Source organism: Micromonospora sp. WMMA1363 (assembly GCF_030345795.1).
Lineage (GTDB): Bacteria > Actinomycetota > Actinomycetes > Mycobacteriales > Micromonosporaceae > Micromonospora.
Map to the genome: position 1 here is coordinate 3,688,929 of NZ_JAUALB010000001.1, position 57,671 is coordinate 3,746,599.

General features: G+C 72.4%; 51 protein-coding genes (2 of these 51 cut by a window edge). 17 read left to right on the plus strand and 34 right to left on the minus strand.

The annotated features are described in order from the left end of the window. The 3 genes from QTQ03_RS17135 to QTQ03_RS17145 all read right to left on the minus strand — a co-directional run. A protein-coding gene (locus QTQ03_RS17135) for a hypothetical protein (RefSeq protein ID WP_289278932.1) crosses the window boundary here: on the minus strand, positions 1–244 show its 5' end (the start). The gene continues 470 nt to the left of window position 1, outside the view; only the first 244 of its 714 coding nucleotides appear in the window; the start codon lies at positions 242–244; the stop codon falls past the left edge of the window. 205 nt (positions 245–449) lie between these two features. Continuing rightward, on the minus strand, positions 450–1,013 hold the full coding sequence (locus tag QTQ03_RS17140) for a peptide deformylase (RefSeq protein ID WP_289278933.1): 564 nt from the start codon (positions 1,011–1,013) through the stop codon (positions 450–452). Continuing rightward, a complete protein-coding gene (locus QTQ03_RS17145; protein WP_289278934.1) occupies positions 1,010–1,522 on the minus strand; it encodes a glycine cleavage system transcriptional repressor in 513 nt (170 codons plus the stop codon). The genes QTQ03_RS17140 and QTQ03_RS17145 overlap by 4 nt, the downstream gene beginning before the upstream one ends. Positions 1,523–1,619: 97 nt before the next feature. Here QTQ03_RS17145 and QTQ03_RS17150 point away from each other — a divergent pair, with 97 nt between their 5' ends. Next, complete coding sequence (locus QTQ03_RS17150) at positions 1,620–2,519, plus strand: iron-sulfur binding domain-containing protein (RefSeq protein WP_289278935.1); 900 nt, start codon at positions 1,620–1,622, stop codon at positions 2,517–2,519. 80 nt (positions 2,520–2,599) lie between these two features. On the opposite strand, the gene QTQ03_RS17155 is transcribed toward QTQ03_RS17150, so the two are convergent. The 11 genes from QTQ03_RS17155 to QTQ03_RS17205 all read right to left on the minus strand — a co-directional run bounded on the left by QTQ03_RS17155 (position 2,600) and on the right by QTQ03_RS17205 (position 16,095). Then, entirely contained in the window at positions 2,600–3,253 is a 654-nt protein-coding gene (locus tag QTQ03_RS17155; RefSeq protein ID WP_289278936.1) for a C39 family peptidase, read from the minus strand. Positions 3,254–3,683: 430 nt separating this feature from the next. Beyond that, complete coding sequence (locus tag QTQ03_RS17160) at positions 3,684–6,221, minus strand: ATP-dependent Clp protease ATP-binding subunit (RefSeq protein ID WP_289278937.1); 2,538 nt, start codon at positions 6,219–6,221, stop codon at positions 3,684–3,686. A 435-nt stretch (positions 6,222–6,656) separates the two neighbouring features. Continuing rightward, positions 6,657–7,007, minus strand: a complete 351-nt coding sequence (locus tag QTQ03_RS17165) for a histone-like nucleoid-structuring protein Lsr2 (protein ID WP_353890596.1) — start codon at positions 7,005–7,007, stop codon at positions 6,657–6,659. A gap of 110 nt (positions 7,008–7,117) precedes the next feature. Beyond that, a complete protein-coding gene (gene lysS, locus QTQ03_RS17170) occupies positions 7,118–8,626 on the minus strand; it encodes a lysine--tRNA ligase (RefSeq protein WP_289278939.1) in 1,509 nt (502 codons plus the stop codon). A gap of 308 nt (positions 8,627–8,934) precedes the next feature. Further along, positions 8,935–9,693 (minus strand): type III pantothenate kinase, encoded by a 759-nt coding sequence (locus QTQ03_RS17175; protein ID WP_289278940.1) that lies wholly within the window; start codon positions 9,691–9,693, stop codon positions 8,935–8,937. Between the two features lie 259 nt (positions 9,694–9,952). Continuing rightward, positions 9,953–10,846: a carboxylating nicotinate-nucleotide diphosphorylase gene (nadC, locus tag QTQ03_RS17180; protein WP_289278941.1), complete on the minus strand. Its 894-nt coding sequence runs from the start codon at positions 10,844–10,846 to the stop codon at positions 9,953–9,955. A 55-nt stretch (positions 10,847–10,901) separates the two neighbouring features. After that, complete coding sequence (locus QTQ03_RS17185; protein WP_289278942.1) at positions 10,902–12,596, minus strand: L-aspartate oxidase; 1,695 nt, start codon at positions 12,594–12,596, stop codon at positions 10,902–10,904. A 181-nt stretch (positions 12,597–12,777) separates the two neighbouring features. Beyond that, positions 12,778–13,671, minus strand: coding sequence for a septum formation family protein (locus QTQ03_RS17190; protein ID WP_289278943.1), 894 nt, complete (start codon positions 13,669–13,671; stop codon positions 12,778–12,780). A gap of 176 nt (positions 13,672–13,847) precedes the next feature. Beyond that, complete coding sequence (panD, locus tag QTQ03_RS17195; RefSeq protein ID WP_289278944.1) at positions 13,848–14,276, minus strand: aspartate 1-decarboxylase; 429 nt, start codon at positions 14,274–14,276, stop codon at positions 13,848–13,850. Between the two features lie 26 nt (positions 14,277–14,302). Beyond that, a complete protein-coding gene (panC, locus tag QTQ03_RS17200; protein WP_289278945.1) occupies positions 14,303–15,151 on the minus strand; it encodes a pantoate--beta-alanine ligase in 849 nt (282 codons plus the stop codon). Then, the gene (locus QTQ03_RS17205) at positions 15,148–16,095 is read right to left on the minus strand and encodes a Rossmann-like and DUF2520 domain-containing protein (RefSeq protein WP_289278946.1); all 948 of its coding nucleotides are present in this window, start codon (positions 16,093–16,095) and stop codon (positions 15,148–15,150) included. The genes panC and QTQ03_RS17205 overlap by 4 nt, the downstream gene beginning before the upstream one ends. Before the next feature lie 225 nt (positions 16,096–16,320). Between QTQ03_RS17205 and QTQ03_RS17210 the strand changes: the two genes are divergently transcribed. Then, on the plus strand, positions 16,321–17,445 hold the full coding sequence (locus tag QTQ03_RS17210; RefSeq protein ID WP_289278947.1) for an SAM-dependent methyltransferase: 1,125 nt from the start codon (positions 16,321–16,323) through the stop codon (positions 17,443–17,445). Next, on the plus strand, positions 17,442–18,608 hold the full coding sequence (locus tag QTQ03_RS17215) for an NADH-quinone oxidoreductase subunit D (RefSeq protein ID WP_289278948.1): 1,167 nt from the start codon (positions 17,442–17,444) through the stop codon (positions 18,606–18,608). The genes QTQ03_RS17210 and QTQ03_RS17215 overlap by 4 nt, the downstream gene beginning before the upstream one ends. A 36-nt stretch (positions 18,609–18,644) precedes the next feature. Here QTQ03_RS17215 and QTQ03_RS17220 read toward each other — a convergent pair whose 3' ends face one another. From QTQ03_RS17220 to QTQ03_RS17235, 4 genes are all read right to left on the minus strand, one after another. Continuing rightward, complete coding sequence (locus tag QTQ03_RS17220) at positions 18,645–20,153, minus strand: hypothetical protein (protein ID WP_289278949.1); 1,509 nt, start codon at positions 20,151–20,153, stop codon at positions 18,645–18,647. A 156-nt stretch (positions 20,154–20,309) separates the two neighbouring features. After that, positions 20,310–21,314 (minus strand): glycine betaine ABC transporter substrate-binding protein, encoded by a 1,005-nt coding sequence (locus tag QTQ03_RS17225; protein ID WP_289278950.1) that lies wholly within the window; start codon positions 21,312–21,314, stop codon positions 20,310–20,312. A 179-nt stretch (positions 21,315–21,493) separates the two neighbouring features. Then, positions 21,494–22,216 carry an ABC transporter permease gene (locus QTQ03_RS17230; protein WP_289278951.1) on the minus strand — a complete coding sequence of 241 codons (723 nt, stop codon included), beginning with the start codon at positions 22,214–22,216 and terminating at the stop codon, positions 21,494–21,496. A gap of 59 nt (positions 22,217–22,275) precedes the next feature. After that, the gene (locus QTQ03_RS17235) at positions 22,276–22,965 is read right to left on the minus strand and encodes an ABC transporter permease (RefSeq protein ID WP_289278952.1); all 690 of its coding nucleotides are present in this window, start codon (positions 22,963–22,965) and stop codon (positions 22,276–22,278) included. Between the two features lie 2 nt (positions 22,966–22,967). Between QTQ03_RS17235 and QTQ03_RS17240 the strand changes: the two genes are divergently transcribed. Then, positions 22,968–23,969, plus strand: a complete 1,002-nt coding sequence (locus QTQ03_RS17240) for an ABC transporter ATP-binding protein (RefSeq protein ID WP_289278953.1) — start codon at positions 22,968–22,970, stop codon at positions 23,967–23,969. A gap of 108 nt (positions 23,970–24,077) precedes the next feature. On the opposite strand, the gene QTQ03_RS17245 is transcribed toward QTQ03_RS17240, so the two are convergent. From QTQ03_RS17245 to folP, 7 genes are all read right to left on the minus strand, one after another. Further along, positions 24,078–24,575 (minus strand): hypothetical protein, encoded by a 498-nt coding sequence (locus QTQ03_RS17245; protein ID WP_289278954.1) that lies wholly within the window; start codon positions 24,573–24,575, stop codon positions 24,078–24,080. Positions 24,576–24,626: 51 nt separating this feature from the next. Beyond that, positions 24,627–24,941, minus strand: coding sequence for a hypothetical protein (locus QTQ03_RS17250; RefSeq protein ID WP_289278955.1), 315 nt, complete (start codon positions 24,939–24,941; stop codon positions 24,627–24,629). Between the two features lie 48 nt (positions 24,942–24,989). Then, positions 24,990–26,216 carry an ABC transporter permease gene (locus tag QTQ03_RS17255; RefSeq protein WP_289280871.1) on the minus strand — a complete coding sequence of 409 codons (1,227 nt, stop codon included), beginning with the start codon at positions 26,214–26,216 and terminating at the stop codon, positions 24,990–24,992. A 105-nt stretch (positions 26,217–26,321) separates the two neighbouring features. Beyond that, on the minus strand, positions 26,322–26,852 hold the full coding sequence (locus QTQ03_RS17260) for a DUF3180 domain-containing protein (protein WP_289278956.1): 531 nt from the start codon (positions 26,850–26,852) through the stop codon (positions 26,322–26,324). Positions 26,853–26,871: 19 nt separating this feature from the next. Next, positions 26,872–27,399 carry a 2-amino-4-hydroxy-6-hydroxymethyldihydropteridine diphosphokinase gene (gene folK / locus QTQ03_RS17265; protein ID WP_289278957.1) on the minus strand — a complete coding sequence of 176 codons (528 nt, stop codon included), beginning with the start codon at positions 27,397–27,399 and terminating at the stop codon, positions 26,872–26,874. Beyond that, a complete protein-coding gene (gene folB, locus QTQ03_RS17270) occupies positions 27,396–27,761 on the minus strand; it encodes a dihydroneopterin aldolase (protein WP_289278958.1) in 366 nt (121 codons plus the stop codon). Before folB ends, folK begins: the two co-directional genes overlap by 4 nt. Next, positions 27,758–28,726 carry a dihydropteroate synthase gene (gene folP / locus QTQ03_RS17275; RefSeq protein ID WP_289278959.1) on the minus strand — a complete coding sequence of 323 codons (969 nt, stop codon included), beginning with the start codon at positions 28,724–28,726 and terminating at the stop codon, positions 27,758–27,760. The genes folB and folP overlap by 4 nt, the downstream gene beginning before the upstream one ends. A gap of 340 nt (positions 28,727–29,066) precedes the next feature. On the opposite strand from folP, the gene QTQ03_RS17280 reads away from it, so the two are divergent. The 7 genes from QTQ03_RS17280 to QTQ03_RS17310 are packed head-to-tail and all read left to right on the plus strand — an operon-like array spanning position 29,067 to position 37,379. Next, positions 29,067–29,378, plus strand: coding sequence for a hypothetical protein (locus tag QTQ03_RS17280; protein ID WP_289278960.1), 312 nt, complete (start codon positions 29,067–29,069; stop codon positions 29,376–29,378). Positions 29,379–29,391: 13 nt separating this feature from the next. Beyond that, on the plus strand, positions 29,392–29,793 hold the full coding sequence (locus QTQ03_RS17285) for a hypothetical protein (protein WP_289278961.1): 402 nt from the start codon (positions 29,392–29,394) through the stop codon (positions 29,791–29,793). After that, positions 29,790–33,122 carry an ATP-binding protein gene (locus tag QTQ03_RS17290; protein ID WP_289278962.1) on the plus strand — a complete coding sequence of 1,111 codons (3,333 nt, stop codon included), beginning with the start codon at positions 29,790–29,792 and terminating at the stop codon, positions 33,120–33,122. Before QTQ03_RS17285 ends, QTQ03_RS17290 begins: the two co-directional genes overlap by 4 nt. Before the next feature lies 1 nt (position 33,123). Further along, a complete protein-coding gene (locus QTQ03_RS17295) occupies positions 33,124–35,055 on the plus strand; it encodes an MFS transporter (RefSeq protein ID WP_289278963.1) in 1,932 nt (643 codons plus the stop codon). After that, positions 35,052–35,603 (plus strand): hypothetical protein, encoded by a 552-nt coding sequence (locus QTQ03_RS17300; protein WP_289278964.1) that lies wholly within the window; start codon positions 35,052–35,054, stop codon positions 35,601–35,603. Before QTQ03_RS17295 ends, QTQ03_RS17300 begins: the two co-directional genes overlap by 4 nt. After that, positions 35,600–36,772 carry a M23 family metallopeptidase gene (locus QTQ03_RS17305; protein WP_289278965.1) on the plus strand — a complete coding sequence of 391 codons (1,173 nt, stop codon included), beginning with the start codon at positions 35,600–35,602 and terminating at the stop codon, positions 36,770–36,772. The genes QTQ03_RS17300 and QTQ03_RS17305 overlap by 4 nt, the downstream gene beginning before the upstream one ends. A gap of 13 nt (positions 36,773–36,785) precedes the next feature. Next, on the plus strand, positions 36,786–37,379 hold the full coding sequence (locus QTQ03_RS17310) for a hypothetical protein (RefSeq protein ID WP_289278966.1): 594 nt from the start codon (positions 36,786–36,788) through the stop codon (positions 37,377–37,379). Between the two features lie 4 nt (positions 37,380–37,383). Here QTQ03_RS17310 and QTQ03_RS17315 read toward each other — a convergent pair whose 3' ends face one another. Then, complete coding sequence (locus tag QTQ03_RS17315) at positions 37,384–37,950, minus strand: hypothetical protein (RefSeq protein ID WP_289280872.1); 567 nt, start codon at positions 37,948–37,950, stop codon at positions 37,384–37,386. A gap of 195 nt (positions 37,951–38,145) precedes the next feature. On the opposite strand from QTQ03_RS17315, the gene QTQ03_RS17320 reads away from it, so the two are divergent. Both QTQ03_RS17320 and QTQ03_RS17325 read left to right on the plus strand, forming a co-directional pair. Further along, positions 38,146–40,764, plus strand: a complete 2,619-nt coding sequence (locus tag QTQ03_RS17320; protein WP_289278967.1) for an FtsK/SpoIIIE domain-containing protein — start codon at positions 38,146–38,148, stop codon at positions 40,762–40,764. Continuing rightward, positions 40,761–41,483, plus strand: a complete 723-nt coding sequence (locus QTQ03_RS17325) for a hypothetical protein (RefSeq protein WP_289278968.1) — start codon at positions 40,761–40,763, stop codon at positions 41,481–41,483. Before QTQ03_RS17320 ends, QTQ03_RS17325 begins: the two co-directional genes overlap by 4 nt. A gap of 95 nt (positions 41,484–41,578) precedes the next feature. Here the strand turns inward: QTQ03_RS17325 and folE are convergent, their stop codons facing one another. From folE to QTQ03_RS17345, 4 genes are all read right to left on the minus strand, one after another. Next, positions 41,579–42,241 carry a GTP cyclohydrolase I FolE gene (gene folE / locus QTQ03_RS17330; RefSeq protein ID WP_289280873.1) on the minus strand — a complete coding sequence of 221 codons (663 nt, stop codon included), beginning with the start codon at positions 42,239–42,241 and terminating at the stop codon, positions 41,579–41,581. 35 nt (positions 42,242–42,276) lie between these two features. After that, positions 42,277–44,289: an ATP-dependent zinc metalloprotease FtsH gene (gene ftsH, locus QTQ03_RS17335; protein ID WP_289278969.1), complete on the minus strand. Its 2,013-nt coding sequence runs from the start codon at positions 44,287–44,289 to the stop codon at positions 42,277–42,279. 356 nt (positions 44,290–44,645) lie between these two features. After that, complete coding sequence (gene hpt / locus QTQ03_RS17340; RefSeq protein WP_289278970.1) at positions 44,646–45,221, minus strand: hypoxanthine phosphoribosyltransferase; 576 nt, start codon at positions 45,219–45,221, stop codon at positions 44,646–44,648. A gap of 119 nt (positions 45,222–45,340) precedes the next feature. Beyond that, positions 45,341–45,511 carry a hypothetical protein gene (locus QTQ03_RS17345; RefSeq protein WP_289281035.1) on the minus strand — a complete coding sequence of 57 codons (171 nt, stop codon included), beginning with the start codon at positions 45,509–45,511 and terminating at the stop codon, positions 45,341–45,343. 100 nt (positions 45,512–45,611) lie between these two features. On the opposite strand from QTQ03_RS17345, the gene QTQ03_RS17350 reads away from it, so the two are divergent. Beyond that, positions 45,612–46,574 (plus strand): GlxA family transcriptional regulator, encoded by a 963-nt coding sequence (locus QTQ03_RS17350; RefSeq protein ID WP_289278971.1) that lies wholly within the window; start codon positions 45,612–45,614, stop codon positions 46,572–46,574. Positions 46,575–46,700: 126 nt separating this feature from the next. On the opposite strand, the gene tilS is transcribed toward QTQ03_RS17350, so the two are convergent. The 3 genes from tilS to dacB are packed head-to-tail and all read right to left on the minus strand — an operon-like array spanning position 46,701 to position 50,245. Further along, positions 46,701–47,711 carry a tRNA lysidine(34) synthetase TilS gene (gene tilS / locus QTQ03_RS17355; RefSeq protein ID WP_289278972.1) on the minus strand — a complete coding sequence of 337 codons (1,011 nt, stop codon included), beginning with the start codon at positions 47,709–47,711 and terminating at the stop codon, positions 46,701–46,703. A gap of 10 nt (positions 47,712–47,721) precedes the next feature. Next, the gene (locus tag QTQ03_RS17360; RefSeq protein ID WP_289278973.1) at positions 47,722–48,792 is read right to left on the minus strand and encodes an Rv3626c family coenzyme F420 biosynthesis-associated protein; all 1,071 of its coding nucleotides are present in this window, start codon (positions 48,790–48,792) and stop codon (positions 47,722–47,724) included. Positions 48,793–48,847: 55 nt separating this feature from the next. After that, positions 48,848–50,245, minus strand: a complete 1,398-nt coding sequence (dacB, locus tag QTQ03_RS17365; RefSeq protein ID WP_289280874.1) for a D-alanyl-D-alanine carboxypeptidase/D-alanyl-D-alanine endopeptidase — start codon at positions 50,243–50,245, stop codon at positions 48,848–48,850. Positions 50,246–50,920: 675 nt separating this feature from the next. Here dacB and QTQ03_RS17370 point away from each other — a divergent pair. Further along, on the plus strand, positions 50,921–51,427 hold the full coding sequence (locus QTQ03_RS17370) for an inorganic diphosphatase (protein ID WP_289278974.1): 507 nt from the start codon (positions 50,921–50,923) through the stop codon (positions 51,425–51,427). Between the two features lie 24 nt (positions 51,428–51,451). Here QTQ03_RS17370 and eccD read toward each other — a convergent pair whose 3' ends face one another. Next, the gene (gene eccD / locus QTQ03_RS17375; RefSeq protein ID WP_289278975.1) at positions 51,452–52,855 is read right to left on the minus strand and encodes a type VII secretion integral membrane protein EccD; all 1,404 of its coding nucleotides are present in this window, start codon (positions 52,853–52,855) and stop codon (positions 51,452–51,454) included. Between the two features lie 101 nt (positions 52,856–52,956). Here eccD and eccCa point away from each other — a divergent pair, with 101 nt between their 5' ends. Together eccCa and mycP are read left to right on the plus strand one after the other, a co-directional pair. Then, the gene (gene eccCa / locus QTQ03_RS17380) at positions 52,957–56,913 is read left to right on the plus strand and encodes a type VII secretion protein EccCa (protein ID WP_289278976.1); all 3,957 of its coding nucleotides are present in this window, start codon (positions 52,957–52,959) and stop codon (positions 56,911–56,913) included. Positions 56,914–57,009: 96 nt separating this feature from the next. Beyond that, positions 57,010–57,671, plus strand: partial view of a type VII secretion-associated serine protease mycosin gene (mycP, locus tag QTQ03_RS17385; protein WP_289278977.1) — the start only. 703 nt of this gene lie beyond the right edge of the window; 662 of the gene's 1,365 nt are visible here — the first part of the coding sequence; the start codon lies at positions 57,010–57,012; its stop codon lies beyond the right edge, outside the window.

The following is a 57,671-nucleotide window of genomic DNA, read 5'->3' on the forward strand; positions in this document are numbered from 1 at the left end:
CGTCGCCCGAGCCCTCCGGCGGCGTGCCGGTCTGCGGGGTGAGCACCGAGCCGGTGGCCTCGGGTGTCGCACCGGGCGAGGCCGCCCCCGACGTGGGCCGCGCGTCGCCGGCCGCGCCGGGCTGTTGCTCCGACCGGCTGCACGAATACAGCACGACAATCAGGAGAAGCAGCACCGCACCGAGTACAACGGCGCGACGCCGCCAGTAAACGGCGGGGGGCAGGGGGCCGACCGTCAGACGCATGATGCTCCCACCGTAACGGCGCTCCGCACCGGGCACGGACGCGACGCGCCGAGCCGCTGGCAGCTCATGCGGCGATCCTCCACTCGGGACGGTCAGCGCCGCCGACCGTACTCCAACCACGACGCACGGTGTCGATTCCGGCCACGGCGCGGAGAGCCGGGCCTGGCCTTCCCCGACGGAGCGGCCCGGGGGAGGCCGTGAAATCTCAGAGGTAGACCTTGCGTTGGTAGATCGCGTGCGCGCCGGCGACCCGGTCAAGGAACAACAGGCCGGCGCAGTGGTCGATCTCGTGCTGGAGCGCCCGCGCCTCGAACGCGTCGGTGACCAGTCGGACCACCTTGCCCGTCCCGGGTAGCGCGCCCTCCACCACCAACCGGCCGGCCCGCTTCACGTCGCCGGTCAGGTCGGGCACGGACATGCACCCCTCCCGACCGGACTTCCAGCGGCTCGCCTCCACCACCGTCGCGTTGCAGAGCACGAAGGTGCCGTGCACGGTGGCCGCCTTCGGATGGCCGGTGACGTCGACCGCGAAGACCTGCGCACCGACCCCGATCTGCGGGGCGGCCAGGCCGACGCAGCCCGGAGACACCCGCATGGTGGCGACCAGGTCGGCCGCGAGGCGTACGGTCTCCTCGGCGGTCGGGTCCACCTCGCCGCCGGCCCGGCTGAGCACCGCGGCCGGCGCGGACACCACCGGCCGCACCTCCCCCGGCACGCTGAGGATCTCGGGAGTCCAACCGCCGAGGCCGGCGTACTCCTCGCCGTTCACAGCACGTCCGGATCGGCCGGCCGCAGGGTCACGTCGACGCCCAGGTCCGCGGCGGTCGACGCCAGCCGGCCCGCCACCTTCCCGGCCGTGCCCGGCGGCAGGTCCACCTCGGCGACGACCACGTAGAGCGACCCGGCCAGCCGGGTGCTCAGGTCGGTGACGTTGCCACCCGCGTCGGCCAACACCCGGGTCATCGCCGCCACGATGCCCATCCGGTCGGCACCGTGCACTGCCATCACGTACGGCTCGCCGGTCCGCGCCAACTCGCCGTCCGGCGTCACCGCGCGTACGGTCGCCAGGAGCTGCCCGTGGGCGGCGAGGGGGGCCAGCGCGGCCTCGACGTCGGCGGCAGCCGGGCCCACGCAGATCAGCGTCATCGCGAAGTGACCCCGCAGCCGGGTCATCGTGCTGTCGGTGAGGTTCGCGCCGAGCCGGGCGAGGACCTCGGCCACGTCGGCCACGATGCCCGGCCGGTCCCGGCCGATGACGGTGATCGCGAGCTCGTTCATCCCGGCATTCTCCCCGAAGGGAGTGCCGGTGTGTCGCCGCCCCCACCCGGGCCGTCCAGCCGACGGGACGGTCCCGCGTGACATGATCGACGACGCGATGACTGAACCGACCTTCGCCACCCTGGTCAGCCGGTGGTACGCACAGAACGCTCGGGACCTGCCGTGGCGCCGGCCCGGAATCGGCCCGTGGGCGATCCTGGTCAGCGAGGTGATGCTCCAGCAGACCCCGGTCGCCCGGGTGGTGCCGGCCTGGGAGGCGTGGCTCGCTCGCTGGCCCGAGCCGGCCGACCTGGCGACGGACACCCCGGCCGAGGCGATCCGCATGTGGGGGCGGCTCGGGTACCCGCGGCGGGCGGTCCGGCTACACGAATGCGCACTGGCGATCGTGGAGCGGCACGACGGGCGGGTGCCGGACCGGTTGGAGCAGCTGTTGGCCCTGCCGGGCGTCGGAACGTACACGGCGCGGGCGGTGGCGGCATTCGCGTACGGGCAACGGCACCCCGTGGTCGACACCAACGTCCGGCGCGTGGTGTGCCGGGCGGTCGCCGGCGAGCCGGACGCCGCCCCGACCACCCGCCCAGCCGACCTGGCCGCGGCTGAGGAGCTGCTCCCCACGGAACCGGCCGCCGCCGCGCTGACCAGCGCCGCGATCATGGAGCTGGGCGCGGTGGTCTGCACCGCCCGGTCGCCGCGCTGCGGCGTCTGCCCGATCGAGTCCGTCTGCGCCTGGCGCGCCTCTGGGCAGGAGCCGCCCAGCGGGCCCACCCGACGCCCGCAGCGGTACGCCGGCACCGACCGGCAGGTCCGAGGGCTGCTGCTCGGCGTGCTCCGGGAGGCGACCGCACCGGTGCCTCGGCACCGTCTGGACCAGGTGTGGTCCGACGACGTCCAGCGATCCCGAGCCCTGGCTGGGCTGGTGACCGACGGGCTCGTCGAGCCGGTCGGCGACGCGTCCTTCCGCCTGGTCGGCGACGGGCCTCCGGTCCTGCTGCCCTGAGCGGAGCTGTCAGGCCGGCCGCCGGCGTTGGGGACGGCGAACGGGCCGGCCCCGGTGGGGGCCGGCCCGTTCGTGGTGGGTCAGCTGGTGGAGTAGCCGCGGGTGGCGATCCAGTCGGCCAGGGCCTCGGTGGTCACCCAGTACTCGGCGGTGTTCGGGTTCGCCGAGTCGGCGATCTTCACCTCGTCGCCGTCGTGGCGGTAGCCGGTGACCGAGACGTAGTGGCCGCCCTCGAAGGAGTGCACGCCGCCGTCGGTGTCGGTGGTGGTGCCGGCGATGTTGGCGACCACGGCGCGCCCCTCGTTGACGGTGCGCACGACGTCGTCACGCAGCTTGTCGGTCTGCTTGTCGTCGGCCTCGGCGTCGCTGATCTCGACGCTGCGGTAGACGTCCTCGCCGGTCTCGGTGTTCAGCACCGGGGTGATGTCGTTGATCGAGTCGGTGCCGGCCTCGGTGGTACGCATCCGCTCGGCCATCGCGTCCATGTCGATGTTCTTGCCCTGCACCGACAGGGCGTTACGGGCGGCGGCCGGACCACAGTAGTAGAAGTTCGGCTGCGCCTCGTAGGCCACGCCCAGTTCCCGCTGCTTGTCGCCGCCCTTACGGTCGGCTACCGCCGCGGTCGGGGTGGTCTGCGCCGGAGCGGCGAACGCGGCCACCGGGCCAGCGAAAGCACCACCGACGAACGCGGCACCAGCAGCGGTCAGCACAGTCTTACGCATCAGAGCAGTCATCGGTGTTCACACCTTCCGTTTCGGGGGAGGCACACACGCCGCGGTCGGGGCGTGCGGCCAGAAGGGGAATCTCGATCGGCACCCGCCGACCACCCGCGCCGGGCGGGTACGGCGGTCCGGGGGATGTAACCACGCCGACCGGCCTGTCATTCCGGCCGGCATCCAGGTACGGACGCCGGATGGCGCGGTCACGACGGTTACAACGCCCGCCCCCTGGGCCCATGCCCGGCCGCGCGGTGACGCCCGCCACCCAAAATCCCCCAAACCGACATGTGACACGCAGACGTATCGACAGTTCATCTCGGCGAACCGTACACCGGGCGCGAAGGCGCGCCGGGCGCCGTCGGTCGAGAGCCGCCGGAGGGCCGGAACTCCGGGCAGAGAAACGCGACGGCCCGGTGGCGGATGCCACCGGGCCGTCGCGGGTTGGTCAGGCGATCTGCTCGTCCGGCCCGGTGGCGGTGCCGCTCAGGTTGGCCGGGACGGCGTCCGGCACGTCGACCGGCCTGTCCGCACCACGGAAGACGAGCTTGGACTTGTCGATGTCGTTCGGGTCACCCTCGCAGTCCACCACAACGATCTGCCCCGGGGTCAGCTCGTTGAAGAGGATCCGCTCGGACAGATTGTCCTCGATGTCGCGCTGAATCGTGCGACGCAGCGGACGGGCACCGAGAACCGGGTCGAAGCCCTTGGTCGCCAGGTACTTCTTGGCGTTGTCGGTCAGCTCCAGGCCCATGTCCTTGTTCCGCAGCTGTGCCTCGATGCGGGAGATCATGATGTCGACGATCGACAGGATCTCCTGATGGCGCAGCTGGTGGAAGACGATGGTGTCGTCGATCCGGTTGAGGAACTCGGGCCGGAAGTGCTGCTTGAGCTCGTCGTTGACCTTCTGCTTCATCCGGTCGTAGTTCGACTCGGAGTCGTCAGAAGCCTGGAAGCCCAGCGACACCGCCTTGGCGACGTCCCGCGTACCGAGGTTGGTGGTCAGGATGATGACCGTGTTCTTGAAGTCCACGATCCGGCCCTGACCGTCGGTGAGCCGCCCGTCCTCCAGGATCTGCAGGAGCGTGTTGAACACGTCCGGGTGGGCCTTCTCGATCTCGTCGAAGAGAACCACCGAGAACGGCCGGCGCCGCACCTTCTCGGTCAGCTGCCCGCCCTCGTCGTAGCCCACATAGCCGGGAGGAGCACCCACCAGCCGGGAGACCGTGTACCGGTCGTGGAACTCGGACATGTCCAGCTGGATCAGCGCGTCCTCGCTGCCGAACAGGAACTCCGCGAGGGCCTTGGACAGCTCGGTCTTACCGACACCGGACGGGCCGGCGAAGATGAACGAGCCGGACGGGCGCTTCGGGTCCTTCAGACCGGCCCGGGTACGCCGAATCGCCTTCGAGACCGCCTTGACCGCGTCCTCCTGGCCGATGACGCGCTTGTGCAGCTCGTCCTCCATGCGCAGCAGCCGCGAGGTCTCCTCCTCGGTCAGCTTGTAGACCGGGATGCCGGTCCAGTTACCGAGCACCTCGGCGATCTGCTCGTCGTCGACCTCGGACACGACGTCCAGGTCACCGGCCTTCCACTCCTTCTCCCGCTGCGCCTTCTGGCCGAGGAGCTGCTTCTCCTTGTCGCGCAACTGGGCGGCCCGCTCGAAGTCCTGCGCGTCGATCGCGGACTCCTTGTCGCGACGCACCTGAGCGATCCGCTCGTCGAAGTCCCGCAGGTCCGGCGGCGCGGTCATCCGGCGGATCCGCATCCGGGCGCCGGCCTCGTCGATCAGGTCGATCGCCTTGTCCGGCAGGAAGCGGTCGGAGATGTACCGGTCGGCCAGCGTCGCGGCGGCCACCAGCGCGGCGTCGGTGATGCTCACCCGGTGGTGCGCCTCGTACCGGTCCCGCAGGCCCTTGAGGATCTCGATGGTGTGCGCCAGCGACGGCTCGCCCACCTGGATCGGCTGGAAGCGGCGCTCGAGGGCGGCGTCCTTCTCCAGGTGCTTGCGGTACTCGTCCAGCGTCGTCGCACCGATCGTCTGCAGCTCACCGCGGGCCAGCATCGGCTTGAGGATGCTCGCCGCGTCGATCGCGCCCTCGGCGGCACCCGCACCCACCAGAGTGTGGATCTCGTCGATGAAGAGGATGATGTCACCCCGGGTGCGAATCTCCTTCAGCACCTTCTTCAGGCGCTCCTCGAAGTCACCGCGGTAGCGGGAACCGGCGACCAGAGCACCGAGATCGAGGGTGTAGAGCTGCTTGTCCTTCAGCGTCTCCGGCACCTCACCCTTGATGATCTTCTGGGACAGGCCCTCCACCACGGCGGTCTTACCGACGCCGGGCTCACCGATCAGGACCGGGTTGTTCTTGGTACGACGGGAGAGCACCTGCATGACCCGCTCGATTTCCTTCTCGCGCCCGATGACCGGGTCGAGCTTGCCCTCACGGGCGGCCTGGGTCAGGTTGCGGCCGAACTGGTCCAACACGAGGCTGGTCGACGGCGCGGCCTCACCCGGCGCGGCGCCGGCCGCGGCGGGCTCCTTGCCCTGGTAGCCGGAGAGCAGCTGGATCACCTGCTGACGGACCCGGTTGAGGTCGGCCCCCAGCTTGACCAGCACCTGGGCGGCGACGCCCTCACCCTCGCGGATCAGACCGAGCAGGATGTGCTCCGTGCCGATGTAGTTGTGGCCGAGTTGCAGCGCCTCCCGCAGCGACAGCTCCAGCACCTTCTTGGCCCGCGGCGTGAACGGGATGTGCCCGCTCGGCGCCTGCTGGCCCTGGCCGATGATCTCCTCGACCTGCTGGCGGACGCCCTCGAGGGAGATGCCGAGGCTCTCCAGGGCCTTCGCCGCGACGCCCTCACCCTCGTGGATCAGGCCCAGCAGGATGTGCTCCGTACCGATGTAGTTGTGGTTGAGCATCCGGGCCTCTTCCTGGGCCAGGACGACAACCCGTCGCGCTCGGTCGGTGAACCGCTCGAACATGCCCTCGTGCTCCTCACGTGCCGTGCGCCTTGATGGTCAAGATCTTGGCGGGGCCGGTGCGCGGGCGTCCGGGACGGACGTCCGTGCCTCATCACTCTATCGCCGCGGACCGACCCGGCTGAGGTCGTGTGTCCCCGCCAAGCGCCGAGTACGCGTTGTTTTGCACAACCGTCCGCGCTCAGCCGGTGTTCCGGTAGCCTCGCCGCTACGCGCAGAGCGAAATTCGGCGGCCTCCCGGACACCGCGCAAGAGCGGGTGGAGCGCCACCGCACCGGGCCGGGTCTCGCCGGACCGCCCACCGGCTGTGGGACTGGATCTGCACCGACCGTGGAGAACACGGGCTCACCGGCGTTTCTTCCCGCCGGACTGGCCAACCATACGGCGACGCCGGCCCGGAGCGGTGCTCCGAGCCGGCGTCCGCGGCCCGCCCCCGGCTCAGTGACCGGCGCGAGCGTGGTAATCGTCAACGATCTCCTGCGGGATCCGACCCCGGTCGGAGATCTCCTTGCCGGCCTTCTTGGCCCAGGCGCGGATCGCCTTGTTCTGCTCCCGGTCGGCGGTGGCGCCGCCCCGACCCCGGGCGGCCCGGCCACCCACGACCACGCCACCCCGACCGACCTTCGTGCCGCTGGCGACGTACGGAGCGAAAACGTCCCGCAATTTCTCGGCGTTGACGCTCGACAGATCGATCTCGTACTGAACGCCATCGAGGGCGAACTTGACGGTCTCGTCAGCGTCCCCGCCGTCCAGGTCATCGACCAGCTTATGAATGATCTGCTTGGCCACGTCCCACATTCCTTTCGAGCAGGGTGCACCTGCGACTTACCGGCAACAATAACCCGTATGATGCTTGCCGCGTCAATAGGATGCGGTAAGGAGCTGGAGACGTCGACCAGTCACTCGGGCCGGACCAGCGGGAAGAGGATGGTTTCCCGAATTCCCAGGCCGGTCAGCGCCATGAGAAGCCGATCGATTCCCATTCCCATGCCACCGGCCGGCGGCATTCCGTACTCCATCGCCCGGAGAAAGTCCTCGTCGAGCCGCATCGCCTCGTCGTCACCGCGCGCCGCGAGCTGCGCCTGGGCCATCAGGCGCTCCCGCTGGACCACCGGATCCACCAGTTCGGAGTACGCGGTGCCAAGCTCGAAGCCGAGCACGTAGAGATCCCACTTCTCGGCCAGCCCCGGCTCGCTGCGGTGGGCACGGGTGAGCGGGCTGGTCTCCTCCGGGTAGTCCCGGACGAAGGTGGGCTCCGTCAGACCGGGGACGACGAGTTCCTCAAACAGTTCCTCGACGAGCTTGCCCGGCCCCCACTTCGGGTCGACGGGCAGGCCCACCTTGTCGGCGTACTCGACCAGACGGGCCCGCTCGGTTCGGACCGTGACCTCTTCACCGAGGGCCTCGGAAAGAACGCCGAAGAGGGTCACCGAGCGCCACTCACCACCCAGATCCAGCTCGCGCCCGTCCGCGTGTGTCACCACAGTCGAGCCGCCGACCGCGACCGCCGCCCGCTGGACGAGATTGCGAGTCAACTCGGCCATCGTGTCGTAGTCACCGTAGGCCTGGTATGCCTCCAGCATCGCGAACTCCGGCGAGTGCGACGAGTCGATGCCCTCATTGCGGAAGTTGCGGTTGATCTCGAAGACCCGGTCGACGCCGCCAACGACCGCTCGCTTGAGAAAGAGTTCCGGCGCGATTCGCAGATACAGATCGGTGTCGAGTGCGTTGCTGTGGGTCACGAATGGGCGCGCCGCGGCGCCGCCGTGCAGCAGCTGAAGCATCGGGGTCTCCACCTCGATGAAGCCCTGCTCGTGCAGCGAGTCTCGCAGGCCGCGGACGGCGGCCGCCCGGGTACGCACCATCCGGCGCGCCTGCGGGCGGACGACCAGGTCCACGTAACGCTGCCGGACCCGGGCCTCCTCACTCAGCGGCTTGTGCGCCACCGGCAGCGGACGCAATGCCTTGGCGGTGACCGCCCACTCCGCCACCAGCACCGACAGCTCGCCGCGTCGGCTGGTGATCACCTCACCGGTCACCCCGACGTGATCGCCGAGGTCGACCAGGCGCTTCCAGTCCTCCAGCCGCCGCGCCCCGACCCGGTCCAGTGACAGCATCGCCTGCAACTCGGTGCCGTCGCCGTCGCGCAGGGTGGCGAAGCAGAGCTTGCCGGTGTTGCGTACGAAGATCACCCGGCCGGTGACCGAGACCTGGTCACCGGTCGCCGTGTCGGTAGGCAGGTCGCCGTACTTCTGCCGGATCTCCGCGAGGGTGGTGGTACGTGGGTATCCGACCGGGTACGGCTCGACGCCCTCGGCGAGCATCCGGTCCCGCTTCTCCCGGCGGACCTTCATCTGCTCGGGAAGGTCGTCGGCGGGGTCGACTGGCACGGCGTTCTGCTCGGTCACGGCACGCTTCCTCAGACGGAGAACTCGGGCGGGGTCAGGCCCGAGCGTACTCAAGGGCCTGCGGGTGGGTTACCGGATGACCCGCCTGCCATGACCGAAGCCACTCAGGTCTCTCGTTCGGCGCCGCCGCGGGCAACGACGCCCGGTACCGACGAGCTGATCGGGATGGTCCACACCCGGTCGCACTATCCGGATCATCGCCGACCGCGAGTAACGGACCCGGGCGGCCGACCGAGCGTAACGGACGCGGGTCGACCGGGCGTCGCGGGATCTCCTGACCAGGCGGCAACGGAGCCAGCCCCGGTCCCTCAGACGTTGCGGTCGTAAACCATCCGCAGCCCGATCAGGGTGATCATCGGCTCGTGGTGGGTGATCGTCCGACATTCGTTGATCACGAGCGAGGCCAGGCCGCCGGTGGCGATCACCGCCTTCACCTCGCCCAGCTCCTCGGCCATCCGCTCGACAATTCGGTCCACCTGGCCGGCGAAGCCGAAGTAGAGGCCAGACTGGAGGCACTCGACGGTGTTCTTGCCGACCACCGAGCGCGGTCGGGCCGCCTCCACCTTGCGGAGCTGGGCGGCGCGGGCAGCGAGTGCGTCGAAGGAGATCTCGATCCCCGGCGCGAACGCACCGCCCAGGAACTCCCCCCGACCGCTGATCACATCGAAGTTCGTGGTGGTGCCGAAGTCCACGACGATCGACGGCCCGCCGTAGAGGGTGTACGTGGCCAGGGTGTTGACCACCCGGTCGGCACCGACCTCCTTCGGGTTGTCGATCGCCAGCTGCACGCCGGTACGCACCCCGGGCTCGACGATCACATGCGGCAGCTCGGCGTAGTAGCGGTCGAGCATCGTCCGCAGCGAGCGCAGCGCGGCCGGCACGGTCGAGCACGCGGCCACCCCGGTGATCTCCACGGCGTCCCCAGCCAACAGGCCACGGAACATCAGCCCAAGCTCGTCGGCCGTCGACCGGGCATCGGTATTGATTCGCCAAGAATGCACCAGTTTGTCGCCGTCGAAGGTCGCCAGCACGGTGTTGGTGTTTCCGATGTCGATGCAGAGCAGCACGCACGCAGCCTAGACAACCTTCCGACCAATGCGACACGCAGCGGCCGACCAACCGTATCCTGACAGCCATCACGACATGAACATCGGTCGATCCACGGCGCGCCGGACGGGGAACGGACGTGTCGGGGATGTGGTGGATCCGCGGGCGCAACGTGCTGCGCCGGCGCCGCCGGCACGTGCGGGTCCTGGCCGGCGGGGCGCTGTGGATGTCGACTCCCGGCTCGCCCAGGCGGCCTGAGCCGCTCCGTCCGCCACCCGCTCACTCCGTCCGCAGGTCCAGCGCGATATCCAGGATGGGCGAGGAGTGGGTGAGCGCGCCAACCGACAGGAAGTCCACACCGGTGGCGGCATACTCGGCCGCCCCGTCCAGGGTCAGCCCGCCGGTCGCCTCCAGTTCGGCCCGGTCCCCCACCGCGGCCACCACCTCGCGCAGCATCCGCGGGGTCATGTTGTCCAGCAGCAGAAAGCCCGCCCCGGCCCCGACCGCCTCGACCGCCTCGGCGACGGTGTCGACCTCCACCTGCACCGGCACGTCCGGGAACGACTCGCGGACCCGGCGGAAGGCCGCCGTGATCCCACCCGCCGCCAGCTTGTGGTTGTCCTTGATCATGGCAACATCGTGCAGACCCATCCGCTTGTTGGTGCCGCCGCCCGCCCGCACGGCGTACTTCTCCAGCATCCGCAGGCCCGGGGTGGTCTTACGGGTGTCGAGTACCGTCGCCTTCGTGCCGGCCAACGCGTCCGCCCAGGCACGGGTGTGGGTGGCCACCCCGGACATCCGGGAGAGCAGGTTGAGCGCGGTGCGCTCCGCCGTGAGCAGCAGCCGGGTCGGGCCGGTCACCGTCGCCAGCACGTCGCCGCGCGCCACGCGCTGCCCGTCGTGCGCCACCAGCGACACCTCGACCGCACGGCCCGTGCCGGTCACCTCGCCGACCAGCTCGAAAACGGCAGCGGCGACTGGCAGCCCGGCCACCACCCCGTCGGCGCGCGCCACCAGGTCGGCCGTGTCGTTCTGGCCGTCGGAGATCGTGGCGACGCTGGTCACGTCGAGGAAATCCGGGCCCAAGTCCTCGACGAGCGCGTCAGTCACCACCCGGCGTACCCGGTCCGGGTCCAGACCGGCGCCGCGTAACGCCCGGCTCGCCTCGGTCACTGTGCCTCCTTAGTTCGCGACTGCGGGGCTCGCAAACCCAGCTCACTCCTCACACTCACCAAGCCCCCTCCCACGTCAGCCCCAGCCGGCCTCGCGCCCCGATCGTGCCGACCAAGTGGCCGCGCCACCGCTCGTCGGCCACCGGGAAATCCTCCCGCCAGTGGCAGCCCCGGGTCTCCGCACGGGCATACGCGGCGGCCACCAGCGTCGACGCCACGGTGAGCAGGTTCGTCGCCTCCCAGTCCGGGGTGCGGGGCACACCCCGGCCGTCGCCCACGGCGGACAGCGCGGCGGCCGTGTCGGCCAGCGTCGCGGCGGACCGCAGCACACCCGCCCCACGGGTCATCGATCGTTGCAGGGCCGGCGTGCCGGTGGCCGGCAGCACCCAGCCCTCACCGCCGGCCCAGGCCCCGGTCGGCGCCGGTTTCGCCTGCTCCGGCAGGCCGGCCGCCAGGTCGTCGGCGATCCGGCGGGAGAACACCAGCCCCTCCAGCAGGGAGTTGCTGGCCAGCCGGTTCGCGCCGTGCACACCGGTGCAGGCGACCTCGCCGCAGGCGTACAGGCCCGCAATCGACGTGCGGCCGCGCAGATCGGTGCGGACGCCGCCGGAGGCGTAGTGGGCGGCCGGGGCGACCGGAATCAGATCGGTCGCCGGGTCGACGCCGATGGCCAGGCAGGACGCCACGATCGTGGGGAACCGCCGGGCCAGGAAGTCGCCGCCGAGGTGCCGCGCGTCGAGAAAGACGTGGTCCGCGCCGGTGGCGAGCAGCATCCGGTGGATGCCCTTGGCGACCACGTCCCGGGGGGCCAGCTCGGCCAGGTCGTGCTGCCCCACCATGAACCGCTTGCCGTCGCCGTCCACCAGGTGCGCGCCCTCGCCACGCAATGCCTCGGAGACCAGCGGCTGCTGGGCGTGCCCGGTGCCGGGCACACGGGCGGGTTCCGGCACGATGAGCGCGGTCGGATGGAACTGAACGAACTCCACGTCGGTGACGGCGGCGCCGGCCCGCAGCGCGAGCGCCACCCCGTCGCCGGTGGAGACAGCCGGGTTCGTGGTAGCCGCGAAGATCTGGCCCATTCCGCCGGTGGCGAGCACCACGGCGCGGCCCAGGACGGCACCCACCCCGTCCTCGCTGCCCTCGCCCAGCACGTGCAGGGTGACACCACAGGCCGGCCCGAGTCCGTCCGGGCCGTCGCCCGGGGCCCGCAGCAGGTCCAGCACCAATGCGTGCTCGACCAGCCGGATCCACGGGTCCCGGCGGACCGCGGCGTGCAGTGCCCGCTGCACCTCCGCACCGGTGGCGTCGCCGCCGGCGTGCACGATGCGGTCCGCCCGGTGCCCGCCCTCGCGGGTCAGCATCAGCGAGCCGTCCCGATTGCGGTCGAATTCGGCGCCGATCCGCATCAGCTCCCGCAGCCGGATCGGCCCCTCCTCGACGAGGACGCGGACCGCTGCCGGGTCACAGAGCCCGACCCCGGCGATCTCGGTGTCCGAGGCGTGCGCCGCCGGGCTGTCGTGGGGGTCGAGCACCGCCGCGATGCCGCCCTGCGCCCAGCGGGTCGACCCCTCGTCGATGTCGACCTTGGTGACCACGGTGACGTGCAGGCCGGCCTCGCGCAGATGCAGCGCGGCGGTCAACCCGGCCACACCGGAGCCGACAACGACCACGTCGGTCGTCTCCACCCAGCCGGGCGCGGGGGCGGCCAGCAGGCGGGGCAGGCCCGGCAGGTCGCCGGTCGGTAGGTCCATGCCCCAAGTCAACCCGAAGGTCACTCACGAAGGGTGGCGGGGGTGGAACAAGTGGTTTGGGCTACGGCGTGCCGGATCAGCCCACCCGCCGCCACCTCGTCGACCGGGCCGGTGGGCGTGGCGTCGCCGGGTCAGCCGCACCGCCAGCCAGCGGATGGCGCTGTCCAGCGAGCTCCCGCCCTCAGCGGCTGCGGACCGGCAGACCGGCCGGGCCCGCACCCTTCAGGGAGCCGATGGTCGTCCGGTCGCTGAGCCACAGGTAGCAGCGGACCCCCCGGTCGCCGACCCGCCACCGGCCGGCTCCGGGCGGGCGGACCACGACGTCGGCGCGGAACCGCAACGCCACGTCGTCCGGGACGCCGACGTGGCGGGCGATCGCGCTGCGGCAGCCGGCGTAGAGCGATGCCCAGTCGGCGTCCCGGGCAGGGTACGGCCGGTCCGGCGCCCGCCATACCCCGACGAACTCGGCGTCGTGGCGGACGGCGCACTCCACTGGAAGTAGCGTCGCCACGCCGCCACCCGCGTCCCGTCGACTCCGCTGGCAGCCGAGCCGCAACGGCGACGGACCGGCCAGCGCGTTCCGGAGGCCGCCGACCCGGGTGACCGCGGTGGCGGCGGCCTCGGCGGTGGTCATCTCGGTCAGGTCGCAGCGATACCAGCGGGAGCCGGACGTCCAGCCGGTGGCCGACGGCACCGCCACCGACAACCGCAGCCGCCCGACCCGCCAGTCGTCACCCACGTACTCGACGACTCGGGTGTCGCAGTCGGCGAACGCGCCCCGGAAATCGGCCGAACCACCGGCCGGCGGGTCCTCCTGGGCCGCCGGAAACGACCCCACGTGCACGGTCTCGACCCGGTGCGGCACCGCGCAGTCGACCGGCTGGTACACGTCCAACGGCACCACGGCGGCGAAGTCGGCGAGGTGACAGACGCCCGCCTCCGGCGTGAACGGGCCGGCCGCCGGCAGACTTTTCCAGTCGTCGGTCAGATCGCCGTCGGTCTCACCGGCGCACCCGCCCAGCAACGCTCCCGCGGCAATAACGGTGAGAATGCCACGCCCGACCCGCTGTCTCACGCCGCCTCCCCCAGCCGACGCCCACCCCGCCAGCGTAACGGTGAATCACCCCCCGGTGACAGACCGGATCCTCGCCCCAGACCACGCGATCCTGCGGTTTCTGTCGGAACATCTGACGTGGAGGCGCAGACAGCCGCAACCAGGGTGCAAGATCGCGGCGGACAGGTCGGGGCGGGTCAGGGGAGGGCGGCCGCGAGGGGGTTCGGGGTCGGGTCACCCGCGGTGCCGGGGACGGCCGTCGTGGGATCGGCGGTCAGGTCGACGATGCGGTTCGCCGCGTCGACGTGCACGACCTTCGGCTGGTACCAGCGGGCCTCGGCGTCGTCGAGCAGCCCATACGAGATGAGGATGACCAGGTCGCCGGGGTGCACGAGGTGGGCGGCGGCACCGTTGATGCCGATCACGCCACTCCCCCGCTCGCCCGGGATCACGTACGTCTCCAGCCGGGCGCCGTTGGTGATGTCCACGATCGCCACCTGCTCGCCGGGCAGCAGGTCGGCCGCGTCGAGCAGGTCCTGGTCCACCGTCACCGACCCGACGTAGTGCAGGTCGGCCTGGGTCACCGTGGCCCGGTGGATCTTCGACTTGAGCATGGTGCGCAGCATCGGGGGCCTTTCGACTGGTGGTCGGGTCAGGATCGGGGGGCGAGCCGGATCGGCGCGTTGTCGATCAGGCGAGTGGTGCCGACCCGGGCGGCGATGAGCAGCCGCGCCGGACCGGCGACCGGCCCGGGCTCCAGATCCGGGTCGGTGAGCACCAGGTAGTCCAGCCGCGCGCCCGGCGTACCGGAGCCGAGGGCGGCGTGCGCGGCGGCCAGGACCGCGTCGGCGGGCGCGCCCGCGTCGGCGGCCTCCGCCCCGGCACGCAGCGCCGCCGACAGGCTCAGCGCGGCCCCGCGCTCGCCGGGCGACAGATACCGGTTGCGGCTGGACAGCGCCAGCCCGTCGGGTTCCCGGACCGTCGGCACCCCGACGATCTCCACCGGCACGTCGAGGTCCCGGGTCATCCGGCGGACCAGGGTGAGCTGCTGGTAGTCCTTCTCGCCGAAGAACGCCACGTCCGGGCCGGTGAGTTGCAGCAGCTTCAGCACCACGGTGAGTACCCCGTGGAAGAAGCCGGGGCGGCTCTGGCCCTCCAACTCCTCGCCGAGCTGGCCCGGATGTACCCGGACCCGGGGCTGACCGTCCGGGTACATGTCCGCGACGGCGGGCGCGAAGACCACGTCCACGCCGGCCCGCCGGCAGATCTCCAGATCCGCGTCGATTGTCCGCGGATAACGGTCGAAGTCCTCGTTCGGCCCGAACTGGAGCGGGTTGACGAAAATCGTGACGAGTACGCTGTCAGCCCGCTCGCGAGCCGCCCGCAGCAGCACCTCGTGTCCTCGGTGCAGGGCGCCCATGGTCATGACAACGCCGACCGTGCCGTCGAGAGCTTTGCGCGCCGCCGCCAGCTCGGCCCGGGTGTGCACCAACTCGGTCACGCGGCCACCTCCCGATCCGTCCCACTCAACACGCCCAGCAGCGGCTCCGCGTCCTCCGGGCGCAGCCGCCCGGCCGCGATCGCGCGGTCCGCGGTCCGTCGTGCCAACGCCAGGTAGGGCCCCACGGATTCCGGTGCGGTCGCCGCGAGTCGAGCCAGGTGCCGTCGGACCGTACCGGCGTCGCCCCGGGACACCGGGCCGGTCAGCGCGTCGTCGCCGAGGCGGAGCGCGTTCTCCAGCGCGGCCCTCAGCAGCGGAGCGAGCACCTTGTCGGGTTGACCCACCCCGGCGTCACGCAGCCGGTCGGCCGCCTCGTTGACCAGCGTCACCAGATGGTTGGCGCCGTGCGCCAACGCCGCGTGGTACAGCGGCCGGTCCGCCTCGCCGATCCACTCCGGCACGCCACCGAGGTCGGCGACGAGCCGGGCGGCGAGCGGGCGCAGCTCGGCCGGCGCGGTCACCCCATACGAGATGCCGGCCAGTCGGGCGAGGTCGTCCGGCGTACCGGTGAAGGTCATGGCCGGGTGCAGGGCCAGTGGACGGACGCCGATCCCGGTGGCCGGGGCCAACACCGCCAGCCCGTGCGCACCGGAGGTGTGCGCGACCACCTGGCCGGGGCGCAGCGCGCCGGCGCGGGCGAGCCCGGCGACCACGCCGGCGAGCGCGTCGTCCGGCACCGCGAGCAGCAGAAGGTCGGTCGCGGCCTGGGCCACCGAGGTGGCCGAGCGACACGGAACGGCGGGGAGCAGCAGCGCCAGCCGGGCGCGAGACGCGCCGGACATCCCGGCGGCGGCGACCACCCGGTGGCCGGCGGCGGCGAGAGCGGCCCCCAGCACTGCACCGACCCGACCGGCGCCGATCACGCCGACGGTCAACGCACGGGGAACGGACGCGTGGGCCGGCCCTTCGGCCGGCCCGGGACGCGGGCGCAGCGGAGCGCTCATGTGACGATCCAGTCCTCGAGAAGGGGTACCGGTCGATCGCCAGTATGCGCCGCGGCGACGGAACCGAACCAAGAAGGTGTGAAAACCTTCACCAATGGGGGTGACCGGGGTTGAGCAGGGCCCTGTTCCCCACCGACGGCAGCGCCGGGCCCGGGGATGGTGGGTGATCTCGGGTGCGTCACCGTAGGGTCGCACGGTGACGCACCCTCGAACCGGACTGAACTGATGTCGGTACGCTGGCGAGATGCAATGGACCGGGCGCTGTACGGCCCAGGCGGCTTCTTCGTCTCCGGCGCCGGCCCGGCCGGTCACTTCCGCACCAGCGTCCACGCCTCACCCGCATTCGCCTCGGCGCTGCTCCGCCTGATCACGTCGGTCGACGAGGCTCTCCGGCATCCCCCGGCCTTCGCCGTCGTCGACGTCGGAGCCGGTCGCGGAGAACTGGTGCGTTCCCTCGCCGCGTTGCTCGCAACCGGGGTTCGCGGCGAGCCCCCGCCGGGCGTCGCCGGTCCGCCGCGGGCCACGCCGGTGCCGCTGGCTCAGCGGGTACGGTTCACCGCGGTCGAACTCGCCCCGCGCCCCGCGGGCCTGCCCGAGCAGATCACCTGGCTGGACGAGATTCCCGCGGGCATCACCGGCGTCCTCCTGGCCACCGAATGGCTCGACAACGTTCCGCTGGACCTGGCCGTCCCCACCTCCGAGGGCTGGCGCTACCTCCTGGTCGACCCCAGCAGCGGCGACGAAACAGTCGGCGCCCCGGTCAGCGGCGCCGACACCGCCTGGCTGACCACCTGGTGGCCCGGCCCCGCCTCCACCCAGTTGACCAGGAAGCACCCAGCTTCGATTGGCCCTGGACCGGACGAAAACCTGTCGACCAACGGGGAGGGTGCGCGGGCGGAGATCGGCCGGAGCAGGGACGAGGCTTGGGCGGCGGCGGTGAGCCGGGTCGAGCGGGGAGTGGCGGTGGCGGTGGATTACGGGCACCTGCGGACCGGGCGGCCGATGAACGGGACACTGACCGGGTACCGAGGTGGGCGGCAGGTGCGCCCGATACCGGACGGATCGTGCGATGTCACCGCGCACGTCGCCATGGACTCGGTCGCCGCCGCCGGTGAGCGGGTCGCGCGGTGCGCGCACTCCCTGGTGTCGCAGCGGGAGGCGCTACGAGCGCTCGGGGCCGACGGCTGCCGGCCACCGTTGAGCCTGGCCGCCCGGGACCCCGCGGGGTACCTGCGGGCGCTGGCCGCCGCGTCGGCGGCAGCCGAACTGACCGACCCGGCCGGCCTCGGCGGACACCGGTGGCTACTCCAACCGGTCGGCGTCGCCGTCGACCCGCTCGTGGCACGATGACGGGCATGACCACGGACGCCGGCCTTCGCGAACTGACCGTCGGCACCGGCGCCGGCGGAGAGCAGCTCGGCACCGACATGGTGCTCAACATCGGTCCACAGCATCCCTCGACGCACGGCGTACTCCGGCTACGGCTCGTGCTCGACGGCGAGCACGTGGTGAGCGCCGAACCGATCATCGGGTACATGCACCGGGGCGCGGAGAAGCTGTTCGAGGTCCGCGACTACCGGCAGATCATCGTGCTGGCCAACCGCCACGACTGGCTGTCCGCCTTCTCCAGCGAGCTGGGCGTGGTACTGGCCGTGGAGCGCCTGATGGGCATGGAGGTTCCGGAGCGGGCAACCTGGCTACGGATGGCGCTCGCCGAGCTGAACCGGGTGCTCAACCACCTGATGTTCCTCGGCTCGTACCCGCTGGAGATCGGCGCGATCACCCCGATGTTCTACGCGTTCCGGGAACGGGAGACCCTCCAGGCGGTCATGGAGGAGGTGTCCGGTGGCCGGGTCCACTACATGTTCAACCGGGTCGGCGGCCTGAAGGAGGAGGTGCCGGCGGGCTGGACCGGACGGGCCAGGGCGGCCATCGGCGAGGTACGCCGCCGGATGCCGGACCTGGACCACCTGATCCGGCGCAACGACATCTTCCTGGCCCGCACGGTCGGGGTGGGGGTGCTGTCGGCGGCGGACGCCGCCGCGTACGGCGCGTCCGGGCCGGTCGCCCGGGCGTCCGGACTCGACCTCGACCTGCGCCGCGACGAACCGTACCTGGCCTACGACCAGCTCGACGTCCCGGTGGTGACCCGCACCGCCGGGGACTGCCACGCCCGCTTCGAGGTGCTGCTCGACCAGGTGTACGCCTCGCTCGACCTCGCCGGCCAGTGCCTGGACCGGGTGGACCGGCTCACCGGCCCGATCAACACCCGGCTACCCAAGGTGCTCAAGGCACCCGAGGGGCACACCTACGCCTGGACGGAGAACCCGCTCGGCATCAACGGCTACTACCTGGTGTCTCGAGGCGAGAAGACGCCGTGGCGGCTGAAGCTACGCACCGCGTCGTACGCCAACGTGCAGGCGCTGTCCACCCTGCTGCCCGGCTGCCTGGTGCCCGACCTGATCGCCATCCTCGGCTCGATGTTCTTCGTGGTCGGCGACATCGACAAGTAGCCCGGCGCGCGACGGACGGTGGGCCGGACGGCCCGGTCAGCGCCAGCGATCGGTGGATCGGGCGCCACCGCGGGAAGCGTCGTCCCGGGACGGGTAACCGTGGCGGCCGGACTCGGGCGACCACTGGTGCTCCGGCTCCCGTCGTGGGGAGGCCCGCCACTCATCCGGCACCGGCACCCCACCGGGGGGCAGCGCCGGCCGGTCCTCCGACTCGACCCACGAGCCCTGCCATGCGTCGTCAGGGTCGCGCCCCTCGTCCCGGCGGACCGCCGCCCACCGGTCCGCCACCCGGAACTCGGTGCCGACCTGGTCCGTGTGCAGCTCCGCCCGCAGCTCGCCCATCCGCAGTTCGCGGCCCCGGTCGTCGTCGCGGACGGCGGCCCAGCGATCCCCGGCGCGGGCCTGCGACCAGTACTCGCCATCGGCCGCACCACCGTCCGGCGCGGTGGACCGGATCCGGCCGTACTGCTCGGCGGAGGTGTCCCAGGACTGTTCCCCGCCCCAACCTCGGTCGTCACGCTGGTCGGACCAGCCGCGGTCGTTCCACTGCTGCCCGGCCGGGGCGGACTCGTCCCGGTCGGTCCAGCCGGGCTCGTCGCGCGGCCGGCTACGCTCGTTCCCGCCCGACCACGACCGGCCGTCCGCGTCACTGTGCCCGGACCAGGAACTGCCCTCGTCCCCGCCGGACCACGACGGCTCCTCGGCGCGGGCCGACCGGCGGCCGCGATATCCGCCGTACCGAGTGCCGTCCTCCCCGACACCACTACCGTCCACTATGGTGTGCCGGGTCGTGACATGCACCGTCTCGGTGCGCTGCACCACCCCGCGCGACCGGCGCCCGGGTTGACCCTCGGACTCCGCGGACCAGGTGCCGTAGCCCGTTGCAGACCGTTCCGCGGCATGCCCACCGCTGGCGCGATCGCCGCCGTAGCCGCCGTAGCCACCGTAGCCACCGGCGGATTGATCGCCGCCGTACACGTTCGCCGAACCGGTGGCCGGGCGGTCAGTCGCGTGTGCGTCGACGGTCGGCCGGTCGGCGGGGCGGGTCGGATCGACCTGGTCCTCCCGATCGGTGCCGCCCCAGCGAGCCTCCCCCGCCGGCCGACCGGCCGGCTCGACGGTGGGGACGCGGGCCCGGCCCGCGCCACCCGCGTCGGCCCCATTCGAGCGGGCGGCGGCACCGGCGTCGAGCCGCCGGCGCAACGCGACGACCGCCTCGTGGGCCTGGTGCGCCTGGTCGAGGGCCTGGTTGCCACGCTGGGCGGCGGCAACGATCTCTCCGTGCAGCTCCCGGCGGAGCTGCTCGATCTCCTCCCGCAGCTCCGCCGGGAGCTGCGCGGAGCCACCGTCGGCCCGCAACGCGATCGACAGCCCGATCAGCACGACGGCCAAGATGGCCAGCACGGCCGCGAAGCGTAGCGGGCCATTACCGTCAGCGATAAGGAGAATCAACGCCGCCACGGGTGCGAGGGCCACGCCGACCCAGAAGAGGGCCGTCAGCAACGACGGATTACGCGGTTCGTCGGTATCCACCGAGGCGGGCATGAGTGTGCAGCCTACCCAGAGTTGCGTGGTGTGGGAACGGCTGCAGACGTCATCCGACCTAGCTACTCGGCGGTAGGTTACGGTGCGCCCGGCCACCCGGTGACCCGGCGCCACCGGGTGACCGGGCGCGGCCGTGGATGCCGTTCGGGCGGCCCGTCAGCCGGCGGCGAGCGCTCCGTCAGAGGAGAAGACGAGGCCGACGCTGGCCGCCCCGGTCTTCAGGGCGTTCTTCGTCTGCGGACCACCGGCGTCGAGTGAACTGAACGACCCGGCCTTGAAGTCGTAGACCTGGACCAGCCCGGCCTGGCACTTCGGCCGCTGCGGGCACTCCGGCGGGCCAGCCAGCACGGTGGCCTGCCCCGAGCACTTCTCGGCCAGGTCGGAAAGGGTGCGTACCGCGTACGTGTCGGCGAAGGCGCGGGTGACGGCGAAGGCGTTCTGGTCCTGCGCGGCGGAGGGCGCCCCGAAGACCAGGCCAGCCCTGTCGCCGGCGATCTTCAGCGCGGCGACCGTCTTGTCCAGGTCCGGCGAGGAGACCGGCTGGGCGTTCTGCCCGTTCTCCTTGGTGTTGAGGAACTCCGCCATGGTGGCCGTGTACTCGGGGACCACCTGGATCTCACCCTTCTCCAGGGCCGGCTCGTAGAGTTCGCGGCTGCCGATCTGCTGCACCGTCACCTGGTAGCCGGCCTCGATCAACGTGATCTTGTACAGCTCGGCGAGGGTCTGACTCTCGCTGAAGTTGCCGGCACCGACCACGATCCGGCCGCCGGGACCCTTCGCGATGCCGGCGGTCAGGTCGTTGGCGGTGGCGAAGTCCGCCGCGGCGACCGCAGGCGTCTTGCGGTCCACGTCGACGGCCTTGTTGAGCTGGATCAGCTTCGGCGTGTCCAGCGCCGCGGAGACCTTGTCCAGCGCGGCGACGAGCTGCGGGGTCGCGACGTCGGCGTTGACCGCGGGGATGACGTTGTCGGTGTCCTGGAGCTTCTTGTCGTCGTCGAGGACGACAAGCTCGTCGCCGGCGACCGGGTCGCACCCGGCCCCGGACGCGGCCTGCTCCGGCGCCTCGGTGCCGGACGAGCCGGCGGCCCCGCAGGCGGTCAGCAGCCCGACCGTGGTGAGGGCGCCTGCCGCGCCGACCGCCAGGCGTGTGCGTGCGCGCATGTATGCCCGCCTTCCGTGTCCCGGCGCGACCCCGGTCGGGTCGGCCGCGTGTCCGACGGGCGATCCGACACCGCCCGCGTTTCCACCCAACATCCTGCACCGGGGTCCGACAATTTCAGGGCGGGCTTTGTCACCGGATCGTCACTTGGGGCCGACCATCGGCCAACCCCGCGACCGGCTCAGCCGCCCGCGACCGCGTCCACCGCACGGCGGTTCGCACCGCGAACGCGGGCTCGCAGCGGTCGCGGGGTGACGAGCCGCTCGACCAGCGCCAGGAGCAGCTCCACCAGCACCGCGAGCCCGGCCACGAGCACGCCCCCGGCGAGGATCTGCCCGCCGCCGGCGGCGATGTCCAGGCCGAAGCCGGCGCGGATGATCTGCCCCAGGCCGCCGCCGTTGACGAACGACGCAAGCGCGGCCGTGGCCACCACCTGCACTGCCGCCGTCCGGAAACCGGCAGCCAAATAGGGCACCGCCAGCGGCAGCTCCACTCTGCGCAGCAACTGCCAACCGGAGAAACCCATCCCGAGCGCCGCGTCCCGGGCCTCCGGGTCGGCCTGGCGTACCCCGGTGTACGCGTTGGCCAGCAGTGGTGGCACCGCGAACACAGCCAGCGCCACCACCACCGCCGGCCGGCCGAACCCGAGGAAGGTCAGCGGCAGGATGGTCAGCAGGGCCAGCGTCGGGATGGCGAGTGTGAGGTTGGCTATCAGTACGACCAGTCCCCCGCCCCGCCCGGCGTGCCCGAGCCAGAGCCCGATCGGCCATGCCACCAGACAGCCAACGGCCACCGCCGCCGCCGACAGCGACAGGTGCTCGGCCAACCGGTCCAGAATGCCGCCCGGGTTGGTCCAGTTCAGCGGATCGTTGAGCCAGACCACCGCCGCCTCGATCGGGTTCACCGCCGCCACCGTTCCTTCATACCCCGCCGGACCGCGCCCGATCTGGTGCCCCGCAACGCTCACGCCGGATTCCGACGACGTAGCCACGGCGTGAGAAGTCGGCCGACACCAGCGAGGACCAGGTCGAGCACCAGGGCGAGCAGGACACAGAGCAACGTCCCGGTCATGATCTGCGCCTTGTAGAAGTTGTTCTGAAAGCCAGCGAAGATGAGCTGGCCCAGGCCGCCCCGCCCGATCACCACACCCACGGTCACCAGGGCCACCGTGGACACCGTCGCCAGCCGCAGCCCGGTCAGGATGCCGGGCAGGGCGAGCGGCAGCTCGATCCGGAGCAGCCGCCCCCAGCGGCCGTACCCCATCCCCTCAGCCGCCTCCCGCACCTCGGGAGGTACCTGCGTCAGCCCGGCGAGCGCGTTGCGGACGATCACCAGCAGCGCATAGAGCGCAACCACACTGAGCACGGTCACCGCCCCGATGCCGAGATACGGCGCGAGGAAGGCGAACAGCGCCAGCGACGGGACCGTGTAGAGGACGCCGGTGACTGCCAGGATGGGGCCGGCCAGCGGCCGGAACCAGTACGCCGCCACCGCGAGCGGCAGCGCCACCAGGACGGCGATGAGCACCGCCCGCGCGGTCAACGAGGTGTGTTCGCGCAGCGCGGCGAAGATCGTGTCAGAGTTGTCCCGCACGTACGGCCAGGAGAACCAGGGGTTACCCGGGTCGGCCCGGTAACTCAGGCGGAAGGACATGTGTGGACGTTACTCCGCGGGAGCGCGCCGGTGCCGGGGCGCAAGCGGCGTCGATCACCCTCGACGCGATCAGCAAACGCTATCCGGACGGCACCGAGGCCGTCCGGGACCTGACCCTGGACGTGGCGGCCGGTGAGCTGACGGTGCTGATCGGGCCGTCGGGCTGCGGCAAGTCGACCGTGCTGCGGATGGTGAACCGGCTCATCGAACCGACCGGCGGGCGGATCCTGCTCGGTGGGGAGGATGTGACGCGGGTGAACCCGGTGCGGCTGCGCCGCCGGATCGGGTACGTGATCCAGAACGTCGGTCTCTTCCCTCACCAGACCGTGAGCGCGAACGTCGGCACCGTGCCCCACCTGCTCGGCTGGCCCTCGGAGCGCCGTCGCCAGCGGGTGACGGCGCTACTCGACCTGGTCGGGCTCGACCCGGCGCGGTTCGGGCGCCGCTATCCACACGAACTCTCCGGCGGCCAGCGGCAACGGGTGGGGGTGGCCCGCGCGCTCGCCGCGGACCCGGTGGTGCTGCTGATGGACGAGCCCTTCTCCGCCGTCGACCCCATCGTGCGGACTCGTTTGCAGGAGGAGTTCCTCCGGTTGCAGGCCGAGGTGCGCAAGACCATCGTGCTGGTGACCCACGACCTCGACGAGGCCGTCCGGCTGGGCGACCGGATCGCGGTGCTGTCCCAGGGCGGCCACCTGGAGCAGTACGACACCCCGTCCGCCGTCCTGGGCACGCCCGCCACTCCGTTCGTCCGCGAGTTCGTCGGCGCCGACCGGGGCATCCGTCGGCTGGCCGTCACCGCGATCACCCGGGAAGCGGTCGAACCGCTGCCCGCGACGACGGTGGCCGGGCTGCCCACGGTCCCGCTCGGCGGATCAGCGTACGACGCACTCAGCGTCCTGCTGACCTCCGCCGCCGACCAGGTGGTGGTGACCGACACGGACCGGCCGGTCGGCGTGCTCACCCGGGGCCGGCTGCTCGACCTGGTTGGCCGGGTCCACTGACGGCCGCACGCCGGTCGGCCTCGCGCCGCTCAGGCACAACCGGTCGGCACCCGGGTCAGGCGCCTCGGGTCGGCAACCGGCTCAAGGCACAACCAGTCGGCAACCGGCTCAGGCACGGCCGCCGAGGCTCGCCGCGCCGACGATCCAGCCGAAGAGGAATCCGTACGAGGCCCCGCCGCCCCCGGACTGCACGACGGTGAGCAGCGAAGAGTCGGAGGCGACCGGAGAGGCCACCAGGGAGGCGAGGCCACCGGCCAGCGAGTACCCAGCCCACCCCGTGAAGAACTGGCTGGCCGAGCCGGGCACCCGGGCCGCCTGCGCGGCGGGAAGCAGATAGAGCAGGCCCGCGGTGAAGAGCACCAGCAGGACGGCCCGCAGGTTCGCGCCGAACAGCCCGCCCGGCACGTCCGGGTCGGACGACCACGCGGGCCAGGTGAGCAGGCGGAGGACCCAGCCGCCCGCCGACGCCTCGTCGGTGTGGTCCCCGGCCCACCCGACGTACGCCGGGCTTCCCCCGACGGCGACCAGCAGAAACGCGGCAACGGCACCGGTGCCCACCGGCGTAACGTACCGGGCGGTGGTGCCGGTCCGGTTGGTAGACGCCACGGTCGGATCAGTCCCCGGGCAACGGCGAGGGGCAGATTCGCCCGGCGGCGGTCATTCGGGATGCCTCATCAGGTAGTCGATGAAAGCCGCCCGCAGCAGGGGGGCCGACTCCTCGTACCCGTGACCGGTCAGTTCCCGCCACAACGCCACCGCCTCGTCAACGGTCGGCCCGACCGAGTTCGGCGCCCCGTCGAGGGCGGCGGCCTCGTCGGCGTTCGGCAGATGCCGCAGCACCGACCAGAAGAAACGCACGTCGCGACGCTCCCGGGCCGCCGCGAACGCCAACTCCCGCAACTCCTCGGTGGACAGTGCGTCCAGTTCTGTGAGGGACCGGCCGGCCGGGGACCTCGATGGTTTGTCGGTCATGCCGCCGAGCCTAACCGGCGAGATCACCGCTGGCCGGGTGGACGGGGCTCACCGGCCACCGGAGTCCCAGCGTCGGTCGGCGTCCCACTGCGGGACGCCCCAGGGGTCCACCGGGTTCTCCACGGACTGGGTCGGCAAGGCCGGCGGCCAGTCACCGATCGGGTCGGCGCGGGTCACCGCCCAGCCGGTGCTGATCCGGCCGTCCGGGTCCAGGCCCCGGTCCGCAACGGACCCACCGGCACGCGGCCGACCGTACGCCTCGACCAGGCGGGTGACCACCAGCCCGACGCCGAGCGCCGCCGCGCCGACCGCCCACCGGCTCACCGAGTGGCCCTCCGACCGCAGGTCCGTGACGACGAGCGTCACCAGCGCCACCGCTAAGGGGGTGCCGAGGATGCCGCCACGACGACCGAAAGCGCTGGTCCCGGCGAGCAGCGACGTGCCGACCGCCAACACCGTCCAGTCGAGCCCGGTGGCCGGCACGACCGGCCCGGCGCCGCCGGTGGCCAGCAGCGCTCCCGCCAGCACCGCCAGCACGGTCGAGACGACCAGCGCGCCACCGGCTACCACCGCCGCGAGCACGCCCCGGCGGCGGGCCGGGTCGACGACCGGCCGGAACCGGCCGCCCAGCCGGCGGACCGGCCGCAGCGCCCCGAACAGCCCGCCGAGCACCGCGACCGCCGCGAACCCGGCAGCCAGGTACACCGCGTCGCCCGTCGGGTCGTAGCCGCCCTGCGGGATCACGGGTGTCGACCGTCGCTCGATGAACACGACCGCTCCTGCCCCGGCGGCGAGGCTGGCCGCCCAGGCGGGGACGTGCAGCACCACCACCGCGAGAGCCAGAAGCAGGCCGCCCAGCGCCGCGGCGGCGAGGGCCAGGCCCACGGCGACGCCCATCCCGCGGTCACCCTGCTCCGCCACGTGCAGAGCCGCCGCGACGGCCACCGGCCCGATCGCCAGGTTCACCACGGCGGCACGCAGGCTCAGCCCCGCCGCCAGCACCAGCAGGCCGAGCACGACCGCGTCGACCAGCAGGCCGCGCAATCCGTCGCCCCGAAATGTTCCCGGCGCCTCGCGCCAGAGCAGGTAGCCGACGCCGGCCAGGCCGGCCAGGAGCATGATCTCCCACACGACGTGCACACCGAGCCGGTCCCGACCGGGCTCACCGTGCACCGGGTCGTCGAAGACGTTTTCCAGCACCGCGCTCGGAATCCCGGACGAGGTGTCGGCGGAGTCCCGGCCCGGTTCGTCGTACCGCATGCGCCCGCCCTTCAGGTGGCCGCCCGTCCGGGTCCGACGCGCACGGGCGGACCGGCGCGGCCGCTGCTCTCCGGTTCGCAGGCAACGTACCTGCGCCGGTAGCCGGGCGAAACCCCCTGCTCAGCGTGGACCGGGACGGCTCTCCCGATCACCGGGCTCACGGTCCTCGTCGTCCTCCTGCTCCGGCACCCGACAGGACCGTTCCAGCCAGAGCGCCGCGGCCACCAGCGCGAGCCCAGCGAGCAGCCCCGCACCGGCGACGGACCGGTCGTTCTGCGCCGCGTCGGTACGCTCCACGAACAGCCACCCGGTCAGGCCGGCGTAGAAACCGGCGAAGATGGCGCCGGCCAGCGCCGACGCCTTGGCGAGCACGACGAAGCGGGCGACCAGCAGCGGATTCACCGGCTCCCTACCCGGACGGCGCTCGATCCGCCCCCGGGTGTTGATCGCGGCGTACGCCTCCAGTACGGCCAGCGCGGCCAGCGTGATCGCCGGCAGCCACGGCAGGTCGGGCAGATAGTCGTAGTACAGGAAGCTGATCAGCAACCAGGCCACCGCGGCGGCCGCGAGACCAGCCACCACCAGGGTCGAGATCCGCGTCGGTCCCATCCGGCCGGGGCCACCCGGAGGCGGCGTCTGGGAACGCGTCATGCTGGTCGACTCCACTTCCTCATGACGTCGACTCTAACGCCAGATCGGGACGGGGACGCAGTTCCAGCGCGTCGGCGGCGACCCGCCCGGCGTTGAGCAGGTCGGTCAGCCAGCCGCGCCCGGGTAGCTGCCCGTACGGCTGGATGTCGATCCACGGGCGCAGCACGAAGGCCCGCAGGTGGGCCCGCGGGTGCGGCAGGGTCAGCTCGGGGTCGTCGCGGAGCACCGGCTCGCCGTCGCCGGTCCAGACGGCGATCACGTCGACGTCCAGGGTGCGCGGCCCGAAGCGCCGCGCCGGGTCGCGCTCACGACCGGCCGCACGCTCCGCCGCCCGGGCCCGCACCAACCAGTCGTCGGGGGCCGCGGCCGGATCCTGCGCCAGCACGACCGCGTTCAGGTACGCGGGCTGGTCGGTGTCCCCCCACGGTGGAGTCTCGTAGACCCCGGAGACCAGCAGCACGGATTCGCCCAGCGCGCCGACCGCCGACCGCAGGTGGGCAAGGCGGTCGCCGAGATTACTGCCGAGGGAGAGCAGGGCACGAGTCATCGGACGCGGGTCCGCGTCATCGTGACGGCCACGTCGGTGAAGGCGTACGGGACAGGCGCCGCCGGCTTGTGCACGGTGACCGTGGCGGTGTGCACCCGGGCGTCCGCCAGGCAGACCGCGAGTAGCCGATCGGCGAGCGTCTCGATCAGGTTGACCGGCTCCCCGGTGACCACCTCGACCAGCCGCTCGGCCAGCTCACCGTAGTGGATTGTGTCGGCCACCTCGTCAGAGACGGCGGCGGGGACCAGATCCAGCTCCAGGACGGCGTCGACGACGAAGTCCTGACCCTGGGCGCGCTCGAAGTCGTACACCCCGTGCCGGCCGTGCGCGCGCAGGCCGGTCAGGGTGATCCGGTCGGTCATCGTTCTCCTCCGTGCCGGTCGGCGGCCGGGACCCCGGTGGCCAGATCGGCCGCGGTCGCCCCGCCCCCGCGGTTGCCGTGCTGATCGGCCGTGCGATGGCCGCCCGCGGTGGAGTGGCTGTCGGCGGCGGCCAGTCGGGGAGCGCCCGTGGCCCGCCAGACGGCCAAGGCGTCCACGGTGGCACGGACGTCGTGCACCCGGACGCCCCAGGCACCCGCCGCCACCGCGAGCAGGCTGGTGGCGACCGTCGCGATCTCGCGCCCCTCGGTCGGCCGCGGCGTGCCGTCGGGCGCGGCCAGCAGCGCGCCCAGGTAGGACTTGCGGCTGGTCGCGAAGAGCAGCGGGAAACCGAGATCGAGCAGTTCGGGCAGGCGGGCGCTGAGCTCCCAGTTGTGCGCCGCGGTCTTGGCGAAGCCGAGCCCCGGGTCGACCACGATGCGATCGGCCGCGACCCCGGCCCGTAGTGCCGCGTCGACCCGCTGTGTCAGCTCGGACCGGACGTCGGCGACGACGTCGCCGTAGCGCGCCAGCTCACTCATCGTGCGCGAGTGGCCGCGCGAGTGCACCAGCACCCAGGGGCACCCGGCGGCGGCCACGACGCGGGCCATGTCCGGGTCGGTCAGTCCACCGGAGACGTCGTTGACCACGCTCGCACCGGCGGCGAGCGCCAGCTCGGCGAGCCGCGCACGGGTGGTGTCGACGCTGACCGGCACACCGGCGGCGGCCAGCGCGCGCACCACCGGCAGCACCCGGGTCGCCTCGGTCTCCGCGTCCACCCGGGCGGCTCCCGGCCGGGTCGACTCACCACCCACGTCGACCAGACCAGCGCCGTCAGACCGCAGCCGCACGCCGTGTGCGACGGCAGCGTCGAGGTCGGCGTACCGTCCGCCGTCGGAAAAGGAGTCCGGCGTGACATTCAGGATGCCCATCACCATCGGGTCCGGGGCCTTTGCCAGATCGGTCACGGGTAGACCGTACCGGTCTCCGTCGGCGGCCCCGAGCAGCCGCGGCGGGTGTGCCGACAAGGGTATTGGCACAGGAGTGCGATCGGACAACGAGGTCGGACCGGGTCGGCTCTTCGCGGCTTGTCGCAAACAGTGGCTGGCCGTACGCTTTGGAATTGCCCGGGATCGAGATGGCGAAGCCTGGAGGGAAGGCCGGAGCGGAACAATCCGCCCAAAGCTCATCACCGACCGTGGTGAGTGACGAACGCGGCACCGTGGCCGCATCACAAGAGCACCGTTCCCGCCAGGCACGTCTACTGCACCACCGCGGCGCCGCCGGCCGCGACATGGGGAGGTTCCAGTGATCGCCATCGAGCTGATGGAGACGGCGCCCGCCGCCGCCGACGCTCTCTCCACCCTGGCGTTGACGCCACTCGCCGAGCCGGCACCCAAGGGCATCGACACCGAGAACATCGTCACCTTCTTCGCCAGCAAGATCGCCCCGATCCTGCTGGCCGCCCTGGGAGTCATCTTCATCGGGCGGGCCAGCCGGGGAGAGATCTCCAAAGTGTTGACCAGCTCGGCGATCGCAATCGTCGGGTTAGCCTTCATCGCCGGGGCCGCCACCCTCTTCTTCGTCGGCGACTACCTGATCGACCTGATCTTCGAATAGGCGCGGGCAGGACATGCGGCTGCGCACCGACGATGACATCTACCGGGCTCGCCTGGTCTACCTCGGGCCGCCCGGCTACACCCTTCCGGTCCACCTCCCGTACGCCCAGTACGGGCTGTTCATGTTGCTCGTTCCCCTCTACATGTTCATCCACTGGTTGTTCACGTTGCAGGTCGAGCTCTTTCCCGCCTGGGAGATCGCGCTCGCCATCGTGACGACCTCGTTCGTCTTCCGGCACGTCGACCCGGACCGGCCGGCGCGCATGGTGATTCGCACCGCGCTGACCGACTGGCGACGCACCCGGGAGCCGGCCGCCGAGCAGCGCGACCCCCGTCTGGTCGGCAGCCGGATCAGGATCCGAGAGGAACTTGGCATGACCGGGCAGGGCAACGACACGGGTGAGGCGGTCGCATGAGTCGCTCCTCCACGCCGGGATCTCCGGCCGCCCCACATGGTGACCGCACGCGTTCGTTCGACTACGCGGAGGTGGTCGAGGTGGACGAGGCCGTCCTCGACCCGGCCCTGGCCAGCACACCGGGCTACGGCGGGGTAGGCGTCTTCCAGGCTCCCCGCCCCCTGTCCCGGCGGGCGCCGACGGAAGGCGCCCCGGCAGACGGCACGGACATCGACTCCCCGTTCCTCGATCTGTTCGGTGCGAACCGCCCGGCACGCTCCGCTCCCGCCCGGCCACCGGTACGCGAGCTGCCGACGATCCCGCAGCAGCCGGCCGCCGCCGAGCCGGCGGAACGGCGGCAACCGGCCGTCCGAGCTGCCCGGGTCGAGTCGGTTCAACAACCCGCAACGCCGGCCGAACCGCCCACGCGGACCAGTGCACGGGCGGCCGACGACCAAGCGGCGCTCGCGCCGTCCCAGTCCGGTCGAGCCACCGGTCAGCGGCCAGCCACACCGTCGACGCCCTGCTCGTACGACGACGAGGTCGAGTCACCCGCGCGGTCGCCCCGGGTCCCGCACCAGGTCGGCGACCGCCTTCCCGCGCTCCGACTCCCGGCGGACCAACCGACCACGGCACCGGCACCGGCACCGGCACCGGCCGAGCCGAACGCGCACCGCGACTCCGAGCAGATACCCGAGCGGGCGGGCACCCGGGACGTGACGCCACGACAGCGGTCCGCCGGCCGCCCGGGCCGCCCCACAAAGCCAGTTCGGGTGAATGCACCAAGGATCAAGTTTGGCGACCGTGATCCAGCGGTCGAGCTGGCCATCACCGAAATCGCCGGGCATCTCACCTTCACCCCGAACACCGTCACCGCCTGGTACTGGCTGCCCGAGGTGCGCTGGGCGTTCCGGCCGGACGCCGAGCGGGAAGCACTGCTCTCGGCCATCTCCGAGCAGTACGCCGGGCTCGCCGGGTTCCGCCTGCACCTGCGGCGCACCACCCGCCCGTTCCCGGCCGACGAATGGGCCCGCACCATCGACACGCACACCTCGGTGCCGCTGCCCGACGTGCCCGGCACACCCGGCTGGGGCGACCATCTCGTGGCGGCGCAGCGGCACCTGCTGTCGGTCAACCACGCCGAGGGGCAGACGTACCTCGGGGTGACCTTCGCCCGGCGATCGTTGGGTGACTCGCTGACGGAGCGGTTGCTGCGCACCTTCGGTCGGGGCGTAGCCGAGGGTGAACGGCGTAAGCTCGGCCGTACCGTCGAGCAGTTCGACGAGGTGCTGGGCGCCTTCGGCATGCGCGGGCGGCGGGTCACAGCCCAGGAACTGGAGTGGCTGCTCTACCGCTCGGTCGCCCTTTGCATGGCACCGCCCGGTCGGCTCTCCCCGGTCACCGACGGGCGGTGGGAACGCGGCGACCTACTCGCCCTGACCGAGCAGGTGGAGCGCTACCGCACCCCGTACGGCTCCACGGTCAAGCTGGTCAATCGGATGACCGGCGAGGAACGGCACGTCGCGGTGCTCGCCGTCGGTCGGATGGAGCCGCTGGAGATCCCCGAGCGGCACGAGCCCTGGCTACACTTCCACGAGCGGCTGCCCTGGCCGATGGAGCTCTCGAGCCGGGTCGACATCCTCGGCTCCGGCGACTCCTTCCGCAACCTGGAGCACCGGCTCCGGATGATCCGCTCCCAGCAGCTCGACTACGCCGAACACGGCATCGACGCGCCGCCCGAGCTGGAACGGCTCGCGAAACGGGCGCTCGTGATCGGCGACGAAATGACCACCGGGTTGCCCGTCGACTCCGCACGCGCGCACGGCTGGCACCGGATCGCGGTCGGTGGCCGGACGCGCGAGGAGTGTCTGGAACGCGCCCGGCGGCTGATCCAGCTCTACTCCCGGGAACTGCGGATCTCACTACAGCATCCGAAGAACCAGGACTGGCTGGCCCGCGAGTTCATTCCCGGCGAGCCGATCGCCAACACCGGCTACGTCCGACGGATGCCCGTCAACCTCCTCGCCGCCGCCCTCCCGCAGGCCGCTTCCACCGTCGGCGACCGCCGCGGCGACCTGATCGGGCGGACGGCCGGCACCTGCCGCCGTCCGGTCTTCCTCGACCTGCACTTCCCGATGGAGGTCCGGGAGCGTTCGGGGCTCGCGGTCTTCGTCGCCGAACCGGGTGGCGGCAAGTCCACCCTGCTCGGTGCCCTCGGCTATCTGGCGGCGCGGCGTGGTGTCCAGGTGACGCTGCTCGACCCGTCCGGCCCGCTCGCCCGGCTCTGCGCGATGCCCGAGCTGCGGCCGTACGCGCGCGTGCTGAACCTGACCGGCTCCGAGCACGGCACCCTCGCACCGTACTCGCTGATCCCCACACCGCTGCGCAGCGAGTTCGCAAGTGGCGCGGCAGGCGACCGGGAGTTCGAGATCGCCGTGTCCAACGCCCGCGCGGAGCGCCGGATGCTCGTGCAGGACATCTGCATGATGCTGGTGCCGCCGCAGGTGGCCCGGGAGGCGTCCACCGCCACCCTGTTCCGGCACGCCGTCCGCCAGGTGCCGGCCGAGGAGACGTCCACGCTGGACGACGTGGTCGCCTGCCTCGGACAGCTCGACGACCACGCCGGCAAGGAACTGGCCAACCTGCTGTTGGACACCGCCGAGATGCCGCTGGCCATGCTCTTCTTCGGCCGCCCGCCGGAGGGACTACTCGGCTCCGAAGCCGCGCTCACCGTGATCACCATGGCCGGGCTCCGCCTGCCCGACCTGAAGATCGAGCGTGAGTACTGGTCGGCCGAGGAGGCACTCGCCCTGCCCATGCTGCACACCGCCCATCGGCTGGCGGTACGACGCTGCTACGGCGGTTCGATGTCGTCCCGTAAGCTGGTCGGCCTCGATGAGGCGCACTTCATGGAGGGATGGCGCTCCGGCCGGTCGTTCCTGGTCCGACTCGCTCGTGACTCCCGCAAGTGGAACCTCGCCGCCCTGGTCGCCTCACAGAATCCGAAGGACATCCTGGGCCTCGACGTGCAGAATCTGGTCTCCACCGTGTTCGTCGGCCGAATCGCCGAGGACGCGGAGATCGCCACCGAGGCTCTGCGGCTGCTGCGGGTCCCCGTCGACGACGGGTACGAGGCGACCCTCGCCTCCCTGTCCGCCGCCGACGCCACGTCGGCCGCCAGGCTGGGCTTCCGTGAGTTCGTCATGCGCGACGTCGACGGGCGGGTGCAGAAGGTCCGGGTCGACGTCTCCTACGTCGACCGGCTGCTCGACCACCTGGACACCACGCCGGCGGCGGTCGCCGCCGCGTCCGGGGCGCTGCCGACGGCAGCAGCGGATCTGGAGGCGTGAGATGGCCGGGCCCCGGAGACGGACGACGACATTCCTGCTCGTCCTCGGCATCCTGGCCGGGGCGACGATCAGCTGGCCGGCCGTCGGTACGGCAGCGGCATCGGCCGCCCCGCTGACCGCCCAGGCCCCGGGCGACCTCTGCACCACGCAGGAGTGGCAGGCCGACTTCCGCGCCTGCGTGACCAAGCTGAAGGAGGTCGCCGAGGACGACGTCAGGTGTCGGAACGCCCCGACTCCGACCGCCCCCGACTCGGGGATCGCCGGATGGTTCGCGGCCCGTCCCGAGTCCGCGAAGCTGCCCGGCCCGAAGGGCTTCTACAGCGACTACGGCTACGCCGGTTACAGCTACACCACGTACGACGTTGACGCCGGGTGTGCCACCGCCGTACTCCATCCCGACTACAAGTTCACCAACACCGTCGCGAACGGCGAATTCATGATCGCAACAGCGATCATCGGCGCCTCGAACGCGCTGCGGGAACGGGCCTGGGATCCGCGGACGATGTGGGGCTGGGCGGACCCGCTGGTGGACCAGGCGACCAAGGCCGTCTACCAGAAGGTGTTCAGCGTCTTCGGCATCATCACGCTCTGCGTGGTCGGCCTCTACCTGCTCTGGCGCTCCCGCCAGTCGGACATGAGCAACACGATGACGACCGCGGGCTGGGCGCTGCTGGTCATGGTCGCGGTGACCGCCCTGGCCGCCTGGCCGGTGAAGTCGGCCAACATCGCGGACGGCACCCTGATCACCACGCTGGGCGTCGTCCACGAAGCCGTCGGTCCCGCCCCGAAGGACACGCCACCGGACTTGTGCGACGATCCTAATCCCGCATCGTGTAGAGATAATCGACCGCCGGCGGTCCGGGCGAGCGACACGGCGACCGAGGCGATGCTGTATCGAAACTGGCTGCGGGGTTCGCTGGGCTCCGCCGACAGCGAAACGGCGAAAAAGTACGGCCCCGCGCTGTACGACGCGAAGTCGCTCTCCTGGGAGGAGGCGGAGAAACTCCGCTCGAACCCGGCGACCCGGGAGGCGACCATCAAGGCAAAGCAGCAGCAGTGGGCCCGGGTCGCGCAGCAGATCCAGACGGAGGACCCGGAGGCGTACGAATACCTCCAGGGTGTCCGGGACATGGACCGCGTGGGCGCCGGGTTCATCGCGGTGTTCGCCGCGCTGCTCTTCGCCATGTTCGACCTGACCGCGTCGGTGCTGGTGCTGCTCGGCTTCCTGATCTTCCGGTGGGCGGTGATCGCCGCCCCCATCCTGGGCACGGTGGGGCTGCTGCGGCCGGCCAGCGCCGGCCTGCGCCGGCTGGGCAACGCCGTCGTCGCCGCCATCTTCAACATCGCCATCTTCGGCACCGGCGCCGCGATCTACCTGTTCGCGGTGGACCTCATCATGAGCACGCCGACCCTGCCCGGCTGGTTGCAGGTCGTCCTGGTCTGGCTCTGCGGCGTGGTCGGCTGGCTGCTGCTCCGCCCGTACCGGCGGATCACCCAGCTCGGCGGCAAGGACAACAGCGAGGCGATCAGCTCCGCCGGCTCCTGGCACCGCCGGTTCTTCCGGGACATGCGCACGGCTGCCCGGCTCGACGTCGCCGAGCCCGGCGGCACCGCAGAGCCGGCGATGACGCGACGCCGGTCGGTCGTCGCGAAGCAAACCAGCCTGCGACCGGAGGCCCGCCTGGAGGATCCGGTGCGCTCCGACGATCGCGGCGGCCGGCCGGACGTACGCGAACGGCCCGCCGACGCTCCGGCGGCGGGGCGGTCGGCCGACGGTCGGCGACCGGTCACGCCTCGGCAGCGACGACAACCCGCCAACTGGACCGAGCCGGACGTCCCGGAGGAAAGCCCCTCCTTCGCGATCTACCGGCCAGGATCGACGGACGCCGCCCCCGCGCGCCACACCTCACGGATCCGCTCCGAGGCTCGGTGACGGCCGTGCGACGGACGATCGAATCCCTGCTCACCCGGGTCCTCCGGTCCCGGATCGGGATCGCGCTCGCGCTCGCCGTCGTGGTGTTCGGCGTGATCGGCACCGCCCGACTGGCCGCCGGCCCGTCGGATCCGGGGCTCAGCAACCGCCCGGACCGGCCGATCACCACGGTGCCGCCGACCGCCGGGGACGACGGGGCCATCGCCACGGAGCCGCCGCCCACACCGGTCACCCGGCCCGGTGAGCTGACGCCGGAGCAGGCAACCGACCGGTTCGTCGCAGCCTGGCGTGGGCGGCCGGGGCTCAGCCCCGAGCAGTGGCACGCCGGCCTGCGACCGCTCTCCACATTGGCACTGACCGAGAAGCTCGCCGGCGCGGATCCGGCGGGCGTCCCCGCCGGTCAGGTGACGGGCGGAGCGACAGTCCGACCGCGGACGGAGACCTTCGTCGAGGTGCTCGTGCCGTTCGACACCGGGCGACTCCGACTCGACCTGGTGGCACCCGACGGCCGGTGGCTGGTGGATGCGGTGGACTGGGAGCAGGAATGAGTGATCATGTAGCCCGGCCCCTCCGTCGTCCGCTTCGAGCCGGGGCGCTGGCCGCCGCGCTCGCCGCGGCCTTCACGCTGCTCTGCTGCACCGGTGGGGCCGGCGCCTTCTTCCTCACCGAGTTGGGCGGGACCGGTGGCGACGGGCTGCGGCTGGCGAGCCAGGACTGCACCGGCGACTTCCGCATCAAGATCACCGGTGAGATGCCCCGGATGTCGCAGTACGGGGAGATCCAGCTCCGCAACGCCGCGCGCATCGTCAAGGTCGGCCAGGAGCTGAAGGTCCCGCCCCGAGGGTGGGTGATCGCCGTGGCGACAGCGATGCAGGAATCACGGCTCCGCAACCTCGCCAACCCGACGGTGCCCGGTTCGCGGACCCAGCCGAACGAGGGCGTCGGCTCCGACCACGACTCGGTCGGCCTGTTCCAGCAGCGGGCAGGCTGGGGCACCGTCGCCCAGCGGATGACGCCCGAGTACGCCGCCGGCAAATTCTACGAGAAGCTGCTCCAGGTACCCGACTGGGAGCGAATCCCGTTGACCCAGGCGGCGCAGGCGGTGCAGATCAGCGCCTTCCCAGACGCGTACGCCAAGCACGAGATGCTCGCCTCGACCATCGTCAACGCGCTCGCCGGCGGAGCCGCCCGCACCGTCCCGGTCGACGGTGGGCAGGCCTGCGACGCGGCGGCGGCCGGGCGGGTCGCCGCCTCCGGGTGGACCGCTCCGATCCCCGGCGGAGTCGGCTCCGGCTTCCGCACCGCGGACCGGCCCGCGCACAACGGTGTGGACATCGCGGCACCGAAGGGCCTACCGATCCGAGCTGCTGCCACCGGACGGGTGCTGGTTTCCCGCTGCGACCCGGACCGGGCCGGTCAGGTGAGCTGCAAGGTGGACGGCTGGCCGGGTAAGGGCGGCTGCGGCTGGTTTGTCGACATCCTGCACGCCGGCGGGATCGTGACCCGCTATTGCCACCTGGTCGACAAACCCCTGGTCCGGGTCGGCCAGGTGGTGCAGGCGGGGGAGAAGATCGGCCAGGTGGGCAGCAGCGGCAACTCTTCCGGGCCGCACCTGCACTTCGAGGTGCACACCGACGGCGACCGGAGCAGCCGTGGCGCGATCGATCCGGTGCCGTTCATGCGGGATCGGGGGGCACCGCTGCGAGGCACGGAATGAGGCGCCGACCGCCATGACCGATCCGCTGCCCGACCCCTTCGCCGGCCAGCCGGACTGGGCGCCGCTGCCGCCCCACCCGATCGAGATCGTGCCGGCCAGCGCCCACGTGAACCTGCGCGGGCGTCGGGTGCTCGTCGGGCTGCCCGGCCTGGGCTGGCGGGGCGACCTCCGCGCGGACGACCGCGTGGTGCAGGGCAGCCGCACCTACGTACCGGTCATCCCGGAGCACGAGTGGTACCGCGCGGAGGCCGACCAGGTGGAGGTCTTCGCGCCGCTGGTGCCCGTGGACCGGGTCTGGGTGGAGACCGTCGGTGAGCGCCGGCCGCCGACCGGCGGGGAGGCTGACCGGCTCGTGTCGCTGGACGCGCCGGCGCATCGCGCCCCCACCCCCGTTTTCGAGGCGGACGCCGTCGCGGGCCGACGGGTCGTGCACGTGGCCGACTCGGTTGAGCACCGCGACCTGCGGGCGGTCACCGAGACCTACTCCGGCGCCGACGGGGACATCTGCGTCCGGATCGCCCAAGAGTTCGAGTGGTACCGCTGGGCCTGGCGCGGCCAGTCACCCACCACTCTCGAGGTCCCGGTTCACCTCCTGTGGCTCGAATGAGTGCTCAGCTCACCTTGCGACCGCCGCAGACTCGCCAATCCTTCTCGTTTCGAACGACATCGAAGATCCAGTCCTCCCGGCGGCTACTTCGCGGCTGGCCGTTTGCGGAACTCGAGATGCTGAGCGTCGTAGCAACCGACTCACCCCGCTGGTTCTCCGACCGGTTAAGCGGGCCCCAGCTGACCCTAACATCCACGCCAAAGCTCGCCTCCCGCTGTTCAACCTCGGCGCGTAGCGCCGTCAATGCGGCCAAGTCCACAGGTTCTTCGCTGCAAATGTAGAGGGTAGCCCGGATATCGTTGCGGTCCACGAGAAAGGCACGCAGGTAGTTGTCCACGACCACGTCGGGGGCGCTGCGGTCGGGGGCGGTCGCGCGGTCGTACAGCAGATAGCCGGCCGCCAGCCCGCTCAGGAAAAGGGCCGTCAGCATCGCCGCGGTCACGGTCAGAATCGTGCGGACCCGGCGGCGCGGCGGGTCCGGTGCCGACGTGGGGGGCGGGGGCCCCAACTGGTCGGAGGGGGGTCGCTGGGCCGGTACCCGGGAGACCTGGGAACCGGCGGGGGGCTGCACTGATTCCACCCCCTGAGGCTAACCGCTGCTGGCGGGAGACCCAATGCCCCAGATTTCGCGGATCGTGACGGCCCCATACCCATCGGTGACATCTGCGACAACACCGGTGCAGCACCGCCGCACCTCCGCCGAGGGCGGGTCATCCTGGGTTACCGTCTCTGCGCGGGGAGGGCTTGCCGACCTCGCGTAGAGGGGGTGGACACGGTGGCCGGTCCGAGGACACGGGCGAGCCGGGCCGCCGCCCTGCACCGCCGGGCCGCCGCCACTGCGAGCGCCGCCGCCGATGTCCTCGACGGTATCCGTCCCGCACCCGCCGACCACGTCCGCCAGTACGAGCTGGCCGACCGACTGCGCAGCGCCGCCGCACTGCTCGCCCCGGACTGGGCGGGTGCGGCGCTGGACACGCTCACTCCGTCCACTCCCGCCGGCGAGAACCCGCCACCGTTCGTCCGCGTCGGTACAGCGGCACCGCTCGACGACGCCCGGTTCCCCGCCCTGGTCCCGCTGATCGGCACGGGGAACCTCGCGATCGACACCGACGCCCGGGATCCCCGGGTGGCGGGCCTGCTTCGGGCCGTACTACTGCGCCTGCTGGCAGCCACGCCCGCCGGTTCGCTGCTGGTCCGCGCGGTGGACGCGACCGGTACGGCGCTCGCCCCGTTCGCGACGCTCGCGGACGCCGGGATCCTCCCGCCGCCGGCGACGGACGTGGCCGGTCTACGCGCGGTACTGTCCGAGGCGGAGCAGTGGGTGACGCCCGGCGCGGGCGGTCGCCGCCGTCACGACCGGGTACTCCTGCTGGTGATCGCCGTGCTACCCGAGCCGACCGGCCGCACCGACCTGGCCCGGATCGAGGCGCTCGCCGAGCAGGGCCGGTTGAACGGGTTGCATCTCCTGGTGGCGGGCAGGCCGCCCGCCTGCCCGCCGGTGCCCAGAGCCGCGCTGCTCGCGATCCGCACCGCGTACGCCCTGCTCGGGGATCCACCGGACGCGTCGTTCGCCGGCCCGGGCCGCCATCCGGTCGACCTCCCGGGCGGCCCGCACGGTGCGCCGCCCCCCGGACCGCCCGGCAGCACGGCCGACGGCCCGTGCAGCGTGGATCCGCCGGGGGGCCTGAACTCTCCGGTCTTCATCGAGCCGGATCCGCCGGCCGACCTCGTCGAAACGGTCTGCCGCCGGCTCGCCGACCAGGTGGAAGCCGGTTCGCGGCTGGCCCTGGCCGACCTGCTGCCGGACCAGTGCGAGCCGCTGTGGACGGCGAGTTCGGTCGACGGCCTGTCGACGACGGTGGGCGACGCGAGCGGTCGGCCCGTCTCGCTGGGCTTCACGGAGCTGACCCCGCACTGGCTGGTCAGTGGCCGTTCCGGCGCCGGCCGGTCGACTTTCCTCACCACCGCCCTGCTCGGCCTGACGGCCCGGTACGGTCCCAGCGAACTGGTCCTCTACCTGGCCGACCTCGGCGTCGGTGAGTCCTTCGTGGAGTTTCTGCAGACCGAGCGGGACCGGTCGTGGATTCCCCAGGTGCGGGCCGCCGCGATGGCGACCGACCGGGAGTACCTACTGGATCTGTTCGACCTGTTGGCGACGGAGGTGCGCCGCCGGGAGGACGCCGGCGCGCGGGCCGGTGGCCAACGCTTCGCCGAGTTGCGGCAGCACCGGGAGCTGCCGCGGATCGTCTGCGTGGTCGACAATCTCCCGGTGCTCCTCACCGGCCGGGACCGGATCGCCACCGAGGCGGCCGCCCGGCTTGACGCCCTCGCCCGGGCTGGCCGTTCGTACGGGGTGCACCTGCTGCTGGCCGGCGAAGGTGACCTGGGCCTGGGGACGCGGGCGGATCGGGACTCGGTCCTCGGCCAGTTCCCGGTGCGGGTGGCGCTGCCCGGCGGCGGCGCGGTGCTCGAGCCGACCAACGATTCCGCCGCCGGGCTGCCGGTGGGCAGCGCGGTCGTGAACACCGCCGGCGGGCTGGGCGGCCCCCGGGGCGCCATCCGCGGGCACGAGCGAACGGTCCGTTTCCCCGACCCGCAGGACCATCCCGACGTGGTGGAGTCGTTGCGACACCGGCTGTGGGACGCCCGCCCGCTGCGCTCCGCGCCACCGGTTGTCTTCGCCGGGTACGCACGCCCGGCGCTGCGCAACGATCCCCGCTACCGCGCGGCGGTCGCCGACGGAGCACCGGGACCGGCGGCTCTGCTGGGCCGGGCACTGGACGTGACCCGGTCGACGGTGACGGTGCCGCTGGGCCCCTCTCCGGGCCGCAACCTGGCCGTACTGGGGCCGGGCCCGGAGGCGGCTGGGCTTCTGGTCACCGCCGCCCGCAGCGTCGCCGCTCACCACCCGCCCGGTGCCGCTCGATTCGTGGTGGTGGCTCCGGAGAACGACTTCCGGAGGCTCGCCGGTGCGCTCGCCGCCGAGCTGGCCGGTCGGCATCCGGTCGAGGCCGTCGACCGCACTGGTCTACTCGACGCCCTCGACGCGACCGGGCCGACCTACCTCGTCGACTTCGAGCTGGACGCCGGGCAGCTCCCGCCGGACCGGCTGCGCACCCTGCTGCGGGAGGGGCCGCCGGCCGGGCGGCACCTGCTGGGCCGTTGGCGCACCGTTGCACCGTTCGCGTCTCTGCTGGAGCCCGAGGGTGAGGTGGCCAAGCTGGCTGCGGTCGCCGTGGTCGACGTGCCCGGGGCACAGCTCGCGACCGTCTTCGGCCGGACGGTGGACTGGCGGCCCCGGGCCGCCCGGGCGATGCTCTGGGACGGGCCCGGTGAGCAGGGCACCGTGCTGGTTCCGTTCGACGAGGAGGGTGTGCCGGCATGAGCCGCTCCCGTACCCGCGCCACGGGCCCTGGACGGCAACGGGTCGCGGCAGACCCCGCAGCCGCCGGGGTCGATCCCGATCCGGTCGCCGTGGCCTGGACCGGCTATCTCGCCGCGGCCCGCCAGCTCGACGGGGTTCGCCGGGACGCGGCCGTCGCCGCCGGTGAGCAGGCGCGGGCGGTGCAGACCGCTCGTGCGGAGTTGGCCATGGTACGCGCCCGTCTGGCCAGGCAGGAGGCACGGCTGCGGGAGGCGGGCGTACCACCGATCTCGCTGGTGCCGACGCCACCGGAGCTGTCGGAGGCGACCCGGTCCATGGCGAACAGTCCGACGGCGGTGCTGGCCGCGCTGCGCAGCGCCGGCGACCGGGCGGAGGCGGCGGACGCCGCGCTGGCCGCCCGCGGGCTGGTCGGGGCGGCTGGCTGGCCGGCTGCGGCCCGCAACCTCCTGGTGTACGCGCCGCTGGCCCTCGTGGTGCCGCTGATCCAGTTGGTGGTGTTCGTCGCGACCGGTCCGGGACCGGTGACCGGCGCCGCACTCATCTGCGGCCTGCCGATGCCGGCGGTGGCGTTCGTGGCGGGCTGGTTGGCGGTCGGCCGGCTCTTTCCACCGGCCGCCGGCGGGCGGGTGGACCGCACCACACGGCTGGGTGGGTTGGTCAGCCTGGTTCCGGCGGTTCTGGTCAGCGGCGCGCTGCTGCTCGTGCTCCTGTCTGGTTGAGCCACACGTGTCGTGACCGCTGGTCGTGTTGGTTGCCGCGACGCGCGTCCCGGGCGATCCGGAGCGTCGTGGTCACCCCGAGGGGGCGGGGCTGGTCAGCGAGAGTTGATCAGTGTCATCGCTTCGGCGCGGGACTTCGCGTCCCGCTGTAGAGTGCCGCGGACAGCCGAGGTGATGGTCCGCGCGCCCGACTTCCGAACGCCGCGCATCGCCATGCACAAGTGTTCGCATTCCAGCACGACGATCACGCCGCGCGGCTCGAGTCGCTCCATGAGCAGGTCGGCAATCTGCGACGTGAGCCGCTCCTGCACCTGGGGGCGGCGCGCGAAGACCTCGACCAGCCGGGCCAGCTTGGACAGGCCGGTGATCCGGCCGTCCGGCCCGGGGATGTAGCCGATGTGCGCGCTGCCGTGGAACGGCAGCAGGTGGTGCTCGCACAGGCTCATCACGTCGATGTCCCGGACGACAACCAGCTCTTCGTGGTTGGCCTCGAAGGTGGTGGTGAGCACCTGAGCCGGGTCGACGCGGAGCCCGGCGAACAGCTCGGTGTACGCGCGAGCCACCCGGGCCGGGGTCTGCTGGAGTCCGTCCCGGTCGGGATCCTCGCCGACCGCGATCAGGATCTCGCGGACCGCCTTCTCTATCCGGCCGAGGTCGATGGTCTCCTCGACCGGACGGCCGGTCAGCTTGCCGCCGATGAGCCGGGCGGCGACGTAGTCCATGGCGTCGTCGCCCGGCTCGGTGGCGGAGGCGGCCAGCCCTCGGTCGAGGCTGGCGGCCGCGTCGTCGCTGATCAGTGCGAACCGTCCGAGTGGTTGGCGGCCGGACCGCCGCTGACGGAGGCACCGTCGGCCTGGGCCTGGGCCTTGAGCTCGTCCTTCTCGGCCGGGGTCAGCACCGGCGGTTCGGTGGAGGGCTGGCGCTTGCCGAAGCCGTTGTACGGGGCCATCGGCGGACGCTTCGCCACCCGGGCGCAGATGCGGGCCATGTCGGCGGTGGAGAGGGTTTCCTTCTCCATCAGCTCAAGCACGATATTGTCCAGGACGTCCCGGTACTCGACCAGGATCTCCCAGGCCTCGTCGTGGGCCAGCTCGATCAGCGCCCGCATCTCGGCGTCGATCTCGGCCGCCACCGCGTCGGAGTAGTCCCGCTCGTGGCCCATGTTGCGGCCGAGGAACGGCTCGTCGCCGCTGGTGCCGTACTTGATCGCACCGAGCTTGGAGCTCATACCGTACTGAGTGATCATCGCTCGGGCCAGCTGGGTGGCCTTCTCGATGTCGTTGCCGGCGCCGGTGGTCGGCTCGTGGAAGACCAGTTCCTCGGCGGCCCGACCGCCCAACGCGTACGCCAGGGTGTCGACCATCTCGGCCCGGGTCTGCGTGTACTTGTCCTCGGTGGGCAGCACCAGAGTGTGGCCCAGTGACCGGCCCCGGGACAGGATCGTCACCTTGTGCACCGGCGCGGCGTGTGGCAGCGCCCAGGCGACCAGCGCGTGCCCACCCTCGTGGTACGCGGTGATCTTCTTCTCCTGGTCGCTCATCACCCGGGTCCGGCGCTGCGGGCCGGCGATCACCCGGTCGATTGACTCCTCCAGCGAGTCGTTGGTGATGGCCCGCTGGTCCCTGCGGGCGGTGAGCAGGGCAGCCTCGTTGATCACGTTCGCCAGGTCTGCGCCGCTGAAGCCCGGGGTCCGCCGGGCCACCGCGTCGAGGTCGACGTCGGGGGTGAACGGCTTGCCCTTGCCGTGCACCCGCAGGATGGCCTTGCGGCCTTCCATGTCCGGAGCATCCACCGGGATCTGCCGGTCGAAGCGGCCAGGACGCAGCAGCGCCGGGTCGAGGATGTCCGGCCGGTTGGTGGCGGCGATCAGGATGACCCCACCCTTGACGTCGAAGCCGTCCATCTCGACGAGTAGCTGGTTGAGGGTCTGCTCGCGCTCGTCGTGGCCGCCGCCCATACCGGCGCCACGGTGCCGACCGACCGCGTCGATCTCGTCAACGAAGACGATCGCCGGGGCGTTGGCCTTGGCCTGCTCGAACAGGTCACGGACCCGGCTCGCGCCGACACCCACGAACATCTCGACGAAGTCGGAGCCGGAGATGGAGTAGAAGGGCACCCCGGCCTCACCGGCGACCGCGCGGGCCAGCAGCGTCTTACCGGTACCGGGCGGGCCGAAGAGCAGCACACCCTTCGGGATCTTCGCGCCGAGGGCCTGGTACTTCGCCGGGTTCTGCAGGAAGTCCTTGATCTCGTGCAGCTCCTCGACAGCCTCCTCGGCACCGGCGACGTCCGCGAAGGTGGTCTTCGGCGTGTCCTTGGTGATCATCTTGGCTTTGGACTTGCCGAAGTTGAGCACCCGGGAGCCGCCGCCCTGCATCTGGGACATGAAGAACAGCAGCAGCAGCACGAGCAGCGCGATGGGGAGCAGGTTGACCAGCAGGCTCACCCAGATGCTGTCGGACGACACCTCGACGTTGGCCGGGCCGGTGACCCGGTTGTTCGCCTTGGCCTCGAGGACCTTGTTCCAGACCTCGCCCCCGACCTCGTACGGGAACTGCGCCTCGATCCGGTCGGTGGTGGTGTTGCCGAACTTCGTCTTCTCGGCCAGGTCGAGCCGGAGCGTCTGCTCCTTGTCCTGGAAGACGACCTCTTTGATGCCACCGGAGTTGAGTTGGTCGAGCGCAACGGAAGTGTCCACCCGGTGGTAGCTGGGACCACCGGTGAACAGCTGACTGAGCACAACGGCGCCGAGGATGACCAGGATGATCCAGACCACCGGTCGGCGGAAGAAACGCGTACGTTCCATACTGTCGTCGGGCACCGCGGCGCCCGCATCCTCCTGATCGACGTCCTGACCGTCTGATGGTGTCGCCGCCAGCGCGGCGGCCGAGCCGCCGGCGGACCGGCCTCGACCCCGAGGCGCGAAGTTGCGCCGCGGTCATTCGACGGTACACCGTGCGCGCGAGGTGCGACCTTGCCAGCCGGGCACTTACGCGTAGGGCGAACCGGGGTTTCAGCCGGCGCGGCGGGAGCTCCGCACCCGGCCACCCTACCGCCCGGTCACGCGGTGCGAGGGGTCGGGCGTGGAGAGTGCCTCCAAGCCACCGGCCTCCACCGTAGTCCGCCTGGCTGAGAGTCCGCTGAATGTCGGCCGGGGCGGCCTCAGGACCGGGCGTACACCTCGGGCTTGAGCACGCCGACGTAGGGCAGCTCGCGGTAGCGTTCGCCGAAGTCGAGGCCGTAGCCGACGACGAACTCGGTCGGAATGTCGAAGCCGACGTACTTGACCGGCACCTGGACCTTCACCGCGTCCGGCTTGCGGAACAGGGCGACCACCTCGACGCTGGCCGCCGAACGGGACTCCAGGTAGCGCAGGAGCCAGGAAAGGGTCAGCCCGGAGTCGACGATGTCCTCCACCACGACCACGTGCCGGCCGGCGATGTCCCGGTCCAGGTCCTTGAGGATCCGCACCACACCGGAGGAGCTGGTGCCCTGGCCGTACGAGGAGACGGCCATGAACTCCAGCTCGGCCGGCGGGCCGTGCCGGCCCAACGCCCGGGCGAAGTCGGCCATGAACATGACCGCGCCCTTGAGGACGCAGACGAGCAGGAGTCCGTCCTCGACGTCGGCGTAGTCCGCCGAGACTTGCTTGGCGAGTTCGGCGGTCTTCTCGCGGATCTGCGCCTCGGAAATGATCACGTGGTCGATGTCGGCGTCGTACCAGGAGCCGTCAGCCATGGCTCCTAGCCTGCCGTACGCAGGATGGTGCCCGTCGGCGGGGCCGCCCCTTTCCGGTGCGGTCCTGCCTGGGATTTTCACGGCGAATCCACTCAGAATGCCCAGCAGGCGCGAGACCGTCAGCGGCGGCCTCCGTTGGTTGGCTTCCAGTCCGCCGAATCCCGGCTGTCGGCGGTCAGGCCGGCCGCCGAAGCGGCGGCGAGAAGAATGAAGAAGAGCAGGAACAGCAGGAACTCCATGGCGGCGCTCACTTTCGCGAGATGTGGTTCGGTTTCACCGCCGGTGCGCACCGGGCTGTTCTCGAGTCTGCGGCCTACCCAGCCGCCCAACCAGAGGCAGGATTGCCACTGGTCCTCGATTTCCTGCCACTGCTCGGGTTACCCTCGTCACATGCTCCGGTCCATCGCCGTCGTCGCCCTGGACGAGGTCGCCGCATTCGAGCTCGGTGTGCTGGCCGAGGTCTTCGGTACCGACCGCACCGCCGACGGATTCCCCGGCTACCGCTTCTCCGTCTGCACGGTCGACGGCGGCCCGGTCCGCACCCGCTCCGGATTCCACCTCACCCCGCACAGCGACCTGACGCCGGTCGACGAGGCTGACCTGGTGGCCGTGCCGGCGTACACGCACGGCGCACCGGTCCCCGTGCCGGTGCTCGACGCGCTGCGCCGCGCCGCCGACCGGGGCGCGTACGTGTTGAGCGTCTGTTCCGGCGCGTTCGTGCTGGGCGAAGCCGGCCTGCTCGACGGCCGACAGTGCACCACCCACTGGAAGTACGTCGACGACCTGCAGCGCCGACACCCCACCGCGAAGGTGCAGTGCGACTCGCTCTACGTGCCGGACGGACGGCTGCTCACCAGCGCCGGCACCGCCGCGGGTATCGACGCATGCCTGCATCTGATCCGCCAGGAGCACGGATCGGCGACGGCCACCCGGCTGGCCCGCCGGATGGTGGTCCCCCCGCACCGGGACGGTGGGCAGTCACAGTTCGTCGAGGCACCGGTCCCCACGGCACCCGAGGCACCAACGCTACAGCCGGTGCTGGCGTGGCTGCTGGGCCACCTGGACCGACCGCTCCGGGTGGACGACCTCGCAGCTCAGGCCGACATGGCGCCGCGAACGTTCGCCCGGCGGTTCCGCGCGGAGACCGGCACCACGCCGCACGACTGGCTCACCAACCAGCGGGTGCTGCTGGCCCGGCGGCTGTTGGAGGAGACCCGACTCAGCGTGGAGGACGTCGCCGACCAGGCCGGCTTCTCCGACGCTGCCGCCCTTCGCCACCACTTCACCCGCCGGGTGGGCGCCACCCCGCACGCCTACCGCACTGCCTTTCGGGACCGCGCCCTTGCAAGCTGACGGTGCCCGCCCTCACCGACACCCGCCCCGGCGCGGATCCCCGACCGTCGGCCGCCTGCTACAGCGTGGGGTGGCTCGCGATCGGATGGGGGAGTCGCCCCGCGGGCACGGACGACGAACCTGGGTCTACGACGTTGTCGGATGCTCAGCGCGGCCGGCTGCGGTCAGCCGGTCGGCGCGACGGACCGCGCGCAGGCCCCCGGGCAGGTGTGCCGCACCCTGTCCGTGCCAGCCGGTCACCAGGGCGTCCAGGGCCGCGACGTGCCGGTACGACAGCGCAGCCGGTGGTACACCCAGTTCCCGGGCCCAGGCGTGCAGAACCCGCCCCCGGACGGCGGGCGCGAGACCGACCAGACCGGCGACGGACAGTCCGCCGTCGGGGTGCCGGACGGCGGCCAGCGCGGCGGCAGCCAGGTCGTCGAGTGCCTCGTTGTCGGCGGCGACCAGCCGGGCGGTTCGGGCCAGGTTGTCCAGCACCCCGGGCCCGAGCGCGCGGACCAGCGCTGGCAGCACGTCGCCCCGGACCCGGGCGCGGGCAAAAGACGGGTCGGCGTTGTGCGGGTCCACCCACGGGTCCAACCCGAGCGCGACGCACGCTGTGCGGGTCTGCTCGCGGCTGACCTCCAGCAGCGGGCGCAGCAGCGGGATCCCGGCCAGCTCCCGGCGGGCCGGCATCCCGGCCAGCCCGCGCGGGCCGGCCCCCCGGGCGAGGGCGAGCAGCACGGTCTCCGCCTGGTCGTCCCGGGTGTGCCCGGTGAGCAACGCCGACGCCCGGAGCCGGCCGGCGACGTCGGCCAGCGCCTGGTAGCGGGCCTCGCGGGCGGCGGCCTCCGGACCTCCGGGCCGCCCGGCCACGTCGACCCGGATCGACTCGACCGGGTCGAGGCCGGCCTCGCGGGCCCACGCCACCACGGCGGCAGCCCGCTCCGCAGAGCCGTCCTGGAGGCCGTGGTCGATGGTCACCAGCCCGGCGACACGATCCAGTCGCGGCGCCACGAAGGCCGTGGCCGCGGCGAGCGCCAGCGAGTCGGCCCCGCCCGAACAGGCCACCAGCACCGGTCCGGGACCGGGCAGGCCGGTCAGTGAGCGGCGGACCGCGACCCGGAGTGCGGCGACCGACGGGGCGAGCGCTGCCATGGACCAGCGGTCAGCCGGCAGCCGGCAGCGGACCGGCCGGCCCATGTACGCGGGCCACCCAGGCGTCCGGGTCGCCCAACTCCTCGAGCCGGGGCAGGGTCAACGGCGAGGCGAAGACCCGGTTGAAGCCCGCCATGCCGACCCGTTCGACCACCCCGTGCACGAACGTGCGCCCCTCGGCGTACTGGCGCATCTTGACATCGACGCCGAGCAGCCGACGGATCCCCTTCTCCAACGGGTTACCGGCCTCCCGGCGGCGGTTGAACGCCGCCCGGATCCGTTCCACGCTCGGTATCACCTGCGGGCCGACGCCGTCCATCACGAACTCGGCGTGCCCCTCAAGCAGGGTCATCAGCGCGGTCAGCCGGTCGAGTACGGCCTTCTGGGCCGGGGTCTGGACGAGATCCAGCACGCTGGTGCGGCTCTCCGGATCCTTCACCGCGTCGGCGAGGGTGGCGATCCCCCGACGCAGCCGCTCCAGCAGGTGGTCACCGCCGCTGGCGGAGGCGTCGACGAACGCCTGCACCTCGCCGAGGAAGTACGCCCGCATCCACGGCACGGCGGTGAACTGACTGCGGTGGGTGACCTCGTGCAGGCAGACCCAGAGCCGGAAGTCTCGCGGCTCCGCCGCCAGCTTCCGCTCCACCTCGACGATGTTCGGTGCGACCAGCAGCAGCTGGCCCGGTTCGGCGGAGAACACCTCGTACTGGCCGAGGACCCGGCCGGACAGGTACGCCAGCACGGTGCCGGCCTGCACGCCCGTGATCCGCGAACCGACCGCCCCGGTCAGCGCGCCGGGCTGCTTGTCCTTCGTGAGCCGGCCGACCAGGGGACCGACGACCTCGCGCAGCCCCGCGATGTTGGTCGCCGCCCAGTCCCGACGGTCCACCACCCGCACCGGTGGATGCGACACCTGCGACCGCAGCCCGGTGAAGTCGGCGACGTGCCCGACCGCCTCGTCGGTCAACCGACGCAGGTCGCCGACCACCTCGGTGGCCTCCGCGTACGACACGGGCGGGCCCGACTTGCCGAGCACCCCCGCGGTTGCAGCGGCCAGATCCCAGTCCACGAACTGCGCCATGGGCCCACCGTACCCGCGCCGCCACAGCCCGGTCCGGGTCGACCGCGGCGCAGGGTCAGCGGCAGCCGCAGCCGGCGAGGGCGGCGGCGATGCGGTCGAGCGCGGCGCGGGCCTCCGTTGTCCCACCGGGGGCCTGGTCGGTGAGCACGGCGAAGCTCAACAGCCGGCCGTCGGCGGTCGTCACCACGCCGGCGATCGCGTGCACGCTGGTCAGCGTGCCGGTCTTGGCCCGCACGACCCCGGCGCCGGCCTTCGCCGTGCTGCCCGCGAACCGGTCGGCGAGGGTGCCGGACCAGGCGGCGACCGGCAGGCCACCGAAGATCGCGGCCAGCTCGGGCCGGCTGCCGTTAGCGGCGAGCACGATCAGGTCGGTGACCAGCGAGGGAGTGATCCGGTTGCTGCGGGACAAACCGCTGCCGTCGGCGAGGGACAGCTCGTCGGCCGGCAGGCCCAGCTCACCGGCGACCGCGTCCATCGCCTTCGCTGCCCCGGCGAACGACGCCGGCTGGTCCCGGGCCAGGGCGACCTGCCGGGCCAGCGCCTCGGCGACCACGTTGTCGCTGTCACTGATCATGATGTCGACCAGGTGCAGTAGCGGCGGCGACCGCACGATGCCCAGTTCGCTGCCCGGGGAGCCGGTGGTCGCATCCGCCCCGGGCGGGGGCGCCGTGCCGCGGGCCACGACGGTGGTCGGCACGCCCAGCAGGCGGGCGAATGCCCGGCCGGCCGTGAGGTCCGGGTGGGCGAACCGGTCAGCTCCGTGCTCGCCGTTGGCCTGGTCCTTCTTCGCCTTCGCGACGTCGCTGCGCGCGCCGTCGGTCGTCAGCGCGGTGATCGACGCGCCGTAGCGAATGGGGATGTCGTCGTCCCAGCCGGGCTCGTGCACCGGCCCGCTGTAGCGCGACGAGTCGACCACCACCTTGGTGGGGGCGGTGCCGCCGAGGGCCTTCTTCACCTGCTCGGCCAGGTCGTCCAGCCGCGCCGCGCCGGGATAGAACCCATTGCGGTCGACGGCGAGGGTCGGGTCACCGCCGCCGACGAGCACCACCTCGCCGGGATTGGCGCCGGCGACCGCCCGGGTGGGGATCCGGTGACCGGGCCCCAACGCGGCGAGCACCGTCACCCCGGTGACCAGCTTCGTCACCGACGCCGGCACCGTGCCGGCGTCCGCGCCTCGGCCGTAGAGCGGTTCACCGGTGGCGACGTCGGCCACCGAGACGTTCACCCGGTCGCCCAGGGCGGCGGCCCGGACCAGCGGGTCGAGCACCGCACCCAGGCCGGCCTCAGTGGGCAGCGGCGCGTTCGGGTCGGCGGCGCCCAGCACCGCCGCCGGCAGCCGCTCCGGTGGCTCCGCGGCAACCGGGTCGCCGGCCGGCTCGCCGCCAAGCCACTCCGCCACCGGGCCTGGGCGGATCACGACGACGCCCGCCACGGCCAGCACGAGGACAAGCATCGTCACCAGCGCGGCGGGCCAGCGTCGGCGGCGCCGCGCCGAGTTGACGGGCGGCGCGACGGACGGGCTGGCGAGCGGCCGGGCCGAACCCGACGGCGGCGGGCCGGCGGCCGAGCCGGACGCGGCGGATGCCCAGGAATCGAGCGGTTCGGGGCGGGGCGGGGCGCCGGGGGTCCCGGTGACGCGCCCGTGCCCGTTGCCGGGCATTCCGCCGGGGAACACCCCGGCCCGCCCGTGCCCGTTGCCGGCCAACGGGACGTGTCCGCCGGCCGGGGCCGGGTCAGGGCGGCCGACGTCGGGGAGCCGCCCTGGGGCAGGCCCGCCCGGAGGTGGCCACGGCGCCGGGGGGCCCTGGTCCGGGGTGGGCCGCTTCGAGGCGGAGCCGTACACCCGACCGGTGGGCTGGGACGGGTGGACTCCCGGCACCGGGACCCGCCCATCGGCACCGCCCCGAGCAGATCCGCCGGTCCCCCGTCCAGCGCCCTCCTCCGGCCGGCGGTGTGAATCTTCCCTCCCCACGACCCCCTCCTCCCCCCGCGAAATCTGCTTGGGTGACACTACTTCGGTCCGAACACTATGCGGCAGCCGGAGCGGCGGGCAGGCGTTCGCCCCTGTCCGGAGAGCGACGACGCCGCTGGTCCGTTGGCCAGCGTGGGCAAACGAGGGAGCGTGCAGATGGATTTCGACGTCACGGTTGAGATCCCCAAGGGTCACCGCAACAAGTACGAGGTCGACCACGCGACCGGCCGGATCCGGCTGGACCGCACCCTCTTCACCTCCACCCAGTACCCGGCTGACTACGGCTTCATCGAGGGCACCCTGGGTGAGGACGGCGACCCGCTGGACGCCCTGGTGCTGGTCCCCGAGCCGACGTTCCCGGGCTGCCTCATCCGCTGCCGCACCATCGGCATGTTCCGGATGACCGACGAGAAGGGCGGCGACGACAAGGTCCTCTGCGTGCCATACGAGGACCCGCGTCAGGAGCACCTGCGCGACATCCACCACCTCGGCGAGTTCGACCGGCTGGAGATCCAGCACTTCTTCGAGGTGTACAAGGACCTGGAGCCCGGCAAGTCCGTCGAGGGTGCGACCTGGGTGGGGCGTCAGGAGGCCGAGGCCGAGATCGTCGCCTCGTTCCGGCGGGCCCGGGAGGCCGAGGAGCGCGGCGAGTCCACACACTGACACCCGACCGTGCCCGGGGCCCGCTCAACCGAGCAGCCCCCGGGCACGGTCGTACAGGTCGAGCACCGCGCAGGCGACCGGGACGACGGAGACCACGAGGGTGGTGTCGGCCAGGTCGGCGATCCGGCCGACGTACGGGGAGACCGGGCGCCGGGCGTAGGTGGTACCGGCCGCGACCGTGACCAGCCCCAGCGCCAGGCCAGCGATGGTCAACACGAGCAGACCGCCCGGGCCCGACCGGTCGGCGAGCACCGCGCCGAGCACGGCGTAGCCGGCCAGACCGGCGAGCACGGCGGGCACCCGATGCCGGACGGCCACGAAGAGCCGGGCCCGTAGCAGCAGGACGGTGGCGGCGACGCCGACCAGCACCCGCCCGGCGACCCCACCGGCCAACCCGAGCAGCACCACGGCGAAGACGACCAGCACGGCGTGCCCGAGGAGCATCCCGGTGAGCATCTCGTCGGTTCGCGCCACCGCCGCGTGGACGCGCTCGCGATCCGGCAGGTCCCGGACCCGGTCGAGGTCGGAGGTGGGTGCACCGGACGGCAGGGTGGTCGGCGGTAACGGCACCCTGCCGAGCCGGATCGCCACCAGCGGGATCGCCCCCACCGCGAAGACCAGCACGCAGAGCAGGACCGCCGCGGCGCCAGCCGGGTCGAGCAGCATCCCGGCGACCGCCGCCACCGCCCCGGCGAGACCCACCACCGCGCCGGCGACGAAGACCCGGACTCGGCTCGCCACGCCGACCAGGGCGAGGATCGACGCGAGCAGCAGCGCCGTCGCACCGGCGAGCAGTTCGGGTACGCCGAGCCAGCGCAGCCCCGGCACCACGCCGACCGGATCTCCGCTGCTGACCGCGAGCGCGCCGGCGATGGCGGCGTACGGCAGTGCGTACCCGCCCAGGGTGGCACCCGCCACGGCGTCCCCGTACGCCCGTGATGCGGCTGCCGCGGCGAGGGTGAGCAGCAGGGCGACCACGGCCGCGACCGGCCAGCCACCGCGGTCACCTGGACCACCGACGAGTACGGCGAGCAGCCCGACGGCCAGCGGTACGGCGGCACTGGCCAGGGCCGCGATCCGGGTGGCACCCGCAGACCAGGCGCCGCCGCGCCGCCGCGCCCCGTCCGCGATCGCCTCGACGACGTCGTCGTACTCCAGTTCCGGCCACTGCGTACGCGCCGGCAGTAGGTGCAGCACCTCGCCGTCGCGGATGCCCTGGGGCAGCAGGGGCGCGGCGGTGGCCAGCACGGCCCCGTCGGCGCGCCGCAGGACCCAGCCGCCGTGCCGCTCCCCGTCGTCGGCGAGCCCGACGCCGGCGTGCCGCAAGACCTCGGGCAGCAGCTCGGCCAACGGAACCTGCTCCGGCAGGGCCACGTCCAGCCGCCGTTGGGGCGCGTTGATGGTGACCCGGGCCAACCCGATCGTCATCGACCGATCTCCATATCGAGGGGTGTTGGTGGCTGCGCGGACGACAGGACTCTACCTACGATGAGCCAGGCTCGGATCATCCAGCACGGCCAGGAGGTCGGGTGTCCACTGTCGTCATCAAGCGGCCAGCTCGCCGACCGGCACCGGAGATTCCGGTTGGCGAGCTGCCGGTGGAGGCGCCTCCGGAGATTCCGCCGGTCACCGGAGGGCGCTGGCAGCAGCTACTCCTGGTCCTGCCGATGCTCGGCGGCACCGTGGCGATGGCGATGATGTTCGGCCGCGGCGGGGGCACCTACTCCTACGTCATCGGCGGGATGTTCGGGCTGTCGTCGCTGGCGATGCTGGTCACCTCCTGGGGCAACGCCGCCGGCGGCCCGAAGAAGGCAGAGATGATGGCCGCCCGGCGGGAGTACCTGCGGCACCTGACCGGGCTACGCCGGCGGGTCCGGGAGACCGCCGGTCGGCAGCGGGCCGGGCTCTACTACCGGCACCCGGACCCGGGCCGGCTCTGGTCGACCGTTGACAGCCATCGGGTCTGGGAACGGCGGCCGGCCGACCCGGACTTCGCCGTGGCCCGGGTCGCCATCGGGCCGCAGACCCTGGCCACTCCGCTGGTGCCCCCGGTCACCCGGCCGCTCGAGGAGCTGGAGCCGATGACCGCCGGCGCGCTCCGCCGGTTCCTGGACGCGCACTCGGTCGTACCCGATCTGCCGGTGGCGCTCTCGTTGCGCAGTTTCGCCCGGGTCCACATCCGGGACACCGCCGCCGGGCCGGGCAGCCCGCCCGCCGCCGCCCAGGCCCTGGCCCGGGCGCTGCTCACCCAACTCGCCGTTTTCCACGCCCCCGACGAGCTGCTGATCGCGGTCTGCACCGGGCCCGAACGGCGACTGACCTGGGAGTGGGTGAAGTGGCTGCCGCACGCCCACCATCCCGCCCGTACCGACGCCCTCGGCCCGATCCGGTTGGTCAGCAGCGCGGCGACCGAGCTGGAGGGGCTGCTCGACGAGGTGCTCGGCAGCCGCTCCCGGTTCAGCCCCGCCGGGCCCGCCACCGACGGCCCGCACGTGGTCGTCGTGCTCGACGGGGGCGACCTGGGCGGCGCCACCGACCTGGCCGGGGAGAGCGGCATCGACGCGGTCACGGTCATCGACCTGGAGACGCCGCCCCCGCGCCTGTTGGACCGGTACACCCTGCTGTTGGAGTTGCGGGCGGGCCGCCTGCACTCGCACTCCGCCGAGGGACACGCCGAGGTCGGCGCCGCCGACCGGCTCGACCTAGCCGACGCCGAGGCGGTGGCCCGCCGGCTCGCGCCGTTGCGACCGGCGACCGCCATGCGCGGGGGTGATGCGGCGCCGGGTGCCGACCTGGGCCTGCTCGACCTGCTCGGGTTGGGCGACCCGGAGAGCTTCACCGCTGAACGCGGCTGGACACCCCGGCCACCGCGGGACCGGCTGCGGGTACCGATCGGAGTCGGCACCGACGGCGGCGCCGTGGAGCTGGACCTGAAGGAGTCGGCGCAGGACGGGATGGGCCCACACGGCCTGCTGATCGGCGCCACCGGCTCCGGTAAGTCCGAGCTGCTCCGCACGCTGGTGCTCGGGCTGGCCGCCACGCACAGCTCCGAGCAGCTCAACTTCGTCCTGGTCGATTTCAAGGGCGGCGCCACCTTCGCCTCGTTCGACCGGCTGCCGCACACCGCGGCGGTCATCACCAATCTGGCCGACGCGCTCCCGCTGGTCGACCGGATGGTCGACGCGATCAACGGCGAGCTCGTCCGGCGCCAGGAGCTGCTGCGCCACGCCGGCAACTTCGCCAGCGTGCGCGACTACGAGCGGGCCAGGGCCGGCGGCACCCCGCTCGCCCCGCTGCCGTCGCTGCTGCTGGTCTGCGACGAGTTCTCCGAACTGCTGTCGGCGAAGCCCGACTTCATCGACCTGTTCGTCCAGATCGGCCGGCTGGGCCGCTCGCTCGGCGTGCACCTGCTGCTGGCGTCCCAGCGCCTCGAGGAGGGCCGGCTGCGCGGGCTGGATACCCACCTTTCCTACCGAATCGGGTTGCGGACGTTCTCAGCGCTGGAGTCCCGTACGGTGCTCGGGGTGCCCGACGCGCACGAGCTGCCACGCTCTCCCGGGCACGGATACCTGCGCTCCGGCACCGATCCGCTGGTCCGTCTCAGAGCCGCGTACGTCTCCGGGGCGGTCCGCCAGCCGGCCACGGCTCCGGGTCGGGACGCGTCGGGGGCGGCACGGGTGCTCACCTTCACCTCTCACCTCGTCCCGGTCCCGGAGCCGATCGGTCCGCCGGCTTCGCCGACCGCCGAGGACGAGAGCGACACCACCCTGCTGGAACTGCTGGTCGGCCGCCTTGCCGGGCAGGGCCCGCCGGCACACCAGGTCTGGCTCCCCCCGCTCGGCCCGCCGCCGGCGCTGGACGAACTGCTCGGCCCGGCCGCCGTCGACCCGGCCCGCGGCCTCACCGTCGGCAACCCGGAGCTGCACGGCGCCCTCCGGGTGCCGGTGGCCGCCGTGGACAAGCCCTTCGAGCAGCGGCGGGACCTGCTTTGGCTCTCCCTCGACGGCGCGGCCGGGCACGTCGCCGTCGTGGGGGCCCCGCAGAGCGGCAAGTCGACCGCGCTCCGCACGCTGATCTGCGCGCTGGCGCTCACCCACACGCCGGCCGAGGTTCAGGTCTACTGCCTCGACTTCGGTGGCGGTGGCCTGGCCGCGCTGCGAGAGCTGCCGCACGTCGGCGGGGTGGCTGGCCGCGCCGACCCGACGGCTGTCCGGCGTACCGTGGGCGAGGTGACCACGCTGTTGGCCGACCGGGAGCGCCGCTTCGCCGACCTCGGGGTGGAGTCGATGACGGCGTGGCGGCAGCGGCGGGCCGCGCTGGCCGGTGCCGGCCAGCCGGCCGCCGACCCGTTCGGGGACGTGTTCCTCGTGGTCGACGGGTGGGCCACCCTGCGTGGCGAGTATGACGACCTGGAGCCTTCGATCACCGATTTGGCCACCCGGGGCCTGTCGTACGGGGTGCACGTCGTGGCGACCGCCGTGCGGTGGCTGGACCTCCGGCCGGCGATCCGGGACCTCTTCGGCTCCCGGTTGGAGTTGCGGCTCGGGGAACCGGCTGACTCGCTGGTCGCCCGTCGGGCCGCGGCCAACGTGCCGGAGAAGACACCCGGCCGGGGTGTCACCGCGGAGAGGCTGCACTTCCTCACCGCGCTGCCGCAGCTGACCGCCGGTGCGGACACCGCCGACCTGGTCAGGCGGGTGGCCGCCGGCTGGCGCGGGCCGACCGCCCCGCCGGTCCGGCTGCTGCCACCGGTGTTGCCGTACGCCGATCTGGACGTCACCGCCGCCACCGGGCTGCGGATCCCGGTCGGGGTCGCCGAGGCCGATCTACGTCCGGTGGTGCTGGACTTCGCGACCGAGCCGCACTTCGTGGTCTTCGGCGACGCGGAGTGTGGCAAGTCGTCCTTCCTCCGCGCGCTGGCCACCTCGATCATGACCCGTTTCACCCCCGAGCAGGCCCGGATGATCCTGGTCGACTACCGGCGCAGCCTGGTGGACCTCACCGAGGCGGTGCACGTCATCGGCTACGGCACCGCCGACACGCACACCACCGAGCTGCTGGAGTCGGCCGCGGGCTACCTCCGGGCCCGGGGCCCGGGCCCGGAGGTCACCCCCGCCCAGTTGCGGGAGCGCTCCTGGTGGCATGGCCCGGAGCTGTTCGTGCTGGTCGACGACTACGACCTGGTCGCCAGCGGTCCGGCGAATCCGTTGCGGACGCTGGACGAACACCTCCCGCACGCACGGGACGTCGGCCTGCACGTGGTGCTCGCGCGTCGGTCGGGCGGCGCGGGACGGGCGCAGTACGAGCCGGTCGCGCAACGGCTGCGCGAGCTCTCCACCGCCGGGTTGGTGATGGCGGGCAGTCCGGACGAGGGCGCGCTGGTCGGTCCCGCGCGTCCCGGGCCGCTGCCTCCGGGACGTGGGCGGCTGGTCACCAGGCGGGAGGGCGTACGCCTGGTCCAGCTGGCCCACCTGCCGCCACCATGACCCGCGTTCCCGGATCGGCCCGAAGTGGCGGCGAGAACCGGTAGTCTCCCATCGTCATGTGTGCTTCGAGGTGAAGTAGCCGAGGATGTGACCAGGATGCGGGTGAGCGGCGCGTCGGTCGCGCGACGAGGTGCCGGGCGGGTGTTGCCCGCTATGGCTGCTGTCGTCGTCGCCGTGCCGGTGCCGGTCGCCGGGTCCGGCCGGGTCCCGGCCGAGCCGCCGGTCGCGCATGCCACGGCGGTCGGTTCCGGCGGCACGCTGGCCGGCGGCACCGGTGTCCTGCTCGCCGCCCCACCGACGGGCCGCGCGCCTGACACGAAGGGGCGCAGCGACCAGATCCGCGACGAGCAGTGGCAGATCGACTCGCTGAACGCCGCCACCGCGTGGCACACCTCCACCGGCTCCGGCGTCACCGTAGCGGTGGTCGACTCCGGGGTGGACGCCGCCCACCCGGACCTGGCCGGCCAGGTCCTGCCCGGCCTCGATCTGGTCGCCCCGGCGGGTAGCACAGTCGATCCGGATCCGGTGGGCCACGGCACCACCGTCGCCGGTCTCATCGCCGGCCGCAACGACGACAGCCGCGGTGTGGTGGGCCTCGCGCCCGGAGCCCGGATCCTGCCGGTCCGGGTCCTCGACGCCGAGAACCGCTACGACGACGCGCTGATCGTCGCCAAGGGTGTCCGCTGGGCGGTCGACAACGGCGCCCGGGTGATCAACCTATCGCTCGGTGGTCGGAGTGACAGCCCGGCCCTGGCCGC

Excerpts from the sequence above, each read along its gene's own strand:
- QTQ03_RS17145 (WP_289278934.1), bottom strand. The coding sequence starts at position 1,522 with ATGAACGAGCTCGCGATCACCGTCATCGGCCGGGACCGGCCGGGCATC.
- QTQ03_RS17150 (WP_289278935.1), top strand. The coding sequence starts at position 1,620 with ATGACTGAACCGACCTTCGCCACCCTGGTCAGCCGGTGGTACGCACAG.
- QTQ03_RS17155 (WP_289278936.1), bottom strand. The coding sequence starts at position 3,253 with ATGACTGCTCTGATGCGTAAGACTGTGCTGACCGCTGCTGGTGCCGCG.
- QTQ03_RS17160 (WP_289278937.1), bottom strand. The coding sequence starts at position 6,221 with ATGTTCGAGCGGTTCACCGACCGAGCGCGACGGGTTGTCGTCCTGGCC.
- QTQ03_RS17185 (WP_289278942.1), bottom strand. The coding sequence starts at position 12,596 with ATGGACCTACCGACCGGCGACCTGCCGGGCCTGCCCCGCCTGCTGGCC.
- panD (WP_289278944.1), bottom strand. The coding sequence starts at position 14,276 with ATGCTGCGCACCATGCTCAAGTCGAAGATCCACCGGGCCACGGTGACC.
- QTQ03_RS17205 (WP_289278946.1), bottom strand. The coding sequence starts at position 16,095 with ATGAGCGCTCCGCTGCGCCCGCGTCCCGGGCCGGCCGAAGGGCCGGCC.
- QTQ03_RS17210 (WP_289278947.1), top strand. The coding sequence starts at position 16,321 with ATGTCGGTACGCTGGCGAGATGCAATGGACCGGGCGCTGTACGGCCCA.
- QTQ03_RS17215 (WP_289278948.1), top strand. The coding sequence starts at position 17,442 with ATGACGGGCATGACCACGGACGCCGGCCTTCGCGAACTGACCGTCGGC.
- QTQ03_RS17220 (WP_289278949.1), bottom strand. The coding sequence starts at position 20,153 with ATGCCCGCCTCGGTGGATACCGACGAACCGCGTAATCCGTCGTTGCTG.
- QTQ03_RS17225 (WP_289278950.1), bottom strand. The coding sequence starts at position 21,314 with ATGCGCGCACGCACACGCCTGGCGGTCGGCGCGGCAGGCGCCCTCACC.
- QTQ03_RS17235 (WP_289278952.1), bottom strand. The coding sequence starts at position 22,965 with ATGTCCTTCCGCCTGAGTTACCGGGCCGACCCGGGTAACCCCTGGTTC.
- QTQ03_RS17250 (WP_289278955.1), bottom strand. The coding sequence starts at position 24,941 with ATGACCGACAAACCATCGAGGTCCCCGGCCGGCCGGTCCCTCACAGAA.
- QTQ03_RS17260 (WP_289278956.1), bottom strand. The coding sequence starts at position 26,852 with ATGACGCGTTCCCAGACGCCGCCTCCGGGTGGCCCCGGCCGGATGGGA.
- folK (WP_289278957.1), bottom strand. The coding sequence starts at position 27,399 with ATGACTCGTGCCCTGCTCTCCCTCGGCAGTAATCTCGGCGACCGCCTT.
- folB (WP_289278958.1), bottom strand. The coding sequence starts at position 27,761 with ATGACCGACCGGATCACCCTGACCGGCCTGCGCGCGCACGGCCGGCAC.
- QTQ03_RS17285 (WP_289278961.1), top strand. The coding sequence starts at position 29,392 with ATGCGGCTGCGCACCGACGATGACATCTACCGGGCTCGCCTGGTCTAC.
- QTQ03_RS17290 (WP_289278962.1), top strand. The coding sequence starts at position 29,790 with ATGAGTCGCTCCTCCACGCCGGGATCTCCGGCCGCCCCACATGGTGAC.
- QTQ03_RS17295 (WP_289278963.1), top strand. The coding sequence starts at position 33,124 with ATGGCCGGGCCCCGGAGACGGACGACGACATTCCTGCTCGTCCTCGGC.
- QTQ03_RS17305 (WP_289278965.1), top strand. The coding sequence starts at position 35,600 with ATGAGTGATCATGTAGCCCGGCCCCTCCGTCGTCCGCTTCGAGCCGGG.
- QTQ03_RS17310 (WP_289278966.1), top strand. The coding sequence starts at position 36,786 with ATGACCGATCCGCTGCCCGACCCCTTCGCCGGCCAGCCGGACTGGGCG.
- QTQ03_RS17325 (WP_289278968.1), top strand. The coding sequence starts at position 40,761 with ATGAGCCGCTCCCGTACCCGCGCCACGGGCCCTGGACGGCAACGGGTC.
- ftsH (WP_289278969.1), bottom strand. The coding sequence starts at position 44,289 with ATGGAACGTACGCGTTTCTTCCGCCGACCGGTGGTCTGGATCATCCTG.
- hpt (WP_289278970.1), bottom strand. The coding sequence starts at position 45,221 with ATGGCTGACGGCTCCTGGTACGACGCCGACATCGACCACGTGATCATT.
- QTQ03_RS17350 (WP_289278971.1), top strand. The coding sequence starts at position 45,612 with ATGCTCCGGTCCATCGCCGTCGTCGCCCTGGACGAGGTCGCCGCATTC.
- tilS (WP_289278972.1), bottom strand. The coding sequence starts at position 47,711 with ATGGCAGCGCTCGCCCCGTCGGTCGCCGCACTCCGGGTCGCGGTCCGC.
- QTQ03_RS17360 (WP_289278973.1), bottom strand. The coding sequence starts at position 48,792 with ATGGCGCAGTTCGTGGACTGGGATCTGGCCGCTGCAACCGCGGGGGTG.
- dacB (WP_289280874.1), bottom strand. The coding sequence starts at position 50,245 with ATGCTTGTCCTCGTGCTGGCCGTGGCGGGCGTCGTCGTGATCCGCCCA.
- QTQ03_RS17370 (WP_289278974.1), top strand. The coding sequence starts at position 50,921 with ATGGATTTCGACGTCACGGTTGAGATCCCCAAGGGTCACCGCAACAAG.
- eccD (WP_289278975.1), bottom strand. The coding sequence starts at position 52,855 with ATGACGATCGGGTTGGCCCGGGTCACCATCAACGCGCCCCAACGGCGG.